Annotated in this window: 61 protein-coding genes and 1 tRNA gene (2 of these 62 cut by a window edge); 34 read left to right on the top strand and 28 right to left on the bottom strand. The window is 32.7% G+C overall.

Annotation, left to right across the window (positions count from 1 at the left end):
• Positions 1-349 carry the 3' portion of a hypothetical protein gene (locus ANASTE_RS07500; RefSeq protein WP_007050392.1) on the top strand. It extends 332 nt beyond the left edge of the window, so the window shows 349 of its 681 coding nt (coding positions 333-681); its start codon lies off the left edge, out of view; its stop codon occupies positions 347-349.
• A 61-nt stretch (positions 350-410) separates the two neighbouring features.
• Positions 411-1,679 (top strand): M16 family metallopeptidase, encoded by a 1,269-nt coding sequence (locus ANASTE_RS07495; RefSeq protein WP_007050391.1) that lies wholly within the window; start codon positions 411-413, stop codon positions 1,677-1,679.
• 24 nt (positions 1,680-1,703) lie between these two features.
• Here ANASTE_RS07495 and ANASTE_RS07490 read toward each other — a convergent pair whose 3' ends face one another.
• Complete coding sequence (locus ANASTE_RS07490) at positions 1,704-2,261, bottom strand: GNAT family N-acetyltransferase (protein WP_007050390.1); 558 nt, start codon at positions 2,259-2,261, stop codon at positions 1,704-1,706.
• A 119-nt stretch (positions 2,262-2,380) separates the two neighbouring features.
• On the opposite strand from ANASTE_RS07490, the gene ANASTE_RS11445 reads away from it, so the two are divergent.
• Both ANASTE_RS11445 and ANASTE_RS07480 read left to right on the top strand, forming a co-directional pair.
• Complete coding sequence (locus ANASTE_RS11445; protein ID WP_007050389.1) at positions 2,381-3,283, top strand: PHP domain-containing protein; 903 nt, start codon at positions 2,381-2,383, stop codon at positions 3,281-3,283.
• A gap of 13 nt (positions 3,284-3,296) precedes the next feature.
• Positions 3,297-4,181: a PHP domain-containing protein gene (locus tag ANASTE_RS07480; RefSeq protein ID WP_007050388.1), complete on the top strand. Its 885-nt coding sequence runs from the start codon at positions 3,297-3,299 to the stop codon at positions 4,179-4,181.
• 34 nt (positions 4,182-4,215) lie between these two features.
• On the opposite strand, the gene ANASTE_RS07475 is transcribed toward ANASTE_RS07480, so the two are convergent.
• The 5 genes from ANASTE_RS07475 to radA all read right to left on the bottom strand — a co-directional run bounded on the left by ANASTE_RS07475 (position 4,216) and on the right by radA (position 9,733).
• The gene (locus ANASTE_RS07475) at positions 4,216-4,782 is read right to left on the bottom strand and encodes a sugar O-acetyltransferase (protein ID WP_039945347.1); all 567 of its coding nucleotides are present in this window, start codon (positions 4,780-4,782) and stop codon (positions 4,216-4,218) included.
• 279 nt (positions 4,783-5,061) lie between these two features.
• Complete coding sequence (locus ANASTE_RS07470; RefSeq protein WP_007050386.1) at positions 5,062-6,030, bottom strand: helix-turn-helix transcriptional regulator; 969 nt, start codon at positions 6,028-6,030, stop codon at positions 5,062-5,064.
• A 149-nt stretch (positions 6,031-6,179) separates the two neighbouring features.
• A complete protein-coding gene (rnhC, locus tag ANASTE_RS07465) occupies positions 6,180-7,094 on the bottom strand; it encodes a ribonuclease HIII (RefSeq protein ID WP_007050385.1) in 915 nt (304 codons plus the stop codon).
• A gap of 9 nt (positions 7,095-7,103) precedes the next feature.
• Positions 7,104-8,219, bottom strand: coding sequence for a PIN/TRAM domain-containing protein (locus ANASTE_RS07460; protein WP_039945345.1), 1,116 nt, complete (start codon positions 8,217-8,219; stop codon positions 7,104-7,106).
• A 143-nt stretch (positions 8,220-8,362) separates the two neighbouring features.
• On the bottom strand, positions 8,363-9,733 hold the full coding sequence (gene radA, locus ANASTE_RS07455; RefSeq protein ID WP_039945342.1) for a DNA repair protein RadA: 1,371 nt from the start codon (positions 9,731-9,733) through the stop codon (positions 8,363-8,365).
• Positions 9,734-10,165: 432 nt separating this feature from the next.
• On the opposite strand from radA, the gene rpoB reads away from it, so the two are divergent.
• The 5 genes from rpoB to ANASTE_RS07430 all read left to right on the top strand — a co-directional run bounded on the left by rpoB (position 10,166) and on the right by ANASTE_RS07430 (position 20,109).
• On the top strand, positions 10,166-13,900 hold the full coding sequence (gene rpoB, locus ANASTE_RS07450; protein ID WP_007050382.1) for a DNA-directed RNA polymerase subunit beta: 3,735 nt from the start codon (positions 10,166-10,168) through the stop codon (positions 13,898-13,900).
• 93 nt (positions 13,901-13,993) lie between these two features.
• Entirely contained in the window at positions 13,994-17,650 is a 3,657-nt protein-coding gene (gene rpoC / locus ANASTE_RS07445) for a DNA-directed RNA polymerase subunit beta' (protein WP_039945745.1), read from the top strand.
• Between the two features lie 86 nt (positions 17,651-17,736).
• Positions 17,737-18,978 (top strand): homoserine dehydrogenase, encoded by a 1,242-nt coding sequence (locus tag ANASTE_RS07440; RefSeq protein ID WP_007050380.1) that lies wholly within the window; start codon positions 17,737-17,739, stop codon positions 18,976-18,978.
• Positions 18,979-18,991: 13 nt separating this feature from the next.
• Complete coding sequence (locus ANASTE_RS07435) at positions 18,992-19,471, top strand: ACT domain-containing protein (protein ID WP_052294605.1); 480 nt, start codon at positions 18,992-18,994, stop codon at positions 19,469-19,471.
• A gap of 161 nt (positions 19,472-19,632) precedes the next feature.
• Positions 19,633-20,109, top strand: a complete 477-nt coding sequence (locus ANASTE_RS07430; protein WP_007050378.1) for a DUF4352 domain-containing protein — start codon at positions 19,633-19,635, stop codon at positions 20,107-20,109.
• Between the two features lie 310 nt (positions 20,110-20,419).
• Here ANASTE_RS07430 and ANASTE_RS07425 read toward each other — a convergent pair whose 3' ends face one another.
• Entirely contained in the window at positions 20,420-21,307 is an 888-nt protein-coding gene (locus ANASTE_RS07425) for a DMT family transporter (protein WP_007050376.1), read from the bottom strand.
• A gap of 117 nt (positions 21,308-21,424) precedes the next feature.
• Between ANASTE_RS07425 and ANASTE_RS07420 the strand changes: the two genes are divergently transcribed.
• Entirely contained in the window at positions 21,425-22,108 is a 684-nt protein-coding gene (locus ANASTE_RS07420) for a metallophosphoesterase family protein (protein WP_039945338.1), read from the top strand.
• Between the two features lie 176 nt (positions 22,109-22,284).
• Here the strand turns inward: ANASTE_RS07420 and ANASTE_RS07415 are convergent, their stop codons facing one another.
• The 6 genes from ANASTE_RS07415 to ANASTE_RS07390 form a co-directional block, all read right to left on the bottom strand.
• Positions 22,285-24,174 (bottom strand): PTS fructose transporter subunit IIABC, encoded by a 1,890-nt coding sequence (locus ANASTE_RS07415; protein WP_007050373.1) that lies wholly within the window; start codon positions 24,172-24,174, stop codon positions 22,285-22,287.
• 15 nt (positions 24,175-24,189) lie between these two features.
• On the bottom strand, positions 24,190-25,092 hold the full coding sequence (gene pfkB / locus ANASTE_RS07410; RefSeq protein WP_039945335.1) for a 1-phosphofructokinase: 903 nt from the start codon (positions 25,090-25,092) through the stop codon (positions 24,190-24,192).
• Between the two features lies 1 nt (position 25,093).
• Positions 25,094-25,843: a DeoR/GlpR family DNA-binding transcription regulator gene (locus ANASTE_RS07405; RefSeq protein WP_039945333.1), complete on the bottom strand. Its 750-nt coding sequence runs from the start codon at positions 25,841-25,843 to the stop codon at positions 25,094-25,096.
• Positions 25,844-26,392: 549 nt separating this feature from the next.
• Positions 26,393-26,641: a helix-turn-helix domain-containing protein gene (locus tag ANASTE_RS07400; protein WP_007050369.1), complete on the bottom strand. Its 249-nt coding sequence runs from the start codon at positions 26,639-26,641 to the stop codon at positions 26,393-26,395.
• Between the two features lie 229 nt (positions 26,642-26,870).
• Complete coding sequence (locus tag ANASTE_RS07395) at positions 26,871-27,233, bottom strand: helix-turn-helix domain-containing protein (RefSeq protein WP_007050367.1); 363 nt, start codon at positions 27,231-27,233, stop codon at positions 26,871-26,873.
• 1,316 nt (positions 27,234-28,549) lie between these two features.
• On the bottom strand, positions 28,550-29,905 hold the full coding sequence (locus tag ANASTE_RS07390; RefSeq protein ID WP_007050366.1) for an MATE family efflux transporter: 1,356 nt from the start codon (positions 29,903-29,905) through the stop codon (positions 28,550-28,552).
• Between the two features lie 212 nt (positions 29,906-30,117).
• Between ANASTE_RS07390 and ANASTE_RS07385 the strand changes: the two genes are divergently transcribed.
• The 3 genes from ANASTE_RS07385 to ANASTE_RS07375 are packed head-to-tail and all read left to right on the top strand — an operon-like array spanning position 30,118 to position 32,437.
• Positions 30,118-31,035, top strand: coding sequence for a DMT family transporter (locus tag ANASTE_RS07385; RefSeq protein ID WP_007050365.1), 918 nt, complete (start codon positions 30,118-30,120; stop codon positions 31,033-31,035).
• A 14-nt stretch (positions 31,036-31,049) separates the two neighbouring features.
• Positions 31,050-31,952 (top strand): UDP-N-acetylmuramate dehydrogenase, encoded by a 903-nt coding sequence (gene murB / locus ANASTE_RS07380; protein ID WP_007050364.1) that lies wholly within the window; start codon positions 31,050-31,052, stop codon positions 31,950-31,952.
• Between the two features lie 8 nt (positions 31,953-31,960).
• On the top strand, positions 31,961-32,437 hold the full coding sequence (locus ANASTE_RS07375; protein WP_007050363.1) for a hypothetical protein: 477 nt from the start codon (positions 31,961-31,963) through the stop codon (positions 32,435-32,437).
• A gap of 24 nt (positions 32,438-32,461) precedes the next feature.
• On the opposite strand, the gene ANASTE_RS07370 is transcribed toward ANASTE_RS07375, so the two are convergent.
• Genes ANASTE_RS07370 through ANASTE_RS07360 form a run of 3 tightly spaced genes read right to left on the bottom strand, consistent with a single transcriptional unit; the run spans position 32,462 to position 33,727 of the window.
• Complete coding sequence (locus tag ANASTE_RS07370; RefSeq protein WP_007050362.1) at positions 32,462-32,773, bottom strand: YbjQ family protein; 312 nt, start codon at positions 32,771-32,773, stop codon at positions 32,462-32,464.
• A complete protein-coding gene (locus tag ANASTE_RS07365) occupies positions 32,754-32,981 on the bottom strand; it encodes a hypothetical protein (RefSeq protein WP_007050361.1) in 228 nt (75 codons plus the stop codon). The genes ANASTE_RS07370 and ANASTE_RS07365 overlap by 20 nt, the downstream gene beginning before the upstream one ends.
• 5 nt (positions 32,982-32,986) lie before the next feature.
• Positions 32,987-33,727, bottom strand: coding sequence for a tyrosine-protein phosphatase (locus tag ANASTE_RS07360; RefSeq protein WP_007050360.1), 741 nt, complete (start codon positions 33,725-33,727; stop codon positions 32,987-32,989).
• A 135-nt stretch (positions 33,728-33,862) separates the two neighbouring features.
• Here ANASTE_RS07360 and ANASTE_RS07355 point away from each other — a divergent pair, with 135 nt between their 5' ends.
• Positions 33,863-34,213 (top strand): cupin domain-containing protein, encoded by a 351-nt coding sequence (locus ANASTE_RS07355; protein ID WP_007050359.1) that lies wholly within the window; start codon positions 33,863-33,865, stop codon positions 34,211-34,213.
• Between the two features lie 191 nt (positions 34,214-34,404).
• Here the strand turns inward: ANASTE_RS07355 and ANASTE_RS07350 are convergent, their stop codons facing one another.
• Positions 34,405-34,920, bottom strand: coding sequence for a hypothetical protein (locus ANASTE_RS07350; RefSeq protein ID WP_007050358.1), 516 nt, complete (start codon positions 34,918-34,920; stop codon positions 34,405-34,407).
• On the bottom strand, positions 34,921-35,994 hold the full coding sequence (locus tag ANASTE_RS07345; protein WP_007050357.1) for an endonuclease/exonuclease/phosphatase family protein: 1,074 nt from the start codon (positions 35,992-35,994) through the stop codon (positions 34,921-34,923).
• Positions 35,995-36,275: 281 nt separating this feature from the next.
• On the opposite strand from ANASTE_RS07345, the gene ANASTE_RS07340 reads away from it, so the two are divergent.
• Positions 36,276-37,631, top strand: coding sequence for an O-antigen ligase family protein (locus tag ANASTE_RS07340; protein WP_007050356.1), 1,356 nt, complete (start codon positions 36,276-36,278; stop codon positions 37,629-37,631).
• 78 nt (positions 37,632-37,709) lie between these two features.
• Here ANASTE_RS07340 and ANASTE_RS07335 read toward each other — a convergent pair whose 3' ends face one another.
• Positions 37,710-38,228 carry an HD domain-containing protein gene (locus tag ANASTE_RS07335; RefSeq protein ID WP_242648106.1) on the bottom strand — a complete coding sequence of 173 codons (519 nt, stop codon included), beginning with the start codon at positions 38,226-38,228 and terminating at the stop codon, positions 37,710-37,712.
• A 238-nt stretch (positions 38,229-38,466) separates the two neighbouring features.
• On the opposite strand from ANASTE_RS07335, the gene ANASTE_RS07330 reads away from it, so the two are divergent.
• Positions 38,467-38,549 (top strand) — tRNA-Leu (locus tag ANASTE_RS07330).
• An 82-nt stretch (positions 38,550-38,631) separates the two neighbouring features.
• Here ANASTE_RS07330 and ANASTE_RS07325 read toward each other — a convergent pair.
• The 3 genes from ANASTE_RS07325 to ANASTE_RS11440 form a co-directional block, all read right to left on the bottom strand.
• Positions 38,632-39,756 (bottom strand): tyrosine-type recombinase/integrase, encoded by a 1,125-nt coding sequence (locus ANASTE_RS07325; protein WP_007050354.1) that lies wholly within the window; start codon positions 39,754-39,756, stop codon positions 38,632-38,634.
• Positions 39,757-39,877: 121 nt separating this feature from the next.
• Positions 39,878-40,738 (bottom strand): hypothetical protein, encoded by an 861-nt coding sequence (locus ANASTE_RS07320; protein WP_007050353.1) that lies wholly within the window; start codon positions 40,736-40,738, stop codon positions 39,878-39,880.
• 62 nt (positions 40,739-40,800) lie between these two features.
• Positions 40,801-41,319 (bottom strand): helix-turn-helix domain-containing protein, encoded by a 519-nt coding sequence (locus ANASTE_RS11440; RefSeq protein ID WP_007050352.1) that lies wholly within the window; start codon positions 41,317-41,319, stop codon positions 40,801-40,803.
• Positions 41,320-41,471: 152 nt separating this feature from the next.
• Here ANASTE_RS11440 and ANASTE_RS07310 point away from each other — a divergent pair, with 152 nt between their 5' ends.
• The 15 genes from ANASTE_RS07310 (at position 41,472) to ANASTE_RS07240 (ending at position 50,160) form a co-directional block, all read left to right on the top strand.
• Positions 41,472-41,678 (top strand): helix-turn-helix transcriptional regulator, encoded by a 207-nt coding sequence (locus ANASTE_RS07310; protein ID WP_039945325.1) that lies wholly within the window; start codon positions 41,472-41,474, stop codon positions 41,676-41,678.
• 88 nt (positions 41,679-41,766) lie between these two features.
• The gene (locus tag ANASTE_RS07305; protein WP_007050350.1) at positions 41,767-41,994 is read left to right on the top strand and encodes a hypothetical protein; all 228 of its coding nucleotides are present in this window, start codon (positions 41,767-41,769) and stop codon (positions 41,992-41,994) included.
• Positions 41,995-42,139: 145 nt separating this feature from the next.
• On the top strand, positions 42,140-42,433 hold the full coding sequence (locus tag ANASTE_RS07300) for a hypothetical protein (RefSeq protein WP_007050349.1): 294 nt from the start codon (positions 42,140-42,142) through the stop codon (positions 42,431-42,433).
• Positions 42,417-42,605, top strand: a complete 189-nt coding sequence (locus ANASTE_RS07295) for a hypothetical protein (RefSeq protein ID WP_007050348.1) — start codon at positions 42,417-42,419, stop codon at positions 42,603-42,605. The genes ANASTE_RS07300 and ANASTE_RS07295 overlap by 17 nt, the downstream gene beginning before the upstream one ends.
• The gene (locus tag ANASTE_RS07290) at positions 42,589-42,819 is read left to right on the top strand and encodes a hypothetical protein (protein WP_007050347.1); all 231 of its coding nucleotides are present in this window, start codon (positions 42,589-42,591) and stop codon (positions 42,817-42,819) included. Before ANASTE_RS07295 ends, ANASTE_RS07290 begins: the two co-directional genes overlap by 17 nt.
• Positions 42,819-43,022 (top strand): hypothetical protein, encoded by a 204-nt coding sequence (locus ANASTE_RS07285; RefSeq protein WP_007050346.1) that lies wholly within the window; start codon positions 42,819-42,821, stop codon positions 43,020-43,022. Before ANASTE_RS07290 ends, ANASTE_RS07285 begins: the two co-directional genes overlap by 1 nt.
• Before the next feature lie 30 nt (positions 43,023-43,052).
• Entirely contained in the window at positions 43,053-43,268 is a 216-nt protein-coding gene (locus ANASTE_RS07280) for a hypothetical protein (protein WP_007050345.1), read from the top strand.
• Between the two features lie 27 nt (positions 43,269-43,295).
• A complete protein-coding gene (locus tag ANASTE_RS07275) occupies positions 43,296-44,153 on the top strand; it encodes a hypothetical protein (protein ID WP_007050344.1) in 858 nt (285 codons plus the stop codon).
• Between the two features lie 375 nt (positions 44,154-44,528).
• Positions 44,529-44,732: a hypothetical protein gene (locus ANASTE_RS07270; RefSeq protein WP_007050343.1), complete on the top strand. Its 204-nt coding sequence runs from the start codon at positions 44,529-44,531 to the stop codon at positions 44,730-44,732.
• Between the two features lie 23 nt (positions 44,733-44,755).
• A complete protein-coding gene (locus ANASTE_RS07265) occupies positions 44,756-45,865 on the top strand; it encodes a DnaB-like helicase C-terminal domain-containing protein (RefSeq protein WP_007050342.1) in 1,110 nt (369 codons plus the stop codon).
• A 422-nt stretch (positions 45,866-46,287) separates the two neighbouring features.
• The gene (locus ANASTE_RS12105; RefSeq protein ID WP_007050341.1) at positions 46,288-46,509 is read left to right on the top strand and encodes a hypothetical protein; all 222 of its coding nucleotides are present in this window, start codon (positions 46,288-46,290) and stop codon (positions 46,507-46,509) included.
• Positions 46,510-47,191: 682 nt separating this feature from the next.
• The gene (locus ANASTE_RS07255) at positions 47,192-48,232 is read left to right on the top strand and encodes a hypothetical protein (RefSeq protein WP_007050340.1); all 1,041 of its coding nucleotides are present in this window, start codon (positions 47,192-47,194) and stop codon (positions 48,230-48,232) included.
• A 148-nt stretch (positions 48,233-48,380) separates the two neighbouring features.
• Positions 48,381-48,956, top strand: a complete 576-nt coding sequence (locus tag ANASTE_RS07250; protein WP_007050339.1) for a TetR/AcrR family transcriptional regulator — start codon at positions 48,381-48,383, stop codon at positions 48,954-48,956.
• Between the two features lie 78 nt (positions 48,957-49,034).
• The gene (locus ANASTE_RS07245) at positions 49,035-49,343 is read left to right on the top strand and encodes a DUF1330 domain-containing protein (protein WP_007050338.1); all 309 of its coding nucleotides are present in this window, start codon (positions 49,035-49,037) and stop codon (positions 49,341-49,343) included.
• Positions 49,330-50,160: an MBL fold metallo-hydrolase gene (locus tag ANASTE_RS07240; protein ID WP_007050337.1), complete on the top strand. Its 831-nt coding sequence runs from the start codon at positions 49,330-49,332 to the stop codon at positions 50,158-50,160. The genes ANASTE_RS07245 and ANASTE_RS07240 overlap by 14 nt, the downstream gene beginning before the upstream one ends.
• A 29-nt stretch (positions 50,161-50,189) precedes the next feature.
• On the opposite strand, the gene ANASTE_RS07235 is transcribed toward ANASTE_RS07240, so the two are convergent.
• The 6 genes from ANASTE_RS07235 to ANASTE_RS07210 form a co-directional block, all read right to left on the bottom strand.
• Positions 50,190-51,038, bottom strand: coding sequence for a GH25 family lysozyme (locus ANASTE_RS07235; protein ID WP_052294604.1), 849 nt, complete (start codon positions 51,036-51,038; stop codon positions 50,190-50,192).
• A gap of 97 nt (positions 51,039-51,135) precedes the next feature.
• Positions 51,136-51,948, bottom strand: a complete 813-nt coding sequence (locus tag ANASTE_RS07230; RefSeq protein WP_007050335.1) for a CPBP family intramembrane glutamic endopeptidase — start codon at positions 51,946-51,948, stop codon at positions 51,136-51,138.
• Positions 51,949-51,956: 8 nt separating this feature from the next.
• The gene (locus ANASTE_RS07225) at positions 51,957-52,436 is read right to left on the bottom strand and encodes a YfcE family phosphodiesterase (protein ID WP_007050334.1); all 480 of its coding nucleotides are present in this window, start codon (positions 52,434-52,436) and stop codon (positions 51,957-51,959) included.
• 14 nt (positions 52,437-52,450) lie between these two features.
• Positions 52,451-53,041, bottom strand: coding sequence for an XTP/dITP diphosphatase (locus ANASTE_RS07220; protein ID WP_007050333.1), 591 nt, complete (start codon positions 53,039-53,041; stop codon positions 52,451-52,453).
• Between the two features lie 8 nt (positions 53,042-53,049).
• Entirely contained in the window at positions 53,050-53,775 is a 726-nt protein-coding gene (gene rph / locus ANASTE_RS07215; RefSeq protein ID WP_007050332.1) for a ribonuclease PH, read from the bottom strand.
• A gap of 14 nt (positions 53,776-53,789) precedes the next feature.
• Positions 53,790-54,752, bottom strand: a complete 963-nt coding sequence (locus ANASTE_RS07210; RefSeq protein ID WP_007050331.1) for a GerMN domain-containing protein — start codon at positions 54,750-54,752, stop codon at positions 53,790-53,792.
• 436 nt (positions 54,753-55,188) lie between these two features.
• Between ANASTE_RS07210 and ANASTE_RS07205 the strand changes: the two genes are divergently transcribed.
• The 3 genes in view from ANASTE_RS07205 to bioD are tightly spaced (each overlapping or abutting the next) and all read left to right on the top strand, a layout consistent with a single transcriptional unit that may run on beyond the window.
• A complete protein-coding gene (locus ANASTE_RS07205) occupies positions 55,189-55,755 on the top strand; it encodes a biotin transporter BioY (protein WP_007050330.1) in 567 nt (188 codons plus the stop codon).
• Positions 55,742-56,713 (top strand): biotin synthase BioB, encoded by a 972-nt coding sequence (bioB, locus tag ANASTE_RS07200; RefSeq protein WP_007050329.1) that lies wholly within the window; start codon positions 55,742-55,744, stop codon positions 56,711-56,713. Before ANASTE_RS07205 ends, bioB begins: the two co-directional genes overlap by 14 nt.
• Positions 56,706-57,259: the 5' portion of a dethiobiotin synthase gene (gene bioD / locus ANASTE_RS07195; RefSeq protein WP_007050328.1), read on the top strand. The gene runs 130 nt beyond the window's last position; 554 of the gene's 684 nt are visible here — the first part of the coding sequence; it begins with the start codon at positions 56,706-56,708; its stop codon lies off the right edge, out of view. The genes bioB and bioD overlap by 8 nt, the downstream gene beginning before the upstream one ends.

Below are 57,259 nucleotides of genomic sequence, written 5' to 3'. Positions count from 1 at the left end.
TAATATAATAAGTAATAATATTTATAAAAATAAAAATATTATTAAAAGTTTTATAGAAAATGGATATGAATATTCTAACTATAATAAAATTAATTTAGAAAATGTAGAAATAATTTATGATAATAATACTATATGTATTTTATATGAACAATCTGAGTATCCAAAAAATTCTTCAAATATGGTTGGAGAATTAGAAAATATAAATTTTAAAACATATGAAACAAGATTAGTTATCATTAAAGATAATATTGTGATTAAGGCTTACTGTCACTGGAATAGCAAAGATTTATCTATTTTCAAACAAGATTTAAATGAGTTATATGAAGTTATTAGTAAAAATATAAATTAAATATATATTCTAATTAAACTGGTGTTTTTACAAATATAGAGTTTTTCTAGGAGATAAATTTATGATCAAAAATGGAAATAATAATGTGATTATATGCAAAAATGAGAACTTACATAATATTGGTATTGGTTTTTATTTTCATGGCGGAGTTTTATATGAAAATAATAAAGTTAGAGGTATTTCTCATTTGTTGGAGCATATGTTTTTTAGAAAGTTAAATAATCTTTCCCAAAGAGAGTTATATAAAAAAGTGAATAAAATAGGTGTTGCATTAAGTGGTACAACTTATAAAGATTATATTAGATTTTATGCAACGGTTTTACCTCAATATTTTAATGATTTTATAGATATAATCGTAAATATATATGAGGATTTTTTATGGAGCAATGAAGAAATCAATGCTGAAAAAGAAGTTGTTAAAAGACAAATTGAAGATAAAAGTTTTTATCATTTTGATGATATCGTGAATAAAAATTATTTTGAGGGTAGCTGTTTTAAAAATGAAATTATGGGAGACTGTAATAAGATAGATAATCTTTCTTATAATATAATAAATGATTATAAAAGAAGATTTTTTAATAAGGATAATTCAGTAGTAGTATTAACAGGGAGTTTCAATTCTGACAATATTAATTATTTAAATAAGAAATTAGAGAGTATTTCTATTTTTCTTAGTAATCCTTTGATGAGGCAGCATTCTATTCCAACAAAGTTTTGTAAGAGGGATGAACATAATATTATGATAATTCCAAGTGTTTATGATACTACCGAAATTGAAATTAGAATTGATATAAGCAAAGAGATAGATATGCATGAGGTTGAAATTTTATTTAACATATTAGCTGTCGGAGACGGTTCTAGACTTTCATTTAAGCTTAAAGATACTTTAGGATATATTGGTGATTTTGATTGTGATTTAAATTATTACGAAGATTTTAATACTGTCATATTGGTATGTAGTGTGGATAATCATCTAATAATCAAAACATTAAATATAATATTTGAAGAAATAAAAAATATGAAAAATGATATAACAAAAGAGGATTTGGAAGAAGTTATTGTTTTTTCAAAAGACTTTTCTAATGTTATTGACTCATCAGAGGGGTTAAATGATTTAATCGGTTATGAAAGATTTGTACTTGGAAATAAAAATTATAATATTGAAAATGAAGTAAAAGTTTTTGAAATGGTAACGGTCAAAAATTTACTTAAGACAGCAAAGCGGATATTTAAATCAGAAAATATCAGTATATATGTAGAAAACAATAGTAATATAGAAAGAAAATATAAAGTAAAAGATTGTATTTATAAAATTAAAGAAGCATTATAAAAAGACCTAAAAATAAAGGTCTTTTTATTTAGTCATGATCATTACGATTTCCTCAAACCATTCCCCTTCAAAGAATTCACCTTTTTTAAGTCTTTTATAAGGTTTAAATCCTGCTTTTTCGTATGCTCTAACTGCACGCTCATTCACACTTCTCGGGCATATTTCGATTATATCGGCGTTTAGAGTATTAAATAAGTAAGAACACATCAATTTAAGACTTTTTGACCCCAGTCCTTTACTATGTCCTGCATCCGGAGCGATAAATATGTCTATTCCGTAAGCATTATTATATGCAGTCAAATCATGGTCTTTGTATTTTTTTTCATCGAATTCATAGTACTGGATATATCCGGAAGGTTTATGTAAATATTCTATGATACAAGGTTTAATCAAACTTTTTCCATGTATCCTGTCAAGATACTTTTCTTTTAGAGCGCTTAAAGAATTATCTTTATCTCTTCCTCCGTAGTATTTGCTGACTCTTTCGTCATCTCTCCATTTTCCGAGCATGAGTAATTCTTCATCTGTATCATTTAGCCTTCTGATACCTAAATCTCCGTTTACGGCAATATATTTTTTCATAAATAACTCCTTATAAGTGAATTATATACTTATTATATCATAAAGATATTATGGCTTTAATTGAAAAGTAAAAAATATTGGTATATAATTAATAAAGATTAAATAAGACGAGGATAAATATGAGCACAGTAGTAGATTTACATATGCACAGTATCAATTCCGACGGCACTTTGAATGCTGAAGAAATGCTTTATATGATGAATGATCTGAATGTGGATTTTGCGTCCATAACAGATCATGATAATGTTAAAGTTTATGAACAAATAAAAGAAGTCGATATTAAATTTAATAAACCGCTTACTTTAATCCCGGGTACGGAACTTGGGTGTTCTTTTGAGGGAGTCATAAGAGATGTTCTCGGTTATGGGATAGATACTAAGATAATAGACAATTTTGTCAGTAATAGATATTCAAAAGAAAATCAAGTCAAAAAACAAAAGAGACTGCTTGAAGAGTATAAAAGAGTATTTAAGAAAGTCGGGATCAAATTTGATGAAGATATTGCAGTTTCGAGAGGCAATAAAAGTGAAGCCTATATAACCATATATGAAAATCTTATAAAGTATCCCGAGAATATAGAAAAATATCCTTTCATTTCTAAAATTACATTATTTTTCTGGAATTATTGTTCCAATAATGAGACTAAATTTTTTGTAAATGAATCTATGGATTATCCTACGATGAAAGAAGGGATAGAACTTATTCATGATGCTGGAGGTTTAGCGTTTTTAGCTCATCCTTGTATGTACAGGATAGGGAAGTTAAGGACTCTTCAGCTGATAAATCATGCAATGGACTGTGGTATTGACGGTATTGAGGTAATGCATTCTCAGCATACTTTTGACGATAATTTATTTTTAGCAGAGGTAGCCAGAAAATATAAGCTTTTTAAAAGCGGAGGAAGCGATTATCACGGAGGAACCAAGCCTGACATAAGCATGGTGTCGGGTAAAGGGGATTTATATGTACCATATAATATGGTAAAAGATTGGATAGATAAAGTCAGAAAGATTAAACTGTAAAGGGGTGATATTTATGAATATAGATTTGCATATTCATACTAATAATTCGGATGGTGATGACAGTACTAAAGAGATTATAAAGAAGACTCGGGATAATGATATAGAACTTATATCCATAACAGACCATGATACTGTTATGGCATATGATGATTTGAAATATATAAATACCGATGGGATTAAAATCATTCCCGCTGTTGAATTATCCTATGCATATAATCATGAAATGAGGGATATATTGGGATATGATATTGATTTGGAAAAAATGAAAAAAATCCTTAAACGTTATGAATCAAAAGAAGAGGATATAAAAAAGGAAAAGGAACTATTAAAAGAATATATAAAAGTATTTAAAGACAACGGATTTATTATTGATGACGGACTTGAAATAATTGACGGAGAAAAAAATGAAGGCTATAAAAAAGTGATAATAAGTGCGGTAAGTCATGAAGAAAATGTTTCTAAGTTTCCGCAGATAATGAACCCTTCGGCTTTTTTCTGGGATAACTGCGCAAATAAAAAGAGTAGTTTCTATGTAGACGAATCAAGGTTTTTTAAGACCATTAAAGATACTGTAGAGATTATACATGAAGCAGGCGGGCTTGCATTTTTTGCACACCCTTGCATTCATCATATGTCTCATAATGAGGTAGGCAAAATGCTTGATGAGGCAAGGAAATACGGACTTGACGGGGTAGAGGTCCTTCATGCCAAACATTCTGATGAAGATGTTGAATACTTATTAAATTATGCAAATAATAATCGTATATATAAAAGCGGCGGGAGTGATTACCATGGAAGTCCCAAGCCGGATATAAAGATTTTGATCGGCAGGGGAAATTTAAATGTTGAGTTTGATTTGATTAAAGACTGGACCCAAAACTGCAAATATATGTTGTAATAAAAAAGGCTTGGATTATCTAAGCCTTTTTTATTTACTCTTCTATTTCTTTAATTATTTTACATGGATTTCCTGCGGCAACCACGTTTTTAGGTATGCTTTTATTTATAACGCTTCCGGCACCGATGATTGAATTTTCACCTATGGTTACTCCGGGAAGTATGATTACATTACCTCCAATCCATACATTATCTTCGATTATTACTTTTTTTGCGTATGAATATCCTTCTTTTCTCTTTAATGGGTTTTCTGCGTGTCCAACGGTGTATATAGAAACATTGGGAGCTATTCTGACATATTTGCCGATTATTACATTTGCTTCCGCCAGTATGGTGCAGTTGTGATTTATGAATGAATGTTCATCAATAGTGATATTTTTTCCGTAGTCACAAATAAAGGGAGGAAGTATATCCACGCTTTCATGTATGTATCCCAGCATGATTTTCAATAACTTTTTTCTTGTCTTAATATCTGTAGTGCCAAGATCGTTATACTCATCCATAAACTTCTTATTCTCCAAAAGTAAGTCCATTAACTCTTGGTTTTGTTTATATTCAATTTCGTTTATCATCTTATCAAATTCACTTAAATTTCTTTTCATATCGATCTCTTTCATAAAGAATTATATATTGATTATAACTCTTTATTTGGCGGATGTCATTAAATAAAGTATGTTTATATTTAAAGTCATGTGTCCTTATGCTGGGTTTATATTATTAAAACGGCTTTTAAGATAAATATATTTAAAGGTCAATATAAAAATATTGACCGTTTTTTTTATTTTTAAATTTTAAAGTTTGGTTTATACTGATTTAATATTAACCATATTCAATAAAAATTATAAATTTCTTGTATACTTTTTTGGTTTTATAAATATTATTTATTTTCTTTTCACCGGTCTGATATACTTGAAATGCTTTTTGGGGTCAAAATAGAAGTAAATTATTCTGCCAGGAGAAGTATCAAATAAGTAATCGGTGTCAGAAAAATCAAAATCTGCCATTGCTTTTTCGATTTTTACTTCTACACTCCTATTTTCCTGTTCATAATCGAATGGTCCGTGTTCAAAAACTATATACTTGGCTTTCGGAACATCGATCATCAACATCTGAGGAGGGGTTTCACCGTTAAAATCAATAGGAAGTCGAACGCCATAACATTCTGTACGAGGAAAACCCCAGTTGCATAATCTGCCGTTTGGGTCATTGATGTAAGCCATTATCTGACCGCTTCCGCTGTTTGCTTCACTTCCTCCGTTATCATCCAATTTCCCTTTAATGCTGTCCAGTAATCCGCAAATCGTTTCATAGTCCTGCCCCGGAATAAGGTTTTGTTTCTGCCAGAAATCCCAATATCCGTTGCTTTCATAGTTTTTAATATGCAAAAACTTGTGTGCGGGGATAGTTACAAAATAAATTTTAATGTCATCTGTAGATTTTATCATTCCAATTTCTCCAAATCCTAAAAAGTAGCGGTCGAAAGGATTTATTTTTGTACGAAGTATTATCGGTTTAGGATTTTTCCTATATTCGCTTGGTGTTACACCATATGCATTTTTAAAAGCCCTTGTAAAAGCTTCATTGGATGAAAACCCATAATCAAAAGCAATGTCTAAAATAGTCTTTTTGCTGTCTCTGATTTCTTTTAGTGCAAATGCTAATTTTCTACTCCTCAAATAATCTCTTAGTTGCATTCCCGAAATTTCTTTGAATTTTCTTGTTGTATGAAACTGCGAGTAACCAAGCTTTTTTGAAAGTGCACGTAATGTCAGTGCTTCGTCATTATAATTTTTTATACACTTATCGATTTCGTCAACGATTATTTGAATTTGTTTTCTCCATTCATACATATTTTTATTACCTCATCTCAATCACTCTATATTTATTATAAAAAATTATAGAGTATAATTCTTGATTTTAATTGCTTTTATATATCTTAAAAAGTATTTAATATTTCAATATATAATTTTAAATATTAAAAAAGGACCGAGAACAGTCCTTAATTTAAAATATTTTGTACGGTTTTAAAGTGCATTTTACAGACGTTATTTAATTCTTCTTCTCCGAATTTTTTAACAAATTCTTTTCCTTTTGTAATAACAATGCTGTTTGCTCCTAAAGGAAAATCGAAATCATAATGTTTATTCATGTTTTTTATCGTAGTGAGAAGTGCATCTCTCGCTAAAATACTTGCCGCCGCAACGGCTATATTTTGTTCGGCCTTTGGTTTAAATATCATTTCCAGATTTAGCTCCTTAAGACCGTTTCGAATTTGTTCTTCTCTTCCGAATTTATCCACCAAGGCTTTTTTAAAATGCTGTTTTTTATAAACATTTTTAATATTAGTTACATGAGCCCATGCTAAAATTGCATTTATATTTCCTATTTTTTTATATAACTCGTTATACTTACTTTGTCCTATTCTCAGTATCGAATAGTTGTTTGTAACTTTTTTTATTTCTGACGCAAGCTTTATTATTCTGTCATCACTTAAGTCTTTCGAGTCTCTTACTCCCAGAGTTTTTAATATATCATACTCATTTTTTTCTAAATATACGCTTCCTACGATAATTGGAGCATAAAAGTCACCTTTGCCAACTTCGTCGCTTCCGAGAAGAGGCGGGTTCATGATTGGATATAACTGATTTTTTTCTGCATCAAAATCGGAGGAACTTAAACTGTTCCCCTGAAAAATATCATATATATTATTTAATATTAAATTTAACTCATCGCTTTTACTCTGAGAAGTGTCCAAAGTTATTCCTTTTTTCTTACTGGAGTAAATCCTTATGATATTACTATCTATGTAAAATTGTAACCCGTAAGCTATCTTTTTAAAATCACTTACGCTGTAAGATACAAGCTCATTTGAATTTTTTATTCTCAGATATAAATCCTCTGGTGTCTTATTCATCCTATTTCCTTACGCTACCGGTTTTACGAATATCATTCTTCCTGCTGCAGTTTGAAGCACACTTGTTACGACTGTATTAAGTTCTTCACCTATTCTGCTTCTGCCTTCTTCCACAACTATCATCGTTCCGTCTTCAAGATAAGCAATTCCCTGCGAATTTTCTTTACCTTCTTTTATGACTTTGACAAATAGTTCTTCTCCCGGGAGAACGACTGTTTTTACTGCATTTGAAAGTTCGTTTGTGTTAAGAACTTCAACGCCTTGAAATTCTGCTATTTTGTTTAGGTTATAATCATTGGTAACTACTTTTGCGTCGATATCTATTGCTAGTTTTAATAATTTTGTATCTACTTCGGTTATATCCGGATAATCTTTATCCAAATTTACTACTTCTATTGGAAGTTCTTTTTGGATTTGATTTAATATATCAAGTCCTCTTCGCCCTCTGCTTCTTTTGACGCTGTCGGCAGAATCCGCGATCTGCTGAAGTTCAAATAATACAAAGTTAGGTAATATTATAGGTCCGTCTATGAAACCGGTTTTTAATATGTCCAAAATCCTTCCGTCTATTATTACGCTGGTATCCAAAATTTTTGCGACACCTATGGGAACTTTGGGATGTTTCTTTGTTTGTTTTTGTTTGAATGTTTCGTTTTCAAAAGGATTGAGCCCTCTGAAAAATCTTTCCGCATCCGGTGCCTTATATGAAGCTATAGATACGAATACATATATACATACTGCATATATTACGATAGTTATAATGCTTACTATCCACCCCGGTAAGTTCATGTTTTGGAAAGGAAGACATAATAAAGCAGATAATATAAGTGCAAGTATCAACGAGCCTATTACAAGCCCGATTTGAGTAAATGTAGTATTGTTTATTTCTCTGCTTATCTGAGCAAAAATACGTCTGAATGCTTTAGCAAAAAATGGAATAAAAATAATAAAAATAAAACCGAATAAAATAGCTGCTAATACATAAATTGTACCTTTGCCAAATGCTGATGTGATATTTATTCCAAGCCTTTGATATAAGTGTCCGCTATCTATCAGCCAGCTGCCTAACTGCGTTCCAACAATTGCACCCAATACAAAAATCAATGCATAAAGTGCTTTTTTCATCTTTACACCTCCTTCTATTAAATTTTCTATCATCGCTAAGGTATATACTACCTTACACTAATTGTATAAGAAATAAATGTAAATGTAAATAGAAAAAAGGTTAAAGTTTTATGAAAAGAACTTTAACCTTTTTTGTTAATAGTCTAATTATTGAATAATTTGAAGACACATTCTTTAAGGGTGCTGATTTCTATTATTTCTATATTTAAATTTGAAATATCTTCATGCTCGTCTAAGGAATTTCTTGGGATGATCGCTTTTTTAAACCCAAGGGAATTAGCTTCTTTTATCCTTTTGAAAATATTGTTTATCTTTCTTATTTCTCCGCAAAGACCTACTTCTCCTATGATTATTGTATTGATAGGTATTTCTTTTTTAAGCATAGAGGATATGACCGCGCATGCAACCGCCAAATCACTTGCGGTTTCTTTTACTCTCACTCCCCCTACGACATTCAGATAAACATCTGTAGAATGAATTTTTACATTGGTCATTTTTTCTATTACCGCTAATATTTGAACAAACCTGTTGTATTCAAATCCGGTGGATACCCTTCTCGGTACTTGAAAAGAGGACATCATTGCAAGAGCTTGTATCTCTATCAATACACTTCTGTTACCTTCCATTATTGAGCAGATAACGCTTCCGTAGCTCCTGTTTTCTCTGTCTTCAAGTAACAACTTCGACGGATTTGTTACGCATTCAAGACCTTTTCTTGTCATCTCGAATACTCCGATTTCTTCGCTGGAGCCAAATCTGTTTTTACTTAGTCTTAATATTCTTAAGCTTGAATTGGATTCGCTTTCAAAATACATTACGGTATCTACCATATGTTCAATGGTTTTAGGTCCCGCTATTGTTCCTTGTTTTGTTATATGCCCTACTATAAATACACTGGTATTTGTTGCCTTTGCAAAGTTCATAAGTAAATTTGTACATTCTCTTACCTGTGTTATTGTTCCGGGTGCACTAGGTATATTTGCACTCCTTACGGTTTGAATCGAATCTATTATTAATAAATCCGCTTTATTTTCTTTCGCACTTTCTATTATTTGTTCTATATCCGTATTTGATAAAACAAGGATATCGCTTCCTTTTAAGTCCAGCCTGTCCAGTCTCAATTTTAATTGTGAAAGGCTTTCTTCACTGGATGCATATAAGACTCTTTTTCCGATCATAGATACATTATGAGCTGTCTGCATTAAAAGTGTGGATTTTCCTATCCCCGGTTCTCCTCCGACAAGTACCAAACTTGATGCTACTATCCCGCCTCCCAGAACATTATCCAGTTCGCTGATGGATGTCGTAAATCTCATATCTTCTTTTGTATCTACGTCTTTTAAATTGGTGACTTTGGGAGTGAATACACTGCTTTTAGAGTTAACCAGATCCAGTTCTTTTTTGGAAAATTCGCTGAACGTGTTCCAATTCCCGCAGTCCGGGCATTTTCCCCAGTATTTGGGGCTTTCGTATCCGCATTCGCTGCATACAAATATTTTTTTATCTTTTGCCAAAATTCTATCCTCTTTGCTAATTTTTTTATATAAAATCATTATTATCCTGAAAAAGATTATAACATATAAGAAAAAATTTTCATAAAAAGATATTAAAAAACAACTACATATTTAAAATATTATCTACTTACAAAATAATATAAAATTATGCATAAATTTATGGTAAAATAAAAAAAGATGATTTATTGTAAAAGGGCGATAAAAAGGGCAAAAAAATTGGAAATATTTAATATTTTTTAGTTGTTACCCTTGACTTATTATAGTTCTTTTGCTAAAATATTAAATTACTGAAAATACAAAACAAGCCTAAAATTTGTATTGATTTTATGCAGTTTAGGACGGAGGAAACAACAGCAAATTGCTTGAATCTTTTATTTTAAAATAAGATGATTTTGCTGTGTTTTTCATGTTTAAATTAAGGAGAGTGGTACAGTGATTCATCCAGAGAAAATTGGTAGAAGAGAAAGAATGAGTTTTTCTAAAATCAAAGATGTAATGGAAATGCCGAATTTAATTTCTATTCAGACAGACTCATATAAATGGTTTATAGAGGAAGGTCTTAGAGAGGCGTTTTTAGATGTATTTCCTATCAGCGACCCAAGTGAGAATTTAATACTTGAATTCGTTGATTATATATTAGATGATACTCCAAAATACGATGTTGAAGAGTGTAAAGAAAGAAAGACGAATTATTCTGCTTCTTTGAAAGTTAAAGTTAGACTTGTAGTAAAAGAAGATGGTGAAATCAAAGACGTTAGAGAACAGCATGTATTCATGGCTGATTTTCCTTTAATGACCAGAACCGGTACATTCATCATCAATGGTGCTGAAAGAGTTATTGTAAGCCAACTTATTCGTTCACCCGGAGCATATTTCTCAGTTGAAAGAGATAAGTATGGTAAAGAATTATACAATGGACAAATCATCCCTAACAGAGGGGCTTGGCTGGAATATGAAACGGACGCAAGTGACTGTCTGTACGCTAGAGTAGACAGGACGAAAAAAGTTCCGATTACGGTTTTAATCAGAGCATTGGGACTTGGAACAAATGAAGAAATAATAAACTTCTTCGGTGAAGAAAAAAGGCTTATGACTACATTTGAGAAAGATTCTTCTTCAAGTGTGGATGAAGGTCTTATTGAAATTTATAAAAAACTCAGACCGGGCGAACCTGAAAGCGTTGATTCAGCTAAAGGTTTATTCATTCCGATGTTTTTCGACCAAAGAAGATACGACCTTATGATGGTTGGTAGATTTAAACTTAACAAAAAACTAGCTCTCTCTACAAGAATTACTGGCCAGTATGCATTCAAAGATATAGTAAATCCTTTAACCGGAGAAATCTTAGTAAGTAAAGATGAAATAATTGATGAAAAAACTGCATGGGAAATCCAAAACTGTGGAATCAATACTGTCGAAGTTAAAGTATCGGAAGACAGAGGCTTTAAAATAATCGGTAACGGTGTTGTTGACATAAATAAATACGAATTGCCTTTTGATGTAAGTGATTTAAATATCGATGAAATGGTAAACTTCAGAGTATTAAGCGAAATTTTAGACACTGACCTTTCAAATGAAGAGAAAAAAGAACAAATCAAAGACAGAATGAGCGAACTTCTTCCTAAACATATTACGGTTGAAGATATTTATGCTTCAATAAGTTATAATCTTGGTTTTGATCATGGTATCGGAACTTTGGATGATATCGACCATTTAGGTAACAGAAGGATTCGTTCCGTAGGTGAACTTTTACAAAATCAATTCAGAATCGGTCTTTCAAGATTAGAGAGAACTGTAAAAGAAAGAATGATTTCATTCGACCCTGAAGAAGTTACACCTTCAAGTCTAGTAAACGTAAAACCGGTGAATGCTGCTTTAAAAGAATTTTTCGGTTCATCTCAGTTATCACAGTTTATGGATCAAACAAACCCTCTTGGTGAGCTTACACATAAGAGAAGATATTCAGCTTTAGGTCCAGGTGGTCTTTCGAGAGACAGAGCCGGATTTGAAGTCAGAGACGTTCATCATTCTCATTACGGAAGAGTTTGCCCTATAGAAACTCCGGAAGGTCCTAATATCGGACTTATCGGTTCTCTTGCAACTTTCTCCAGAGTCAATAAGTATGGTTTTATCGAAACTCCGTACAGGAGAGTAAAAGACGGTGCTGTAACAGGTGATATAGATTATATCCCTGCAGATGAAGAAGGTAAATACACTATAGCTCAGGCGAATGAACCTTTAATGGAAAACGGTTCTTTTGAACATTCAAAGGTTACGGGTAGAGCAGGATTTGAAAGAGATTTCGTAACTGTTGAAAAAGATAAAGTAGATTACATGGATATATCTCCTAAGCAGGTCGTTTCCGTTGCTACCAGTATGATACCTTTCCTTGAAAATGACGATGCCAACAGAGCTCTTATGGGTGCGAACATGCAGCGTCAGGCTGTTCCGTTACTTAAACCTCAGGCTCCTATGGTAGCTACAGGTATAGAACACAGAGCTGCGAAAGACAGCGGCGTTTGTGTAGTAAGTGAAGTTGACGGTGTGGTTAAGAGAGTTACCGCAACTGAAATCATTATTACGGATGATGCTACTAAACAAAATGTAAAATACAAATTACTTAAATATAAAAGAACAAACCAAAATACTTGTATAAATCAAATCCCGATAGTAAAACTCGGTGACAGGATCAAAAAAGGCGAAGTAATCGCCGACGGTCCTTCTACGGAAAACGGTGACTTATCATTAGGTAGAAACATTTTGATCGGATTTATGACTTGGGAAGGTTATAACTACGAAGATGCTATCATCATAAATGAAAAGCTTGTAAAAGAAGATGCTCTTACTTCGATTCATATCGAAGAATTCGACTGCGAAGCCAAAGAAACAAAGCTTGGTAGCGAAGAAATAACAAGAGATATTCCAAACGTAGGTGAAGATGCACTCAGAAACCTTGATGAAAGAGGTGTCATAAGAGTAGGTGCTGAAGTAAAATCAGACGATATCCTTGTGGGTAAAGTTACTCCTAAAGGAGAAAGCGACCCGACTGCGGAAGAAAAATTACTTCGTGCGATCTTCGGTGAAAAAGCCAGAGAGGTAAGAGACACATCACTTAAAGTCCCACATGGGGAAAAAGGTGTCGTTGTAGATGTAAAAGTATATACAAAAGAAAACGGCGATGAATTAAAACCTAATGTAAATAAACTTGTAAGAGTTTATATTGCGATAAAGAGAAAAATTCAAGTCGGTGATAAAATGGCGGGACGTCATGGTAACAAAGGGGTAATCAGTAGAGTTGTTCCTGAAGAAGATATGCCATTCTTACCTGATGGAACTCCGCTTGAAATATTACTTTCTCCAATGGGGGTTCCTTCCCGTATGAACATTGGACAGGTACTGGAAGTCCATTTGGGACTTGCTTGTAAAGCTCTCGGTATCGAAATAGCAACTCCGGTATTCGACGGAGCAAAAGAAGAGGATATAATGGAACTTCTTGAGCAGTCAGGCTACTCAGCTGACGGTAAGATCCAGCTTTATGACGGAAGAACAGGTGAACCTTTTGATAACAGGGTAACCGTTGGATATATGTATATGTTAAGACTGCATCATATCGTTGATGAAAAGATGCATGCCAGAGCAACCGGTCCCTACTCACTCGTTACACAGCAGCCGCTTGGCGGTAAAGCTCAAATGGGTGGACAGAGATTCGGAGAAATGGAAGTTTGGGCTCTTGAAGCATACGGTGCTGCTCATACATTACAGGAAATCCTTACTGTTAAGAGTGATGATGTTTCCGGAAGAGTTAAGACTTACGAATCTATCATTAAAGGAGAAAATATCCCAAAAGCAGGTGTTCCTGAATCATTTAAAGTTCTTATCAAAGAATTCCAAAGCTTATGCTTAGACGTAAATGTTCTCGGTGAAAGAAATGAAATCATCGATATCAAAGATGACGAAGATGAAGACTTGGTAGAAGATTTAGAACAAGTAGAAGCAAGTGCAGACGGTGAATTTGTGGAAGAACTAGATGATATCGAATTTGAAGAAATCAGCGAAGTTGATATTCTTGAAGATGACGGGGACATTGAAAGCGAAGATTTAGATTTCCTTGATAGTGATATATTAAGTTCATCTTCTTCAGATGATGAAGATGAAGAATTTATGTAATCTAAGCTATTAAAGGGAAAATATAAGTGGGAGGTAAATTCCTTGAAAGAATTTAATGATGTAAATATAGATAATAAAAAAGAAAAAACAAATATGGGCGATATTGATTTTAAATCAATACAAATTGGTTTAGCATCAAAAGAAAAAATTCTTGATTGGTCTTACGGCGAAGTAAAAAAGCCTGAGACTATCAACTACAGAACTTCGAAACCTGAAAAAGACGGATTGTTCTGCGAAAAGATTTTCGGCCCGACTAAAGATTATGAATGTTACTGCGGTAAATATAAACAAATCAGATATAAAGGTGTAATTTGTGACAGGTGCGGGGTCGAACTTACAAAGTCAAAAGTAAGAAGAGAAAGAATGGGACATATTGCTTTAGCTGCTCCCGTTACTCACATTTGGTACTTTAAAGGTATCCCAAGCAGAATAGGTCTTCTTCTTGAGATGTCACCTAAAGAACTTGAAAGAATTATTTATTTTGCTGCATATGTGGTAACCGATCCGGGAAATACTCCTTTGGATGAAAAAACGGTTTTAACCGAAAATGAATATAAAGAATACAGACAGATTTACGGAAGTGAATTTACTGCAAAAATAGGCGCAGAAGCAATTCAAGACTTACTTGGTCAAGTTGACCTTGAAAAGGAAAGTCAGGAATTAAAACAGATTATTGCTACGGAAACTACGAGACAAAAGAAAACAAAAGCAATAAAGAAGCTTAAAATAGTAGAAGACTTTAGAAATTCCAATAATAATCCTCAGGATATGGTTCTAGAAGTAGTTCCTGTTATTCCTCCTGAACTAAGACCTATGGTCATGCTTGACGGCGGAAGATATGCTACAAGTGACTTGAATGACTTATACAGAAGAGTTATAAACAGAAATAACAGACTTAAGAGACTTCTTGAACTTAATGCACCGGATATTATTGTTCAAAATGAAAAGAGGATGCTTCAGGAAGCTGTTGATGCACTGATAGATAACGGCAGAAGGGGCAGACCTGTTACCGGTCCGGGAAACAGACCGCTTCGTTCATTATCAGATATGCTTAAAGGTAAGCAAGGTAGATTCAGACAAAACTTACTAGGTAAGAGAGTCGACTACTCAGGACGTTCCGTTATTGTTGTAGGTCCCGAACTTAAGATGTATCAATGCGGTCTTCCTAAGGAAATGGCTATCGAACTATTCAAGCCTTTCATTATGAGAGAACTTGTTAAGAGAAAACATTCTCTAAATATAAAATCAGCTAAAAGAATGGTAGAGAGACAAAGTCCTGAAGTTTGGGATGTACTTGATGATGTAATCAAAGACCATCCGGTTTTACTTAACCGTGCCCCTACACTTCATAGATTAGGTATCCAAGCATTCGAACCGATTTTGGTTGAAGGAAGAGCTATTAAACTTCATCCTCTTGTTTGTACAGCTTTCAATGCCGACTTTGACGGTGACCAAATGGCTGTTCACGTACCGTTGAGTGTTGAAGCACAAGCGGAAGCAAGATTTTTAATGCTTGCCGCATATAATATTTTAAAACCTCAGGACGGTTCTCCTGTAGTTTCTCCTACACAGGATATGATCCTTGGGTCTTATTACTTAACTATTGTAAAAGAAAACCAAAAAGGTGAAGGAAAAGCATTCGCTTCAATTCCGGAACTGGAAATGGCTTATTACAATAAAGAAGTTGAACTTCATGCAAAAGTTAAAGTAAGAGTTAAAAAAGTTATTGACGGAAAAGAACATGTTAAAATAGTTGAATCGACTGTAGGAAGATTCTTGTTTAACCAAATCATCCCTCAGGATCTAGGATTTGTGGTAAGAGAAACTCCTGCTGATATGTTCAAACTTGAAATAGATAAAGTAGTTGACAAAGGTGTTTTATCCGAAATCGTTTATAAATGTTTCACAAGACACGGTGCTGCAAAAACGTCAATGGTACTTGATGATATTAAGAAAATGGGCTTTACTTATTCTACTAAGGCTGCCGTTACGGTAAGTATTTCAGATATGGAAGTACCTGATGTAAAACCTCAGTTGCTTGAAGAAGCTGATGTAAAAGTAGATAAAGTCTTGAAGAAATATAAAAGAGGTATGATTACAGAAGCCGAAAGAAAAAGAGAAGTTATCGATATTTGGAATGATACGACTAACTTAGTAACTAATGCGCTTCTTGACCACCTTGACCCATTCAATCCAATCAACATGATGGCTGATTCAGGTGCCAGAGGTAGTAGGAACCAGATCAGACAGCTTGCCGGTATGAGAGGGCTTATGGCTTCTCCTAACGGAGATATCATCGAACTTCCTATACGTTCTAACTTCCGTGAAGGCTTAGATGTTTTGGAATTCTTTATCTCTTCTCACGGTGCGAGAAAAGGTCTTGCGGATACTGCTCTTAGAACTGCCGATTCGGGTTACTTGACAAGAAGACTTGTTGATGTAAGTCAGGATCAAATCGTAAAAGAAGATGACTGCGGTACGGATCAAGGCTATGATGTTACTGCTATAAAAGTAGGCAACGATGTTATCGAAGAATTGGAAGAAAGAATCAACGGCAGATATGCATTCGATGATGTCGTTAATCCAAGTACAGGAGAAGTTATCGTTTCAAGAAATGAACTTATCACTCCTGATAAAGCTAAGGAAATAGTAGATGCGGGTATAGAAAAAGTAAGCATCAGAGCGGTATTCAACTGTAAGAGTAAAGTCGGAGTTTGTGCTAAATGCTATGGTGTGGATTTGACCAGCATGAAGACAGTAAGCGTCGGTGAAGCTGTCGGTACCATTGCCGCTCAGTCTATCGGTGAACCCGGTACTCAGCTTACTATGCGTACGTTCCATACAGGCGGTGTCGCATCTGCGGAAGATATTACTCAGGGTCTTCCAAGAATCGAAGAATTATTTGAAGCCAGAAGACCTAAAGGTCAAGCAATCATTTCTGATATTGACGGTGTTATCGAAGTTACCGAAGAAGACGGACATAGCAAAGTTATCGTTATGAACAATGAAAACGGTGAAGTATTCGATTATGATATCCCTTACGGTTCAAGAATAAAAGTAAGACAAGGGGATAAAGTTGAAGCCGGTGATGAAATCACCGAAGGTAGTATTTACCCTGAAGATCTTCTTAGAATAAAAGGTGTTGACGGAGTTCAAAAATATATCTTGACCGAAGTACAAAAAGTATATAGATACCAAGGTGTTCATATTTCAGATAAGCACGTTGAAATAATAATCAGACAAATGCTTAGAAAATATGAAGTGACCGATGCGGGCGAAACCGATTTACTTCCGGGAACAAGTGTTGATTATTTTGAATTTGAAAATGCAAACGAAAAAGCAAAAGAAGAAGGTAAAGAAGAAGCTACAGGTAACAGGAAGTTACTTGGTATCACAAAGGCTTCACTTTCAACATCCTCATTCCTTTCAGCCGCATCATTCCAGGAAACTACAAAAGTTCTTACCGATGCTGCTATTCAAGGTAAAGTTGACCCATTACTTGGTTTGAAAGAAAATATCATTTTAGGTAAACTTATTCCTGCAGGTACAGGTATAAAGAAATACGACCTTGAACTTGTAAAGAATAAAGACGATGATGATCTTTTAAAAGAAATCTTAGATGAGCTAAATGAAAGTCAAATAGAAAATTCTTTGGAAGAAGAAGGTTTGACCGTTCATGATATCGAAGACGATGATAATCTTGATAATGAAGATTTAAACGACCTTGAGCTTAACAGCGAAAATGAATAGGAAATAAAAATATAAATTAAAATCTACGATTCTTATGAGTCGTAGATTTTAGTACATATATAAATGCTTAAGATAGGAGAAAACATATGTCTAAAATTGGATTATTAGGTTGCGGTACAGTCGGAACAGGCGTATATGAAATAATCAATGAAAGAAAAGGAAACTTTTTTGAAGAAAATAATTATAAGATAAAGAAAATTTTAGTTAGAGATGCATCCAGAAAAAGGGAAGGAATACCCGGTGAATTATTAACGGATAATCCTGATGATATTTTAAATGACGATGAGATATCTCTTATAATTGCCGTAATGGGAAGTTACGAGCAAGAATATCCCGCTATAAAAAAAGCATTACAACTTAAGAAGAATGTCGTTACTGCAAATAAAGAAATCATATCTAAGCATATGGAAGAACTTTTGGGTCTTGCAAAAGAAAACGGCGTTACGATTTTGTTTGAAGCTTCCGTAGGCGGGGGTATTCCTATTATAGAATCTATTATAGATACCATTAAAATAAATAAGATAAATAAAGTACAAGGTATACTTAACGGGACCACAAATTTTATTTTATCCAAAATGACAAAAGAAGAGCTTGATTTTGACGAAGTATTAAAAGTTGCTCAGGATATGGGTTTTGCGGAAGCCGATCCTACAGCCGATGTAGACGGTTTTGATATTTCAAGAAAGCTAACGATTCTTTCATCACTTTGTTATGGTGCTTACATAGATAATGATGATATATATACCAGAACGGTAAGAAATATTACGCTATCGGATATACAAGCTGCAGATGACTTCGGTTATGTATTTAAGTATATGGCTGAAAGTGAACTATATGATGATAATACATTCGGAGCCAGTGTAACTCCTGTGCTTATCGGAAAAGACTCCGTTACAAGCAATGTAAATGATGAATATAATGTAGTTAGTATAAACGGAAACATTATAGGTCAGTTATCATTTTTGGGCAGAGGTGCGGGTAAAGAAGCCACCGCAAATGCCGTGGTAGCTGATGTAATAAAAGTTTTGACCAAATCTGTTCATGATTATACTCATTTAAAATTCGAAAATGAATATAAAAGCTGCGGAATAGAAAGATATAAAAATAAATTCTACCTTAGAGTTTCAATAAAAGATGAAGTTGAATTTGCAAAGACAATCGATATAGTTTATAGAAACATCGAAAATGTCAATCTATCATATGAAGACGGAAAAGTCTTCTTGATAACTGATGAATTGACGGGAGAATTTATGAGTACATTATGTGATAGATTATCACATGTAACCGAAGATGTATTCTATGCAAGGATAATAGATAATATATTATAGGAAGGTAATGAGGATGAGAAAAGAAGATAGTTTAATCAAAGCAATAACGATTGATGAAGATATTGCTAAAATTTCAGTAATGGAAGTACCGGATAAGCCGGGTATTGCTTTTAATTTGTTCAGCAGTATCGCAAACGAAGGTATCAAAATCGAAAGTATTACCCAAAATGTAAACAGAAGCCAAGTAAATGATATAACATTTACTGTACCTACGGATGAATTTGAAAAAGCATTTAAAATTACAAGTGACTTTGCAATTGAAGTAGGAGCTACTAAAGTCCTTTACGATAAGGGCGTAGCAAAACTTTCTGTTATCGGCTCAGGTATGGTTGCCAGTACACAGGTAGCGAGCAGAGTATTTAAAGCACTTTATGAAAAAGGCGTAAATATTCAAATGATATCAACAAGTGAAGTCAAGATTTCTTGCGTAATTGAAAAAGATAAAGCTAAAGAAGCCTTAAAACAAATTTATAAAGAATTCGAAGTAGAATAATACATAACTTAAAAAGACCATTTGGTCTTTTTTTGTTTAAATTTTACTGGACTAAATCGTAAATATCCTATGTAATAAGATTAAGCAAGATATGATAACGTTTGTAACGTTGTTGTATCAACCGATATTATGAGCATAAATTTATTAACAGGAGGGAGATTATGAAAAAATTATTATCGGTAGTATTAGTTTTATTAATGGGGTTATGCTTTTTAACCGGCTGCGGAGATGAAGAACCGCAAAAGACAAGTTTTAAAGTAGGTGAAACTGCTACATATGAAGGTGTAAATTATACTGTGACTAAAGTTAAAAAATCAAAAGGAAGTGATTTTGATAAACCGAAGAAAGGTCATGAATACGTAATTGTAACTTTAAAGATCGAAAATAAATCTGAAGAGACGATAGATTTTAATTCTTTAGACTGGAGAATGGAAAATTCTAAAGGTAAAGTAGAAAATGAAACTCTTTCCATAGAAGCAACCGATACAGCTTTAGGAAGCGGAGACTTAAAAGCCGGCGGAAGTGCTAAAGGTACGATTGTATTTGAAGAACCAAAGAAAGATAAAGGCTTAAAACTTCATTATTACGGTAATATTTTTACAAGCGATGAATCAGCTTTTCACTTTGTGTTGAATTAAAAAAAGACCAATAATGGTCTTTTTTTATAGTAATCATATTTTATATTATTTGTGAGTATAAAATATACTAAATAAAAATTAAGATAATGTTTTGTTTATTTAAATTTATATTCGTATCATATAAAGTAATGTTTATGATTAAAGGCTTATAACAGTGTTGTTATAAGCCTTTGGGGTGTTTTTATTTTGAGAAAAACATTTATATTTGTCAAGTGTACAAATATATTTTATATTATTTCGTAATAAATGTCCATACTTTTTAGAAAGAAATCCCATAAAAAGATATGAATACATACTCTTTATAAATAATCTATTTATTACTTAATATTTTATTATTGTTATATAAAAACATTATCACCGAAGCAATACATATTATTATATATCCGATAAAACTGTATAAATCAGGAATTTGTCCGAGTAATACAAAGGATAAAATCGTAGCAAATATTATCTGAGAATAATCGTATATTGATATTTCCCTCGCAGGAGCATGAGTATATGCAGCAGTTATAAAGAACTGTCCTCCCGAAGCAGCTAAGCCAGTTAAGAGCAGTATTAATATTTGATATGGACTCATTGATGTAAATTCCAGTATCAAGAATGGCAGAGATACCAAACAGGAAAACATAGAGAAGAAGAACACTATAAAAGGTCCTTTGACTCCTTTTGTTCCAAGCTTCCTAACATAAGTGTATGCTATACCGGCACACATACCTCCCATAATACCTATTAATGCAGGGAAAATAGGTATTCCCGTAAATCCGGGCTTTATGACAAATAATGTTCCGATGAAAGCAATGAATACACATAATCCCTGAAAGGGTTTTATTTTTTCACTCAATATAAAATAAGAAAATATTATTACGAAAAACGGAGATAATTTATTTAACATTGAAGCGTCACTAACTAGCATATGGTCTATCGCATAGAAGTTGCAGAATATACCTATGGTACCGAATGTAGCTCGTAAGACCAAATCAAGTTTACTTCCTTTAGGCATAGATATTTTTATTCCCTGCTTTTTCATTAATATCAAAGCAAAGAAGAAAGCTACAAAATTTCTAAAGAAACTTTTTTGTATAAAGGGCAGATCACCCGCCATCCTTACAAATACATTCATTAAAGCAAAGCAGAATGCGGAAAGTATTATAAAAAATACACCCTTATTTCTATCCGATATTATTGTCTTTTCTTTCATTGTGTCCTCTTTCTGAAATTATATTACGACTTATTATATCATCAAATTTTATCTTTACATATATTATATTGTGATGTTATTTTATAAATTATGCTATAATTATTTTAGGTGATGATTATGATTTATGTAACGGGAGATACTCATATTCCAATTGATATCCATAAGCTTGATGACGATGCTTTTATGGAACAGAAAAAATTAACTAAAGATGATTATGTAATTATATGCGGAGATTTCGGAGGTGTTTGGGGAAACGGGAGAGGCGACAATTATTATTTAAATAAGCTGGAAAATAAGAATTTTACAACGCTTTGGGTTGACGGGAACCATGAGAATTATACTCTACTTAAAAATTATAAAATAAAAGAATGGCACGGAGGCAAGGTGCAGTTTATCAAAGACAGTGTAATTCATCTTATGAGGGGACAAGTATTTAATATTGAAGGTAAAAAGTTCTTTACTTTTGGCGGAGGCAATTCTATTGATAAGAGTATCAGAGATCCCGGCAGGACTTGGTGGAGTGAAGAAATGCCAAGCAAAAAAGAATATGATGAAGGACTTAAAAATTTAAAATTAAATGATTTTAAGGTAGATTATATAATAAGTCACACAGCGCCATATCACATAAACAGAGATATTTTTAAAAAGGCTGTTAAGGACGAGTATAAATTAAATAAGTATCTGGAAGATGTGGAGGATATGTGTGATTATAAAAAGCATTTCTTTGGACACTTTCATGAAGATATTGATATTGATGATAAACATAGCTGTTTATATCAAAGGATAATTAGGATAGTATGATCTCGAGGCACTACGCCTCACTTCGTGAGATTCCGCGCCTCGAGGTTAAGCCTTAAAGTTAATATAAAGTAAAAACTAAGGGCGCGGAGTCTGCTTTGCAGGTGAAGTGCCCGCCTTTTTTATATAAAGAAAAAAAGCCCGACGGGTAAGATCGGACTTTTTTTAAAAGGGTTTTATTAATCATGAATAGGTTTTTTTAGTATGGCTAATAATGCCATTCCAATTAATGAACCTACTGCAAGAGCAGCCAAGTAATATAATGGATTTCCGATTATCGCCGTTACCCAAAGTCCTCCGTGAGGAGCTCTTAGAGTACAACCGAATAGCATTGAAAGTCCGCCTGCTATACCGGCACCAATGGCACATGATGGTATCACTCTTAGAGGATCCGCTGCTGCGAATGGTATAGCACCTTCCGTGATGAATGAAGCTCCCATAATATAATTTGTAAGGGCTGAACCTCTTTCATCTTTTGAAAATCTATTTTTGAAGAATGTGGCACAAAGTGCGATTGCAAGAGGAGGAACCATTCCTCCAATCATAACCGCTGCCATTATATCGTAGTTTCCTGTTGTAAGTGAAGCCGTTCCGAATACATATGCTGCTTTATTGAAAGGACCTCCCATGTCGATGGACATCATCGCACCCAGAACTATTCCAAGTACGACTTTAGATGATTCTCCCATTGCATTCAATCCGTTAGTTAAGGAAGTGTTTAGAATCGATACCGGAGGATTTACAAGGAATGTCATTATGGCACCGATGAGAAGTACTCCGAGTAATGGATATATCAGTACAGGCTTCATACCTTCCAAACTGTTTGGCAATTTTGAGAATAATTTCTTTAAAAATACCATTAAATATCCTGCGATAAAACCTGCAAGAAGAGCTCCCAAAAATCCGGATCCGCCGCTGTTTGCTATCGCTCCTCCCACAAAACCCGTAACTAGTGCGGGTCTGTCGCCGATACTCATTGCAATGTATCCCGCAAGGATAGGTAACATAAAGCCGAATGCGGTGTCACCGATAGTTTTTAGGAAAGCTGCAAATGGTGTATTTGAACCGAATGTCTTAGCACCCAGACTGGCATCATCAAATAGGAATGCAAGAGCAATCAATATACCTCCGCCGATTACGAATGGCAGCATATGAGACACTCCATTCATAAGGTGTTTATAAATTTGACGTCCTATACTTTCTTTTGCGCCGTCATCATCGACTACTTCTCCGCCGCCTTCATATATAGGTGCTTTTTTGTTAATTGCGTCAGTAAGCAATTCTTCCGCTTTGTTTATACCGTTGGCAACTTTTGTTTGAATGACTTTTTTACCGTTGAATCTAGCCATTTCAACTTCTCTGTCTGCCGCAACGATAATACATTTAGCATGTTCTATTTCATCTTTTGTAAGTTTATTTTTAACTCCGCCCGAACCGTCTGTTTCGACTTTGAATTTAATACCCATTTCTTTTGCTTTTTTCTCCATAACTTCCGCAGCCATGTAAGTATGGGCGATTCCCGTTGGGCAGGCTGTAACTGCAAGGACGTCAAAGTATCCGTCATCTTCCTTGTCGGCTTCTGCTTTTTCCTCAGCCTTTTCTTCTTTGAATTTTTCTTTTTCTGCTTTATCTATCATCGCTAAAAATTCATCTTTATCTTTTGAATCAATTAAATCCTGTCTGAAATTTTCGTCCATAAGAAGTGTGGATAATCTGCTTAATACTTCCAAATGGACGTTGTTTTCTCCGTCGGGAGCGGCTATCATAAAGAATAGGTATGCAGGCTGAGCGTCTAATGACTCAAAATCCAAACCGTTTTTGATGACCATTGCACTGAGTCCCGCTTCTTTTACCGCTTTATTTTTGGAATGAGGAATGGCAACTCCTTCCCCGATACCTGTTGTACCCTGAGCTTCTCTTTCCAAAACTCCCTTTTTGTATTCTTTTTTATCGGATAATCTTCCGCTTTTATCCATCAAATCTACCAAGAAGTCTATAGCTCCCGATTTGTCTTTTACATCGGGATTTAATGAAATTCCTTCCCTTTTAAGTAAATCAATAATTTTCATTTTAATCTCCTTTTTTTATAATTGCTTTAGTAAAGTATCTACATCTTTTTTGGTAGCTATACCTTCGCTGAAAGCACTTGCACTGCCTGAAGCTATACCGAGCTTTAAAGCTTCGGTGTAGTCTTTGTTTTTAAGATACCCCGCCAAAAATCCTGCGACCATGGAGTCTCCCGCACCTACGGAATTTATTACTTTTCCCTTTGGAGAATTACTTTTTAATATTTCTCCATTTTCCGTTAAGAGTATCGCTCCGTCGCCTGCCATGGAAACCAAAATATTTCTCGCTCCCATTTCCTGAAGTTTTTTGGCATATGTGATTATGTCCTCTTCCGTCTTTAAGCTAACATCGAATAATTCCCCCAGTTCATGATGATTTGGTTTTATAAGAAACGGCGAATATTTTAATACATTTAATAACAGTTCATTGGTTGCATCAACCGCGATATTTACTTTTTTATCATTGAGTCTTTTCATTATCTGTTCGTAAATGTCGTTATCCACCGAACTTGGGATACTTCCCGCAAGGACTAAAATATCCTCATCCGAAAGCTTATCCAATTTACTCATCAGTAAATTTATATCTTCATTAGTTATATCAGGTCCCCCTGCATTTATTTCGCTTTCTATATCTGCTTTAACTTTGACGTTTATTCTTGTGTTACCTTCTTTAAGAGTTATAAAGTCGGTTTTAATATTTCTTTTTTTTAGCTTGTTTACCAGTTCTTCTCCCGTGAAACCCGCTACATATCCTAGAGCGGTGTTATCAACTTCAAGCTCTGTAAGCATCATTGAAACATTTATACCCTTTCCGCCCGGGTTTAGGAATTCTTCCTTTGAGCGGTTGACTCCTCCGCTTTCGAATTTATTCAGAAGCATTACATAATCCAGTGCAGGGTTAAACGTTACGGTGTATATCATATTATTTTGCCTCCAATATTTTTGTTTTCCCCTTAAAGGAATTATTGACATCAGATGAAGTAATTATTACCGCATCTTTAATATTTGCGAAAGTAATAGGTGCTATTTTGTTAAATTTGGAATCATCACCCAAAATAAAGGCTTCTTTACATTTTTTTATCGCCGCACCTTTTATCAATGCTTCTTTTTCCGCGTATGTCGTATATCCCGCCTTTATATCTATCCCGTTGGTACCGAAGAAACCTTTTGTGAAGTTGTATTTTACCAAACTTTTTACCGCTTCACTTCCAACGACAGAACCTGTGATTTCTCTTGCTTCCCCCGATGTAATGAAAACTTTATATCCCATTTTTGACAGGGTAAGAGCATGATATAAGCCGTTTGTTACGAAAGTTACGTTCTTAGCCGTTATATATTTAATCATCGCCCCTGTCGAAGTCCCCGCGTCTAAATAGATAAAGTCGTTTTCTTCGATAAGGCTTGCCGCTTTTTTCCCTATTTTATCTTTTTCTTCTTTGCTTATATTTTCTCTGGTAATAATATCTTCTTCTTTTTTTATGAAACTGCTGTTTTCGATTTTTGCCGCACCGCCGTGAACTTTTTTTAGTTTGCCCATGTTATCCAAAGCTTGTAAGTCTCTTCTCGTGGTTGCGTCGGAAGAATGGAGTGCCTGTGTGATTTCCTTTACTGTAAGAACACTTTTTTCATTTAACATTTCTAGAATTTTTTCATATCTTTTTTCGGTCAACATATTATCACTTCCTTTTTTATAGGTGTATAATATCACTAACGATTTTCAATGTCAATCATTTTTAATCATAAATAATCAATAACAATCAAATATATTCGCAAATCCTTCAATATACATTTGATAAGGATAGTATTGGTAAATTAAGCTAAAATTATTCCCATAAATTTGGTAATAAAAAAGAGCCTTATGGGCTCTTTATATTTTTTATGTATTTTATTTCCATTTTATAGGGTTCCACCTTAAGACAAGCGAATATTTTTCCTAAGTTTAATTCACAAATCTTGCTTAAAGCAAGTTTGCTCATGCTATTTAACATGCTAAAGCATGTCTAAGTTTAATAAATTAAACTTAGGAAGATTTCTTAGAAATCTTAAAATAGTCACAATATTAGATAAAAATCTTCCACTCAATCGCCGTGGCGGCTTTTACGCGACTGGATTTTCTAAAAATCTCTTCCTGAGGTTTTTGAAACAGTCGCTGCCTCAACCCATACTAATTTTAAGTTATTTAAACAGTATTTAAAAATAAAAAAGAACCAATTAGGCTCCTTTATTTTTTTGTATATTTTGTTTCCAAATGATGAAATACCTCGTCATCTAAAAATTCATGTAGAGGCATCTCAAATGCGATGGATATCTGTCCCATTTCCTGTATATGCAGATTTTTAGCTGTGCCGGTTATCAATTTATTTATATAATTGAGTGAAACATCTGACTTTTTAGAAAGTTCTTCGGCAGTCATACCTTTTTCTTTTAGTAGATATTTTATTCTTATACTGAAAGCTTCTTCTATTTTCATTATATACCTCTTTTAGGATTTCGCCCTAAAGGGCGACCATCTTTTTTTCAAAGCCAAAAAAGATGGGAAAAACTCTTCCACTCAATCGCCGTGGCGGCTTTTAACGCGGTCGGATTTTGGGAAAGTGCTGCCCGCACTTTCTCCAAACGACCGCTTCCCCTCCCCTTAATAAGGGAAAGATATGATATCGGAGGGAGGGGTGTATATTTTTAAAAGGGAAAATTGCTTATTAAACCTCTTGGGATTTTCTTATATACTCCTTTAAATCATATTGCTTTAATATATTTAAATTATGTATCAATAAGTTCTTCTCTTTTACCGTGCAGTTTTTAAAAATCCTATCCAGTTCTTTTAAGGTCAAATAAATTGACTGATTATCTATTTCCAAACTTAATAGGTCATCAAGACTTACATTTAGTGTTTTTGCAATGGCAACTATCGTTGGAAGTGAAATTTTTGCAATCCCGCTTTCCACATGACTTAAATGGCTGGCTGATAAATCTATTATTTCAGCTAATGTTTCTTGTGTATAACCTTGCTTTTTTCTTGCTTCTTTAATTTTTCCTCCAACTTTTTTATAATTGATTTGCATTATTTACACCATTCAAATTATTTTACTTAATTTTATAGAAGTTTTTATTTTTTATCTACGCTTCTATGTGTACACCGAAGTATCTTTATATTGTATACATGAATTTATCGTTGTTGATATAAATACATACATGTATAGCTATACTATGGATAATATTTTTATTTATAAATATTTTATAATTTTTTCATTTATTTTGTCGTCCATATTTGGACTTTGTATAAATATTTTAATAAATGAAATCCTGTTTATAGAGAAATTGGTCTGCGACATTAACACTTTTTAGTGTTTATTATAGTTGTATTATATCAAAAGGTATTACCTGTATTTAGTCAAAATAAAAAATACCTATAAATAGGTAATAGACTAAATTAATTATTAAGTTGCAAATATTATGAAAAGAAAATTAAAAGATTTAACAATATCATTTTGATATTGTTTAGTTTTTGATAGTGAAAAGTTTGAAAGTATGAGAATAAAAAAAGAACGCCTTAGCGTTCTTTTTTTTAGCGAATTTTATAGAAAATATTACTTTATTTTATTGCTATAGGTATCGTTAAATATGGGATTGGGGCAGCTTCTCTTCCGCAAAACGTGGGTAACGTTTTGCAGGAAATCGAGAAGCGTAAAAGCCGTCACGGCGATTGAGTGAAAGATTTTTATCCAATATTTTTATCTTTGGAAAAATATTGGCGGGTCTTAGGGCGGAGCCCTATAGGGTTTTTGTGGGTGGTTTCCTCCATTATAATCAGCAGAAGCTGAAGATACATAGGAGGTGGTGCTATGAAAATAAATTATGTACTGATAATAAAAATATTAGTCCTATTATTTGAAATAGCAGCCGCTATTTTAGGCTTTTTGATATAAAGATAAAAAACTAAAATAAAAACTACCCTCTAGCGACTTAGGGTAGTTTTTTATTAAACCAACTTAGGAAGCCACCTGCATTTCTATGGCTCCTTCTTTATATATATTATATTCTGAAGTAAGTATGTTGTCAATATTTAAAATTGATTTAAAAGTGATACTTTTTAATAATCGGTAGTATTTTATAGCATGGGTTGGGGCAGCGACTGTTTCAAAAATCTCGGGCAGAGATTTTTAGAAAATCCAGTCGTGTAAAAGCCGCCATGGCGACTGAGTGGAGTCCTTTAATCCATATTGTGACTATTGTAAGACTTCAAGGAAGGCTTGCTAAAATTTACTAAAATAAATTTTAGCTGTGTGAAACACATTCAATAACATGAGCAAATTCGCTTTAGCAAAATTTGCGAACTGGACGAGCAAAAAATGGTCGGGTTTTTAAGGGCGGATAGCCCTTAATCATTATTGTTGATTTCAGGAAGAACGACCACAATCATAGTTATAAAACAGGCAAGTCCGCCGATGAAGTTTGATATTGGTTCTGCGAGGAATACCCCTTTTACTCCAAGAGAGAAAAACTTCGGAAGGAGGATAGTTAGGGGAGTAACTATGATTACTTTTCTGAAAATGGAAAAGAATACTGCATATCCCGATTTCCCCAGGGACACGAAAACTCTCTGACCCGCAAATTGGAGAGCCATCATAAAGAAACCGAAAAAATATATTTCTATTGCGGGTATGCTCTTCGCTATTAGTTTAGGGTCGTGGTTGAATATTTTAATGAATATGTCCGGGAACTCTATAATGGTTAGCCATGCAAGGAAAGTGTAGGCTATACAAACGATTGACATAAATTTTATCGCTTTTTTCAGCTTATGGAAGTTTTTTGCTCCGTAGTTGTAGCTCATTACAGGAGTCGCACCGTCTGTGATACCGCTGACGGGCATAGTGAATATTTCCCGGATAGAATTCAATATAGTCATTACTCCTACATATAAGTCTCCTCCGTAAATTTGAAGAGTGGCATTGCATATGATTTGTACTATACTGTTGGTTACGGACATGATAAATCCCGACATACCAAGGTCGATTATCCTCTTTACTCTGCTTACTCTGAGGTGCATGCTTTCTTTAGTGAGTTTTATGATAGCTTTCTTTCCCGTAAGGAATTTCATTACCCATACGCTTGAAAGGAATTGGGATATTATAGTTGCTATCGCCGCTCCTTTTACTCCCATTCCGAAGTGGAATATGAATATCGGATCCAGTATCAAGTTGGTAAATGCTCCAAGCATTACGGTTAGCATTCCCGTTTTTGCGAAGCCCTGTGCATTTATGAAGCTGTTCATTCCAAGGCTTGTCATCACAAAAATATTCCCGGTCAAATATATGGTTATGTAATCTCTTGCAAAGGGGTAGGTGACGTCGCTTGCTCCGAAGAGGTATAGTATAGGTTTTTGAAATAAAAGCCCTATTATCGTAAGAGATACTCCGAATAGTATCATCATAAGAAAAGAATTCCCCATGATTTTTTGAGCTTCTTCATCGTTTTCTCTTCCTCTTTCCATTGAGAAAAGAGGAGCGCCGCCGAAAGAAAATAGATTTGCAAAGGCGGTGACTATCATGATTATGGGAAAGCATAATCCAAGTCCAGTTAAGGCTAGGGTACCCGTAGTCGGTATCCTTCCTATGTATATCCTGTCTATCATGTTATAAAGGAGGTTTATAAGCTGTGCTACCGTCATGGGTACCGCGAGTTTCAATATGTTTTTTGCCGGGCTTCCTATGCTGAAATCTGCGTTATTATTCATACTTCCTCCTTTTATTATTTTTATATATTATTATATGACCGCTCGACTGATATAGTCAAGATTAGACGAGCTGAGTTTTTCTTTACTTTATCCTAATATTGTTTTATAGTACCTTTTATGAATTCCTTTATTATTTATCTACTGCATAAGGTAGAAGAGAGTATATTTTTGTGATATAATATTTATTCACGTAGAAATGAAGGAGACACATTATGAAAATAAATATAAAAAACAAATCACTATGTGCCGATTTTTTCCTTTTGGTAATGGCTTTTATTTGGGGAAGCGGTTTTATAGTAACAAAAAACGGTTTAGACGCTCTCAGTGGTACCCAGCTTATATTTACACGATTTATAATTGCCGCTGTTACCCTGTTTATTATAAATTTCAAAAAACTAAATCTTATTACAAAGAAGACTATAATGAAAAGTGCGGTGATAGGCTTTGTATTATTTCTGGGCTTTACTTTTCAGACTTATGGTCTGGTCCAGACATCGGCGGGAAAGAGTGCTTTTTTGACTGCGGTGTATGTAGCAATAGTTCCTTTTATAACCATGTTTGTGGGTAAACAAAAACCTGAAAAACATAATTTTATTGCGGCTTTGATGATGATAATCGGGATATTTTTGCTTACGATGAACCCCAGGGAGGGGTTAAATATAAATTACTACGACGGTATCACTTTGATAGGCTCGATATTTTGGGCTTTTCATGTATTCTTTGTCGGTATTTTTTCCAAAGATGAAGACCCTATCATCCTATGTATGATGCAAATGGCTTTTGCTGGGCTTTTTGCTTTTATACTTCTTATATTCAACGGGGAATTGTTTACTTTTGATATAACAGGAAGTATCGTTCCAATGTTATTATATCTCGGTGTGATAGCTTCGGCTATAGCATTTTTGATCCAAAATGTCGCTCAAAAGTATACTACTCCCACTCATGCGGGAATACTTATGAGTATGGAAAGTGTATTCGGAACTATCCTAGGTATTATTTTCCTAAAAGAAATTTTTACTATACAAATGTTGTTCGGTGCTGTTATAATATTCACAGCTTTGATACTTGCTGAAACGAAGTTTGCTTTTTTAAAAAGAGAAAAAGTTAAAATAGAAACCGAAGATGTTTAGTTAAAAGGAGAAATATGGATATAAAAAAAATTGAAAAAATCATAGGAAGCGAAAATGTTTTATTGGATGAACCTATGAAGAAACATTCCAATTTCAGAAGCGGCGGGAATGCGAAGTTTTATTTGACACCCCAAACCGTTGATGAATTTGTTGAAGTCGTAAAGTATTTAAAAGAAAATGATGAAAAGTTTATCGTTCTCGGAAGAGGGACAAATATCCTCGTCAAGGACGGCGGGCTTAAAGAAACGGTAGTAAGTACATTCAAAATGACCGGTTATGAAATTAACGGAGAAGTCATCACCGCAAATGCGGGAACACCGTTAGCCCTTATCGCAAACAAGGCGTTGGCTTCATATCTTGCAGGATTTGAATTTGCGGGAGGTATCCCCGGCAGTCTGGGCGGGGGAGTGTTCATGAATGCGGGAGCACACGGCGGTGAAATGAAAGACGTGCTTATCGACGTTACTGTGTTTGATACTAGTGATGGCAAAGTCAAAGTATTAAAACCGGAAGATCTGGATTTAAGATACAGACACAGCAATATCGAAGAAAAAGGATATATTGTCTTAAGTGCAAGGATTCAGCTTCATAAAGGAAATAAAGAAGAAATAAAAGCTAGTATGGATGAGTTCAAGGAGTATAGGACGAGGACTCAGCCAAGCGATCCTTCGGCGGGGAGTACGTTCAAAAGACCCGAGGGTTATATTGCGGCTAAGCTGATAGATGAAGCGGGGCTTAAAGGTTATCATATCGGAGATGCCGGTGTTAGTGAAAAGCATGCGGGATTTGTGATAAATAAAAGTAACGCATCTACCAAAGAAATCTTAGATGTTATTGATTATGTAAAAAAAGAAGTATACAATAAATATAAGGTAAAACTTGAAGAAGAAGTTAGAATAATCGGAGAAGATAATTAGGAGGTAGGATGATGAATTATGCCGATTTTAAAATCATAAAGGATAAATTGGAGAAAAGGTCTAAAATCTTATCCATAGTGCCGATTTTTATTTTTCTTGCAATGATATTTCAAATAGTGCTTTTGATAGTTCAGGCAGAAACGAGTGCAACATGGTTCAATTTTGTTCTTGTGGATCAGTTCTTTACTAATGCACATTTGTTTTACGCTGCCAAGAATATAGTATTATCCGTTCTCTTTTACGGCGCTGTCGGTATAAGTGTTCTGATAATCGGCACTTGTGCATTTTTCTGCTATAAGAATATCAAGTTTTCTTACGGGGTACTGATATTCTTCTATATAATAGACTTTATAGTAGCGGTGCTTTCCATAGATTATATACAAATGGGAGTGCATTTTGTATTCTTATGTTTGATGTTTTATGCGGTAAGGACCCTTACTCATTTAAATAGTATCCCAAAGGAAGTATGGGGCTACGGAGAATAAAAAAAGAGCTTATATAAGCTCTTTTTATTTGTATTTTACAGCTGTTCCGTAAGCGAATACTTCCGCTGCACCCTGCATTATTGCAGAGGAAGCGTATCTTACCGCCACGATGGCGTCTGCACCCATTTCTTCGGCTTCCTGAACCATTCTCTTCGTTGCCATGGCTCTGGATTCGTTCATCATTTCGTTGTAGGATTTAAGTTCTCCTCCGACCAATGTTTTGAAACTTTGTGAAATATCCTTGCCGACATTCTTTGTTTGTATACAGGAACCTTTTACCAACCCAAGCATTTCAAATTCTTTTCCTTCGATTTTTTCAGTAGTTACTAAGATCATCTTCTTCACCCTCCTCGATTTCTTCCAATCTTTCTATTACTGTATGTATCATCACACCTATAAGCGCAAGAAGTATAAGCCCGAACATTATCTTGATTATTATCGGGAATTCCACAATCATTATTATGGATATATAAACTATGAGTATCAAGCTTATAACGATACCGACCAAAATAGGTGCCACTTTCTTTTTATTTTTATTTTTCATATTTTTTATATTTCCTCTGTAAAATAATTTATTATTTTGTTTAAATCGGTTTCTTTGATGCTGCAGTTTATTAAGTAATCCTTGTACGAACCGTAAGTATTGATAATGTAATCATATACGCATTCCATATACCTTGCTTTTGATAAAAACACCTTTGATTTTCCCATTTCATAGGCTTTCATAAAGTCATTGTTTTCTCTCATGTAAGTGTGAGATACCTCATAGTTAGCTTTTATATCTCCTCTGGAGACATTGCAAAGTCCGAGAAGTATAGAAGCGACAAGTCCCGTCCTGTCTTTTCCCGCCGTACAGTGGAATAAAAAGCCTCCGTTCAGATTATCGGCGATGTACTCTATTATACCCTTTATTATTTCCTTATGTTCTATACGCTTGATATATCCCTCCGGCATATTGAAATTCTTATCTTCTTTAGTTATGTCTGCAACCATATCAACGATACTTAAAGGGATATTATAATAATTTATCCCTTCCACGTCTTTTAATTTGTTTGGCTGAAGTTCTGCTTCTTCACTGCTCCTAAGATCCAGTACGTCTTTTACTCCGTAGCTTAGCAGTATATCTATGTCCTTGTTTGTAATATATGTAAGTCCAGCAGACCTTATGAATTTATGATATTTAGTTATTCTAGGAGGAGTCGTATTGCAGTAATAACCGCCGAGATCCCTTACGTTATTTGTTCCTTCCAAAGGAAGTTCACCGGAAAAGTTTATTCTGTTTAAGTCCATATTTTATTCCTCTTTTCTAAATTTTATTTTACCACAAAAGTAATCTTCTTCCTATCAAATTATGGATAAGTTTTTATTTGGTTGAATTTACTATAATCAAGGTGTAAAATTAAATAAAAAAGGGTAGGTAAGAGAATGGACGATATTATTTTTAAAAGTGAAGAAATAAATGTCAGAGAGCATGAGCATGTAAGCAAGAACACCGGCAATGTGATGTACGAGCAGTATCTTTTAAACGACGAAGATACAAAAATGATGATAAAACAGATACTTTATCCCAAGGGAACCATCACTCCGTGGCATACACATGACTGCGCTCATGGTATGTACGTGCTTGAAGGGGTGCTTCACACCAATTTAGGAGATTTTGACAAGGGGAGTTTCGTATGGTTCAAAGAAGGTTCCAAAGCGTTTCATGGAGGAAAAGATGAAGATGTAGAGGTACTATTCATAACTAATAAAGAATTCAATATACATTATATTTAAAAACAAAAAAGGAGTATTTACTTACTCCTTTTTTGTTTTATATATACTTATATTTTTAAGCACTGTTTTTTAATTCTGATAGATAAGGATAAAATTATATTTTTACCTAAATCAAATGTATTTTACTTAAATATTTTTGGCTAATATCAAGTATTTTAAATGGTATTATCTTTTCTCTACATTTATGTTTATCATTTGTTTTTCCTCAGGTCGACTACTTTCATTCCCGTAGAAAATACTCTGTTTAAAAAAGTATTATACCCAACATCGTCTCTTTCCAGTTTAAGTGTGGGAGTGTTTCCGATGAATAGCATAAAAGCACTGTCGATTATTTTGCAAGAGGTAAAGTCCGAAAAATAATATATATTTCCCTTTGTATCGGTTATCTTTTCTCCTTCAACGGTTATCTTTCTATGGATGCAGTATTGTATTTTATAAAGGCTCATTAGAATAACAAGAGCCGTAACTGCGTAGAAGAAGATATTTTTTTCAAAGATTATACCTCCTTGATATAATGCAAAGATTATTACCCATGCGAAGAGTATGACCGAGTAAAAGACTGTTTTAGATTTCGGCTTTCTTACTGTAAAATTATTTTCATCCAGCTTTTCCGTTTGTTTATTTACGGAGTCATTCATATATTTAGTCCAAGCCGAAAAGCATATCATACCCAGCACTATTCCCAGCAGTGTTGCTATCAAACTCATTTATTTCTCCTTCTCCAGTTTTACTTCTATCCTTACGGGGTTATGGTCAGAATAGTTGAATTTTGTATCTATCGTTTTTACTTTTTTCAGCTTTACGTTAGGGGATAATATAAATCCGTCTATTACATATAGCTGAGTATTTTTGCTGTTTTCGTCGTATTCTTCGTTAAGAAGCCTTGATGTAGGTAAACTGTCGTCTACAGCGAAAGTCCAGTCTTTGCTGAATGCATCGAGATTTAATGTTCCCGGAGTAAAATACTTATCATTTATTATCGGATATTTTTTATTATCCGCATTTGGGAAATTTTGATTGAAATCTCCTCCCGCTATGCAGTAATTGCCTTTTTTGTATTCTTTATTCAGAAAATCTGTTAAGACTTTGGTTTGTTTTTTCTTTCCTTCTCCGTCATCGTAGGCTTCCATATGGAGGTTTACAAGAACCAGTTCTTTATCGCTGTTCTTGATTTTCACTCTTTCTACAAGCAGACATCTTTTCATTTGGCAGACCCTTATAGGGTATTTAAATGCTACGGGAAGAGAGTATCTCTTTGCGTCCGATACTTTATAAGGAGAGACAGTCACTATCCCCGCTTCGACTCCTCCTATCATATCCGGAAATGGATAAGGGATATATTTGCATGAGAAGTTCTTTGCAAAATAGCTTGAACCATTTAAATTATCACTTAGATATTTGACTTCGTTTACTCCGTAAGCTCTTTTAGATTTTTCGTCGACTTCCTGAAGGAATACAACATCGCTTTTATTATTTTTTATATTTTGCTCAATGCCCTTCATATTCCTTATCACTTTATCTTTGGATTCTATCCTCGTTCTTTTGCCTCCGTCCATAAAGAAATCGCTATCTGCGCTGTCGTTGCAGTAGCCCAAGTTATATGTAAGGACGCTTAATTCGTCATTCAATTTTATTTCTTTGTGCTTTTTTATCTCTTTGATCTTCTTCGCTTGTTCTGTATCCTGAGGTTTATACTCTGATAATGTCAGGTACAGTACACCTATCAAGAGAACGGCGATAATTATAATCACCATATATAAGATTATCTTCAATGCCTTCATACATATCTCCTATTTTATAAATAAATTTATCTATGTTATTAAATATTATATCATAAGTATAAAGGTAAAAAAATAAAAGAAGCGAACCTTCTTTTATTTTAACTTTGGATATACTATAAGATAATAAGATATACTTTTGGGAAAATTTATGATATAATGCACTAAATAAAATTAAAAAATATTATATTAATATTAAGTTTTATTTAATGATTATGTATAAAATAATATAATATTTTATCATTTTATACTTTTAATATAAAATTTTAAGGATGTATTATTATATGAACATATTGCAAAATTTTTTTATATTGATTTTAAATCCAATATATACAATAACAAAGAAAATTCCTGAAAAAATAAAAGAAACCTTAATAACAGTTTGTTTTATTTATCTTTTCTTAATGCAAATTTTTATAAATTCTAATTTTTTTATTTGGGATGGAATTAGTTTTACAAGTCAAGCCTTTTTGGGATGCATATTTTTGTTTTTTATAATAATTATGAGCATAAATAAAAAGCTTGAATTATTAAACAATTTTAGAGTATTACCTACATTATGGATGACCTTTGGAGTTATAATCATTATCGTTAGTTTTATTCATCCAGTAGGAGAAGGCTTTAGAGCTCTAGCTTTGACGGTTTTAATTGCATTTCCTTGTCTTTATTTTGTCTGGGGCAATAGAGGGGATTATAATAAATTATTTGAACTCATAACAAAAGCTATTGCTTTTGTTGGAGGTATGTATTTTATTTTCTGTATTTTGACTGTACCATTTGAAACTGCTGTTACACATGCAGGAAGATATGCAGGAACAGCAAATAATCCAAATTTTTTGGGAATGATATGTTCAATTGTATTATGTGCATCTTTATATTTAATTATAAATGAAACAAAATATATTTGGTTATATTATGCTGTTTGTGGACTATCATTAATGTTTTCTGTTTTATCTGTTTCTAGAACTTCAATACTTTCAATATTAATTACAACAATATTTTTTATTATATTTTATTTTAAAGTAAATATAGTAAATAACAAAAAAAAATTGATATTAAATATGATTACAATTATTCTTATATTTATATCTTTTTCAATTTTAGGATTGTCGATAAATAAAAGTATATCTAATTTATCTACGGAATATACAACAAATAAAACTAATGATTCAACAAAAAAGTTGATAAAAAATAAAAATGTAACTAAGACAAATGCTTTTGATAGATTGAAAATAGAGGATAAGGATTTAAATACTATATCTTCAGGAAGATTAACTATATGGAAATATTATCTTAAACATATTAACTTAATAGGTAATAAAGTTATTAAAACTGTATATGTAAAAGATTTAAATCTTAAAGTTTATGGCGCTCATAATACTCCGTTAGATATAGCTTATAGAACAGGGGTTATAAATGGAGTAGTATGGTTAATTATAGAGATTTTTACAGGATTAAAAGCTTTAATATTTGTTTTTGGAAAAAAATATAAAGAACCTTATTACTTATTTATGAGCATGAGCATAATAATTTTTTGTGTTTATTCGATGTTAGAAATTGCAATATTTCCTTTTAAAAGCCAACCTGTGTTATTGTTTTATCTTGCAATATCTCCATTATTTTTTAAAAAAGATATTTGAATTAAATATTTTCACATGAAAAATTGACATAAAAAAACAAGAAATATCTTTCTTGTTTTTTTTATGAAATATATGAAACTAACTGTTATATTTTAGTCTTTTGATTTTATTTACGTAACTTTCTTTTGTTTCCATTACCGCACACCACTTATCTGCCATACAAACTATAAAAGCTTCTTTACTTTTGGGGATTTTTCTAAAAGTCAAAGGCCACATATGGCTTGATATTATGTTGGCTTCCTTTTTATCTAAGTCAAAGTGTTCCAGTGCATTGTCGAGAGCTCTCTTTGGATGTCTGAAACCGTGAAAGCCTTCTCTTGTATCCCTGTCCAAATGCCAGTCATATAAGTAAAAATCATGGAGCATAGCTCCTTTTAACATTGACTCCTCGTTTACTTTTAATTTCATTTTCTTAGATAAACGGTAACTTAAAAGTGCAACGTTCAAACAGTGGCTGAATGTATCCGTACCTCCGTGCTGAGTGAAATCCTGCATTTTCCTCACTTCTTCGTGGGATAATATATGTTCTAATTTTTTATAAAAAATATTTTTTTCTTCTCTGGTCATCCTGTTTTCCATCCTATATAATTTTCTCATTTAGTATGAATAAAATATACTACAAATATATTATGAACTTATTAAGAAAAAATTATAACTAACTTAAATTTTTAATATTTTGTTTAGATTTTCAAAATCAATCTTTTATATAATTTATTATATAATAAGTTTGAAATAAAGGAAATATAAACAAAATATATAAGTGTTATTATTTTATTTGAAAAATCTCTTGACAGAAAAGATAATTTTATATATAATAATAAAGCTTAATGATTATGCGGATGTGGCGGAATTGGCAGACGCGCTAGACTTAGGATCTAGTACTTCGGTGTGGGGGTTCGACTCCCTTCATCCGCACCAATTAGAAAATAACTGAAATTCTTTGATAGAGAGGGTTTCAGTTTTTTTATTGCATTGAAATAACACACTTTATAACACACTTTTAATAATTATTCTTCTTATTCAAGATTTCATTGAAGCGGTCATTAATAAGTTTACTAGCTTCAAGGGTTTCATTTTCTATTGAGTGTCCGTATATGCTCAATGTTTTCATATTAGGACTATGGCCAACAAAGTCTTTTAGCAACGATAAGCTTAAATTATCTTTATTTAGGCTTATAAAAGTATGTCTTAACTCATGCAAGGTATGTCTTGATAATTTGTTATAATTTGCATATATCCTAAAACGTGCCGTAAGCTGTTGAGGTCGTATTCTTTCGTTATATTTATCGGTAAAGATATAAGGACTTTTACATGTTTGTTGTATATTTTGTTCTTCGAGGATTTCAACCGCGATTTGAGGAAGTATAAAAGACCTCTTTGCATTGTCTGTCTTTCCTTGTGTTATTTCTCCAAATTCATTTACAGCCCTATTTACATATAAAATAGTACTGCCGTTTATATCTCTTAAAATATCCGACCATTTAAGCCCCAGTAGTTCGCCTCTTCTAAGTCCGGTAACAACAGCGAAACGGTAAGCATATATAAATATATCTTTTGTTTTTTCTCCGTAGAGGAGGGTATAAGGCGATCTAAAAAGAGTATAAATATCTTTAGGCTGAAGAGTACCTTTTTTATCTTTTCTTCTAGCTTTTGGGTTTACTTCTAAAAATTCGGGATTAAGAGTTGTAATTTTATTCTTCCTTAGAAATTTCATGAAAGGTAGTATTGTTCTTTTTACTTCATCAATATAGCTATAGCCTTTACCTTTCTTATACATAAAATCAAGAACATTCTGTAAGTCCTGTTCCGTAAGGTTGGCAATTTTTTTATTACCTATAAGTTTATTTATGTATAGTTTGAAATGACTTTTAATATTTTCCTGTCTGCTTTTCCCAACTCTTAAGCTTTGATATTCGATAAATTGTATGCTTAGCTTTTCTACTGTTTGATTGTCATTAGTTATACTGCTTTCAAGCCAGTTATCAGCCTTTCTGTTTGCTTCTCTCTGACCATTACGTCCTTTTACTGAACTATAAAAACTTCTTCTAACACCGTCCTTTTGTACGTTTATTTGCCACCTTTGGTACTTTTCCGACCATTTGGCGGTATTAATTCTTTTTCCCATAAAAAATACACTCCTTTGATTGATTTTTAAGAGTGCTTATAATATAATAACTATTGATGAGACAGTGTATTATAAATGCACTCCTTAAGCCTTTTACCTTTGCCGAGGTAGAGGGCTTTTTTTATTCGTTTTTTATTTCTTCTGGTTTTGAAAGTAGAGCTAAATTGATACTCTTATGTTCGTTTAGGTTTATTAACTGTTTTTGTTCATAATATGTCGTACCTAATACATTTTCAAATAATAAGCGTATATCTATAAACTTATTAGTCTTTGGAGAAACAAATAGCACCTTCTTTATTTCATTTTCTGATAAATGAAATGGTGGTAAAGTATTTATTCCATTTATAGTTAATCTAATATTTATAGCATTATTTGCGCCTACATTTTTTATTGTATATATATAAAAATTATTTTTATTCTTTAAACTGAAAAAATCCGATTTGTTTCTAATAGCCATTGATAATGTTTCTGTTACAGGAAAGGTACCAGTATAATCTTTTTGTTCTAAAACCTTTTCTTTATCATATAACCAAACAACATGATCATAATTATTTTGTTCTAATTCTATTTTTTTTATATCAGATTGTAGATACTTTTCATCTTCTTTATTGTATGATAAAATTCTACTATCCATTTTATTAAATACTATTTCTTTAAAAGATGAACTTAAGTAAGGTTTTACACTTAATTTTCTTTCTTCTTTTGCTAATTCTTCTGTAAATTTTCTCTCTTTTTCTATCTGTTTTCTATTTTCAGTTAATGTATAATAAAAAATTACTACAGTAACAATAGTTGATATTACTGATGTTATTATCATTCCATAATAACCTACATAATCCGCCGTGATATCTGAATTTGTAAAGTATATAAATTTAGGTAAAACAAGTAATCCTATTATTGATATAAATAGCCCTATTACTAATATAATTAATACTATTATTAAAAGAATTTTAAATTTATGTTCTTTTATCCAATTTCCCATACAATGCACCTATTTTAATAATATTTCTTTGTTTTAATATACATTAACAGAGTAATATTATTTTATTCCTTATCTATTTTGTTATAAATTCTATCCAAGTCTTCCTTTGTGACTTTGGGCTTAGACTTTTCTTCTGCTTGATTATATTTCTGTGTGCTTTCTGCCGCGATACTATGCCCTCCGTCAGTTCCGGTGTATGCTGCAGTGCTTTCTTTTGCCATTTCTTCTTCTTTCTGTTCTTCAAGTTCCATATCTATAAATTTATTTATTCTTTTTTGTCTATTAGGTGAAAGTTTATTAAATTTGTTTAAAAGGTCTTTATTTTCTGATGATATTGTATTTTTATCATTAACAAGAGTTTTATATTTATTTTTACTTTTAAATATCAACCAAGACGGATTTACACCTAAAGCATTTGCAATACTTTCAATTACTGGTAGTTTCAATCTATTTATAAGTCCGTTTTCATACCTTTGTATAGTTGCTCCTGATATACCAATAATTTCTCCAAGTTCTCTCAAACTCAGTCCTTTTTCTTGTCTAACTTGTTTTATTCTGTTACCAATTTCTAAATTATTCATTTATATTAGTCCTTTTAATTAATTTAAGTATATTGTACTATAATATATTACATAATGCAATATATTATAGTATTTTATTAAAATATTATTACACTATGTATTGATTTATATGTTGCATAGTGTTACAATATATTAAAAAGGAGGTGTTAAGCGTGGTAAATAGTAGAAAAATAAAAGGTAGATTGAAAGAGTTAGGCTTTACACAGGAAGAGCTTGCCAATAAAATGGGTATCACTCAATCTACGTTGAGCCATAAAATAAATAATACAAGGACCTTTAAGTTAGATGAAGCTCTTGTATTAGGCAAAATTTTAGAAATTAAAGAAGACGATTTTAATTTATATTTTTTTTATTCTTAGTGTTGCACAGTGTAATTATATTCGCATTTAAAGTCGGTAACACGACCTTACAAAAATCAAAAGATATATTTATTAAAGGAGCTGAAGCATGAAACCATATTATAAACTGCGGGGGAAACTGACGGAACAGGATAAACAAATTAAAGACTTTGAAAAGTTATTAAACCGAAGCAATTTTTATATAACACAGATCATGACGGGTAAAAAGGGAAAGTATTTTCGTGAAGATGAAATATATAAAATCATTGATTATATAGGCGAAAGTGTAAAGGATATGGGTAAGTATTTTAATGAGGAGCAAAGAAAAGGGATTTAAGGAAGTCAATAATTTTCTATATCAAAGAATTTTAAGCGTTTTTATATACTACCCTAATAATTACTCACGAATGATAAAAAAGAAAGTTACATCTAAACACACCTATTTAAAACAACAAACAAAACAAAGAAAGGAGATGTAAAAATTGATTAAATTAAACAATGGATATTATGTCGATGTTGACAGGTGGAATTATATTTTAAAAAAGGAACAACCGACATGGAAGAATGAAAGCGAGGCGATAGGTTATTACTCTACACTTGAAAATGTGGTAATGGGTTATTATGACTTGCTTACAAAGAAACAAATACAAAAAGAAGAACAGAGCCTTAAAAAGACAGTAGAGGAACTAAAGAACATTAAAGAAGATTTAAAGAAAGCGGTACAAAATATCGATACGGATTTAAGAAAGGATAATTTAAATGGAAAAAACAAATAACAACGCAGTAAAAGAAGCGGATAGAAGCTTTAACGAAGATAAAGAAAATATATTACTTGAGTTAAGCATATTAAAAAATGATTATCTTATGAGTACGGGACTTGAGAGAGAATTTAAGTACCTTTTGGAAGAAGTTTATAAGAAAGGATTTGAAAATGGATTACATAAATAAAAAAAGAGCGGTAAGCCCACCACAGCAAAACCACTCTACAAGATTAAACAAAGGCATTACACCTCTTGAAATGATTATAAATAAATTATTAAAAATAATCAAGGAAAACAGCAGTTTAATATACATGTTTTTGATGTTGCTTTCCTCTTTACGGATTGTAGAGGTAATAAGGCTGATGTGTAAGCTAATATTGATTATTGGGGGTACACTTTAATGAATGATTGGGATAGGGTCATATCCCTAGTAAGTACTAAATTATCCTATATTGATTTTAGCTTAGAACAAATTGAGGAAAAGATGAGTGATATCAAAGAACTTTTAAAGCCTTACGGATATGAAGATAAATTCAGTAAGGAAGATAAAACGGAAGATAAGAGAAGAAGTAACCTAAACTTTATTTTTACCGATGCAAAATAATATATTAAAAAACACAGGAAGCGAGGAGCAATGAAAAAAGATACAGAAGAACTAAAAAAAGCAAGATACGACATCATAAAAGCAAGAGCGATAATAGAAAGAATGAAGATAGACAGTGAGCACACCGAGAGCGAAACTTTAAAGGCATTAAGCCCTTTTATTGATATTATTTATGATCTTACGGGAATGGCCGTTAAAAAACTCACAAACCATATAACCGAGGAAGAGGGCGAGCGGGAGGCATAAGCCATCTTCTCCTGTAGAGGATAAGATATGACAAAAGAAGAAAAGACAAGATATGCGGTAAGCAATATATTTAAAAATCAAGATAAATTATTAAAGGAAAATAACAATTTTATAGCAGTATCGAACTGCAAGGACTTTTTTATACCGTATGAAATAAAATACAATGAAAACCATGTAACAAGGTTTGATAAAATGGTAAGCAACGCCATAGGTTCACTTTGTCAAGATAAGGGGCTTATGATAGGACTTGAACAAAATCAAAGAAGCATTGACTTACTTTTAAGCACGATCGTAAAAGAAGTTTATAATCTCCAGGGGAATAAAAGACCTACACCAACACAAATAAAAACCGTTGAAAACTCTATAATGAAACTTAATCATATTGACTTAAGTATGAAGTTTGAGCCTATAACAAAACAAGACATCAAAAAGCCTATAAATGCAAGTATTAAAAGCAGTCTTATAAAGAGCAGTTTTATAAGACTTAAAGCCGGAGGTCATGAGGTGGACGGCGTAAGGATATATGAATTACCCGCTTTATACCTCTACAGCTATACGTATAAGGCAATAGAAACCGTTGAAAAGAAATATATAACTACCAAACAGCAGACAAATACGGGAAGAGCTTTGATAGATGATGTTTTAAAGTATTCGATTATGGATATAAAACAACAGGAGAAGAAAGGGGAAACCTTTAACAGTTCAAGAGTGTATGACAATATATTTAAAAGTGCGGGGCTTGAAATTAACAACAGGAAAGACAGAAACAAATATATAAAATATATCCTTGACAGGTGCGAAGAATTTAAGCGTAACAACTGGATAAAAGGTTATAAAAATATAAAGAGCGGTAACAAGGACTATAAAGTCATTCTTTATGTCTAACTGTAAAAAGTACTTACGGAATAACAAAAGGTGTAAAAAGTGGTAACGTTAGGTGTAAAAACTGGTAACAGACACTGTAAAAACTGGTAACGCTGGGTGTAAAAAGTGGTAACGGAATTTGACCCCAAAAACAGTCCTCAAAACCGCTGATAATGAGTGTTTTAGTCATTGCTAACAAAAAAGAGTAGAGTATTACAGAGTATAACAGAGTAATACGGAAAGGAGTAAGCCCCTTTTTTACGGGCGGGGCTTACTCCTTATCATATATACTCTATACTTTGTTATATACGCTAAAGTATATACTTTAGTACTTAATATATAGTATGTACTTCAAGGTTATATAAAGAAAATAAATAAAAGAAAGAGGGAAACCACATGAAACATATAAGCCCTAAGAATGATGAGTTTATAACGGTACGTACCGAAGTGTTTAACGATATGGCAAATGAAAATGCAGATTTAAAATCAAATCTATTTTTAATTAATAAAAACATTGAAGAAAAAGACAGAATAATAAAAGAACAAAAACAGCATATAAAAACACTTGAAAAAAAGTTACTTGCATATATGCGAGGATAAAAAGAAAGGGTAAAGCCAAATGTATGAACGACAGCGAAAGAAAATATCATGTAAATAAAATACTTAGTGATACAACTGGATATGTAGAGGATATCACGGAAGAAGACAAGAAAAAGGCAGATAAATACAGAGCGGATATAGAAGAGTATAACCTTAAAAGCGAATACCACAGGGCTAAAGACTTCTACACGGATATAAAGAACAGCATTAATAAGCCCTATATCCCAACAGGTTTTTATAATTTAGATCAAGAGCTTGACGGAGGACTTAAAGAGGGCATTTATTTTATCGGTGCTATATCTTCACTGGGTAAAACTACCTTTTGCTTACAGCTTGCATATCAAATGGCAAGACAAAATCAAGATGTACTATTTATAAGCCTTGAACAGTCAGCAAACGAACTGAGAGCAAAAAGCATAAGCAGAAACACATATATATTAAGCGGGGTAAGTAAACACCTTGCGAAGTCCGCAAATATAATTACCGATTATGAGAAGATAAGTAAATTCAATGAATTTGAAAAGGAATTGTATTTCAATGCTTTAAGTTTATACCGGGAAGAAAGCAGAAACCTTTTTATAATCGAGAGTGTATATAACTACGGTGTAAAAGAACTTGAAGAGGATATAAAAAAGCATATAGACTTCCGTAACAAAAAGCCAGTGGTATTTATTGACTATGTTCAGATACTTTCTCCGATAAATGACCGCTACACGGATAAGCAGAACACCGACAGAACGGTAACAAATTTAAGGAGGCTTGCACGTGATAATCATTTAACCATTTTTGGTATATCTTCCTTTAACCGTGATAATTATAATAATCCCGTAACAATGACAGCATTTAAGGAAAGCGGAGCTATTGAGTATTCAAGCGATGTGTTAATAGGTTTACAGCCTCAAGGCTTACAATTTGCCAAGAACAACACCGAGAAAGAAGAAAACAGAAAGATAATAGAAGAGTGTAAGCTGAGTGATGAAAGATATATAGAACTTGTGATACTGAAGAACAGGAACGGAAGAACAGGGGGAAAAGTATTTTTTAAATTTATACCTAAATATAACTACTTTGAAGAAACGGACAAACACGAGGAAGAGCGAGAAGAAGTAAAACAAGAAACTATATTTACTTAATGTGTAGAGGTTTGGTAATTGGGAAATATTACAAACGAACAGCGAGGGAACAACGGGGAAATATGTAAATATACTTATATATAAATATAAAAATACCGTAGAGGGCGGAGCCGTAAGCGTTAAGCCCTCTGCGGTATTAGTCTATTATGCAGAATATAAAAGTTTATGGGGCATAGGTACTGTCAACACCCTTATCAGAGCTTCAAACATGGTACTGGGAATATTTACCGTGTGACTTAATGATAATATGAAAAACAGCTCAAAAACGAGCGGGTTTAAATTTTCATAATGTTTGCTATGTTTTTTGAGCGTTTTTATTTTCTATACTAACCATTACTTAAAAATGAGTAAAAAGAACGTTACACCGAAGTACACCAACTTAAAACTACAAACAAAGCAAAGAAAGGATATATAAAAAATAGGTGGTAAAAAAGGATATATCAAAATTATATTATAAAGTTATAAGTATATTTAAAGATGATAAACTCATTGATATAAAAGAGGAAACGTTATTAAGTTATAGCCATTATAAAAGCACTTATCAGCGTAAAGACGATAAAGAAATATTTAAAGATTATTTTTCGAATAGGTTAGAGGCTTACGGGTTTGTTCATGATCTAAAGTATGGGATTGAAGATGATTGATTTAAAACCTGAGAAAACCTAATGCAGTTATAAGGATTTAAGGGAAATTACTTTAATTTTCATTACTTTGTAGGTTTTTGAGTGTTTTTGTTACTTATGTTTGTAAAATTACCTGACAATGATAAAAAAGCTTAAAAACCTGTTTCACGGGGGTTAAAAGGCTATAAGAAAAGATATTATATTTGTATATACCTGAGAAAACCTGAAAATTTTACTAATAAAACCTTATAAAACCTGACTTTTTATATTATAAGCACTCTTTATTATTATAATAGGTAAATTTTAACACCATATGAAGTTTTATTCTATTAACTTAAGTTTTCCTTATGGATAAAGGGGTTATCCTATTTCTTATAGTACGTAATGCACCAGTTAATAACACATATAAAGATAACACATTTTTTAACACACTTTGTGTAAATTAGGGGATTTGTCGAACATATGAACATATTTATAAAGTTTCTAAAAGTCTTATAAATAAAGCATTTCAAATGTTAGATATATTTTGTTATTTAGAAAAATAGGTATCATCCGCACCAGTTTAGAATTTAAACCGATTGTATATACAATCGGTTTTTTTGTATTATAATTTGACATCTCACGGTATAAATCATATCATAAAAGAAATAGTATAAAGCAGTATGTTGTAGGATAAATATATAAGAACAAGGAGGATATATTTATGGTTCATATCAAAACACTGCCGATAGTCAACAGTCTGATTATATCTGAAGGTAATAAATGTATAGGGGTTTACAATGAAGATGATGAAAATAAAAATAAATTTTGCGAATATGACATCAATAACAATGATGTTAAATATTTTCCATTAATATCAGATGATGAAAATATTTTTTATCCCAAAAGTGATAAAGGGGTATATTTTATATCACACACTGTTTTTGATGAAGACGGAGATTTTCGGTATGAAGTATTAAAATTATATGATAAGGTTACATTGGATTTAAAATACGAAATACCTATTTCAAAATTGATAAAAGATTGGGAAGAGGATAGTAACATACTTGAATGTGCAGAATTGGACGAAGATAAGATACTTATAATATTTGAAGTGTCTCCACTTGATTTTAGTCTGAAAGATTTATTTTCCAACGATGAGGTCGATACTTATTTATATATAAGTATATATGATGTCAAAGAAGAGAAGTTTGATATGCTAAAAAAAATAGAAGGCGATTTTTATAATATTGATTTTTACCGTCATGAAAATATAATAAAGTTTATTGAGGATAATGATGAAGAAGATGATATTATTTATTCTTATAAATTATCAGATAATTACGAGGAATTAACTTTAGAAAAAGAAGAAATAAAAAAAATAAATATCATAAACAGAGAAGAAGGAAATGATTTTTATTTTGTTGATAAAGACTTTGGATTGGAAATCATTCATAAATATTATAAGAAAAATAGGAAAGCCTGTAATGTTTATAAATCTTTAAAAACAGGTAATGAGTTTTACACTCAGCAAATAAAAATGTTTGATGATACCGATTATGAAATAATAAAAAATATGGATCTGCTTTTAATAAGTGAGAGTAGGGGTAATTCAGGGTATTTACATATTTACGAAAAGGATGATGATTTTGTATTTATACAAACTTTAGGGTGTGAAGGTCTTCTCGATATATGTAATTATGAAGAGTATGGTATCATAACGGCGGAAGATGAAAACGGCACGATGATTTTAAGAGAAAAATAAATGATTTGGTAATAAAAAGAAGTTTATAAAAATATGCTTCTTTTTTATATATTGAATGAGCGATAATTCAATGTATTTGACAATTATAATTTTTTATATTATAATGCAAGTAATTACTTGCATTATTTATTAAAAGATAGGTGAAGATATGGACGAAACGAGTTTAAAGATAATAAACGCTTCAATGAACTTGATAATGGAAAAGGGGTATTCTCTTACGACCACAAAGGAAATAGCGAATAAAGCCGGGGTAAATGAATCTACCATATTCAGAAAATTCAATGGTAAAAAAGATATAGTTTTAAATGCAATGGAGCTCAGGGAGTGGAACCCTGATTTGGCTGAAGATGATTTTAAAGGTTATTCATTTGATTTAAAAAAAGATTTGCTGAGATTTTCTCATACTTACTTGGATAAGGTTACTCCCAAGTTCGTTAAAGTATCTTTAGGGCTTCGATGTCCCGAGCTTTATGAACATACAAAAGAAGGGATAATGCAGATACCTATGGCTTTTAAAAGAGGGCTTTCTGATTATTTCAAAGAAATGTACAAAATAGGTATAGTCGGTAATGACGATTTTGAGGGTTTGGCAGTTATGTTCTTATCCATAAATTTCGGATTTATATTCTTTAAAGCTTCTTTTGGCGACAGTCTTACGCCTTTACCAAAAGAAACTTATATCGAAAATAGCATAGATGTATTTGTAAACGGAATAAAAAAATAAATATGGTATTCATATACCATATATTTTTTAAATATAATGCAAGTAACTACTTGCATATGTTAAAAGGAGGTCAGTATAATGAGTTATTATTTTATAGTTAATATTTATTTAAAGGAAAAGTCTAAACCCGAGGAGTACAAAGACTATATTGATTTGGTAAAGCCTATAGTGGAAAAATACGGGGGAGAGTATCTCGTAAGAACAGATGAAATAACGTATTTGACCGATGATTATACTCCCGACAGAATAATCATCATAAGATTTAAGGATATTCATAGCTTAAATAAATGCTTTGATTCAAAAGAGTATAAGCAAATAGAAAATAAAAGAACAGGCTTTGTAAGAAGTGAAGCCGTAGTCATCGGAGGTAGTGATGAAAATATGTGATAATGTACATCAAATAAGGATAAATTTTAATGTGACAGAGGATATAAAAAGATATGTTTATATTTATATTATAGAAGGAAAAAAATTGTATCTTGTAGACAGCGGCGTTAAGGGAAGCGAAAAAATAATAGAGGATTATTTATTTAGCATAAATAAAAGTATAAAGGATATCAAAGGCATATTTTTAACTCATTCTCACCCCGACCATATAGGAAGTGCCGCAAAGCTGAAAGGATTATCGAAATCAAAAATATATGCTCCTTATGATGAAAAAGAATGGATAGAGGATATAGATAAGCAGTTTAAAGAAAGGCCGATACCAAACTTCTATGGTTTATCAGATAAATCGGTAAAGATAGATAAATACCTAAAAAAGAAAGAAATAATAAAATTGGAAGAGGATATACATTTTAAAGTCGTGGATGCCAGCGGACACTCCCGTGGTTCGCTGTCTTATTTGTGGATAGAAAGAAATATACTTTTTACGGGAGACGCTGTTCCAGTCCCCGGAGATATACCTATATTTACGGATTTTAAAAGAAGTATTGATACACTTGAGAGACTAAAAAGTATCGATGAAATAAACTTCTGTCTCCCCGCATGGGACAGAGTTTATAATAAAAATGAGTATAAAGGTGTTATAGACAGCTCAATAAAACTGTTGAATAACATCAATGATGAAGTACGATGTTTAAAATTAAAAACAAATGATAAGAAAGAAATTTTTGAAAATGTATGTAATAATTTGAATATGAACTCATTTAAAAGTAATCCTTTATTCAAAAAGTCTGTATTATCTTGTTTAGATAAGGAGTAAATAAAAAGGAGTATCAAATACTCCTTTTGTTATTTTCTGATTATAAGCTTTTCTCCCGGATGTATAAGTTCCAAGTGATTTAGTTTTATCAGTTTTCTTGTCGTAGTGTCAAATTTTCTTGCTATATCTCTGAGTGTTTCGCCTTCTTTGACCGTATAACTTAAATATCCGTCTTTAGTACAGTTTGCATCTTCTTTTTCTTTATCCGTTATCAGTAATTCATCTTTAAATCTATCCATATCAGTGTGTCCGTGTATTCCCCGCACGCTTCCTCTGCTCGAATATTGAAATCCCGACCAGGCTTTCCAGTGACCTATGGAATAAGGTCTTTCTACTCCGTAGTCTGCTACCCAAAGAGGGTACTTAGTCAAATCTTCTTCCCATACGCTCTCGCAGTCATATGCATTTGAGTAAAATGCTGGTTTGATTTTCATTAATTTTTCCAAAGTATCCATATACACTCTTGCTATATCGTTTGCTTCTTTTTTGCTTAGTCCCGTTAGCTGTTCAAAATCCATCGCGGGTCTCAGATCCTGCCTCTTATCTTTTATAAGAGAATAAAAGAAATGTGCCTGGTCTTTTGCTTCTCTTGTATCCCTTGCCGTCACATAATGGTAAAAGCCCAACTTCATGCCTTCTCTTCTTGCATCGCGGTAGTTCCTGTCGAACTTGGAGTCTACCAGTGTAGTGCCTTCTCCGGCTCTTATATATACATAGTCTATACCATCGTCTTTTACTTCTCTAAAATTGATATCTTCCTGCCAAACACTTACATCTATACCTTTGTGTTCGCTGGCAGCCGAGACTACCGTAACGGCAGAAATGCACATTATAAATGAGAAACACACTGCTAAAATTTTTGTTAACTTCTCTTTCATTACATTTCCTCCCATTACTAGGATACGTAAAAGGAGAAAATCGGTTACAACATATTAGCTTCAATTTCCCGGGAAATAAAAAAAGGCAGATATCTGCCTAATTGTAAAATGATTTTTTATTAAAATATTTAAATGTATATATAAGTAATATTACTCCTGTTATCAACATCAAAAGCGGTATCTCAGCTATATCGGATAACAGTGGTATTGAGAACAAATGATTTGATATATTAAAGCTTATGTGAAATATGGAAGAAACGAGCAAGCTTCCCGATTTTTCATAAATATATCCCAGTATCAATCCCGCAAAGATTGCATAAGTGCTTTGAATGATGTTCATATGCATTATGCCAAATAAGAATGCTTGAATGAATACTGCTAAAGCAGGCTTTATATACTTTTTTAAATTATTGTAAATGACGCCTCTTATCATAAGTTCTTCGCTTACGGGGGCGACTATTCCTACCGCAATAATATTAAATATTACTCCTCCCGATGAGAGAGAATTTATTATTGTATCGTAGCTATCGGAGTATTTTGTTAAATCAAACATATCTATTATTCCCGAAGAGAACATAAAGAAGCTTATCCCCATTATTATCAGAGAAATTATATAAGGGATTTTACCTTCTTCGCAGTTTAAGCCTATATTTAACTTATTGTTCCTCTTTAGCATAAAAGCAAAGAATAATATATTGATAACAGATGTTATGAGTAGTATCAAAACAATATTTTCGCTTGTGAATTCAGTAAGGCTTTGTGTCGTGACCAAATTTACTTTTCCCTTATTTGTCATATCAATAAGGAAATACAACTGAAATAAAAAGCCCGCAACAAATTGATTGACTGCCCAAAATATCAAAGGATATATGCATAACCATATTTTTTTTATTATATTATCCTGCTTCATTAAATCTCCTAAACAGTCTTATGGTATAGTTTATAATTACCCTTTTCGTCTATCGTCATTATTCCATAGCTTATTTTGCCGAAGCTTCTCATGCTGCTTAAACTTCCGGGGTTAAATAGATGTATATCGCTGATTTTCTCATTCAAAGCTTCGTGAGTATGTCCGAACAATACTATATCAGCTCCTATCTCGTCTGCTTTATAGAATATATTTGTAAAAGAATTCTTTACTCCGTAGTAATGTCCGTGTGTCATGAATATTTTTTTGCCGTGAAGAGTAAATACCAAATCTTCCTTTTCTTTCATGAAATCACAGTTACCTCTTACTCTGAGGACATTCACATTTTCGTAATCAATATCAACTTCGTCCAAATCAAAGTGGTGATCTCCCAAATGTATTATATAAGAATAGTTCTTTTCTTTCTTTATTATTTTTTCCAACGTTTTTATGTCTCCGTGTGTATCGCTTATTATAAGTATCTTATCCATGATATGACCCAGACCTATTTTAACTTTTTATCCAAGATTTCTTTTGCTTTTGTAAAAGCTTTTCTTCTGTGGCTTACCATGTTTTTTTCATCAAAAGTAAGCTCGGCATAAGTCTTATCCAGTTCTTCGATATAGAAAAGAGGGTCGTATCCAAATCCTCCGCTTCCTGTTTCTTCGGTCCCGATAATACCTTTTACCTCGCCTCTTACCGTCTCGGTAGTCCCGTCTTCATAGCATATACCTACTGTACATACGAACTTTGCACTTCTGTCTTGTCTTTCTGTTCCCTCTAATGCTTTGAGAAGTTTTTCGTTGTTTTTTCTATCGCTTTTTTCTTCTCCGGCGTACCTTGCGGAATATATGCCCGGTTCACCGTTTAAATATTCTACCATCAAGCCTGAATCGTCACCGAGTACAAGCTTGCCTGTTTTTTCATGTATCGCTTTTGCCTTGATAAGTGCATTTTCTTCAAATGTTGCCCCGTCTTCCACTATATCGTCAAAAAATCCGGCTTCCGCCATGCTTATTACTTTATAATCCTTTAAAATACTTTTTATTTCATCTAATTTATGTTTGTTTGCAGATGCTATTATTACTTCTTTCATTATTACCTCTAATTATTAAATCCCAATACTTCTTTTTGAATTTCTATGAGTTCTTTTATTCCCTTTTTTGCAAGTATAAGGAGCTTATTTAGCTCTTCTTCTTTTATAGGTCTCTTTTCTCCTGTCATACCTAGTTCTATAAATTCTCCGTACTCGTTCATTACGACGTTCATGTCCGCTATGGCGTTGGAATCTTCTATGTAACATAAGTCTAATAGAGGTTCATTTTCCACTATACCTACGCTTATTGCAGCAAGGAACGAAGTAAGAGGTAATCTTTCTATTTCTCCCTTTTCAACCATTTTTGAAAGAGCATCGTAAAGGGCAACGAATGCTCCTGTGATACTTGCAACTCTCGTACCTCCGTCGGCTTGTATCACGTCGCAGTCTATCATTATCGTCTTTTCGCCTAAGATAGATAAGTCTACAACACTTCTTAAGCTTCTTCCTATTAGCCTTTGAATTTCAGAGCTTCTTCCGTCCAGTTTTAATCTGTTGATGTCTCTTTGTTTCCTCGTTTGAGTGGAAGATGGAAGCATCGAATATTCACATGTTATCCAACCGGTTCCTTCTCCTCTTAAAAACGGAGGAACTCTGTTTTCTATAAATGCAGAGCATATTACTTTCGTATTTCCTGATTCTATCAAAACGCATCCGTCTGGATACATGGTATAATTTCTCGTGATTTTTACTTCTCTTTTTTCATCAAATTTTCTGTTATCTGATCTTACCATATGATTTGCTCCTTCTATTTTCTTTCTTGATTTGAATAATCTTTAATAAGTACAGTTTCCATTATACCATTATTTTCTTCGTTTTGGTCTATTATAAAGCGAACTTTTTCAATAGAATCGGAATTTTCTTTTACTGTCAGTGAAACGCTGTTTTTATACATGTTTAACATTGCCTTATCCATTTTTTCGAATTCTTTGCTTAAATGGATATAAACGCTGTCTCCTTTGATAAGTATTTCCTTGAGTTTTGCATTATCTGCAAATATCAAGCTTGAAAATTTTGTATCCGAACAAAGATTGAAATGTATGTTAAGTGCTTCTTTTAAACTTATATTGCTTTTTCTGTTATATACGCTGTAAGGTATATAGTTATACACATTGTCACATTTCTTCGCCAGATACATGGTTTGTTTTGATTTTGCAAGCTTGGAATATTTTATTTTATTTATATTTTCCCTGTAATAAAGCTTGTTCATTTCAGTCCCGAAAGGAAGCGTATCCGAGGAAGATAAGTCAAACATTACACTGTCTACATCTTTATATTCGGTAAGAGCATATACTATGGATGTTACAAATGCAGTCTCATCACTTTTATCCACGAACTGTGCTGATTTTTCATTTAAACTTACCTTTGCAGTCGTTCCGTCTACCTGGACGCTCTTTATACTCCCCGAAACCACTGCGGGAAGGAGTCCGTTTTTAGAAGCAACTTTACCGTTTTCTTCGTTATCCGCCATTAAGTTAAGAACATTATCGAATGTAGCCTGTTCTTTATTTACTTTTCTGGTTATCGGTACTACATATCCTTCTGCATTTTTAAAGTAGACCGTAATATCTGCCTGTTCCGTTTTGGTTTCTTTTTTTATGTAACTACTCACTGTCTGCTGTACTTTTGCCGTCAGCTGAGGTTCTTTTATCGTTATGTAACTCAACGCTATTATCCCGACCAATAATAATAGTTTTATTAATTTTTTCATATCTCATCCTCTTTTAATAGTTGTATTTATAATTTTTATGAACAAGCCATGTCTAATATGCATAGCTTGTTTAATGCTTTTAAAAAGATTATAGAAATCATCGAAGGAGTATTATGGGAAAATTTATCAATAAAAGAAAATTATTTATACACTCTGTTTTATACTTTTTTGTAAACATATAAATTAATTAGTTAATTTATAATAATGGGACAGCAATATAAAATCTTATTATTTATTATTATTAAAATAAAATAATACATTTGATTTAAAGGATTAACTTTTAGTTATATGATTTTAAATATCCAATTAATAAAACATTGCTTAAATCTTAAATAATATCATGACTTTAAATAGTGTCAACCTATGTACATATTAAGGTTGACATAGCGAAGGTGCAGTTGATATAATTTCCCAAAAATCATTAAGGAGAATATAAATGAAAAATATAAAGACAAAAGATTTGGTCATATGTTCACTGTTTACAGCTTTGGTGGCTGCGGGGGCTTTTATACGAATACCCGTTTTGTATATGGATTATTTTACTTTGCAGTTCTTATTTGTCCTCTTGGCAGGCATACTTCTCGGAAGCAGACTTGGAATGCTGTCGGTTACAATATATGTTTTGCTCGGACTGTTCGGCTTTCCTATTTTTGCTGCAGGGGGAGGTATCAATTATGTTTTAAGACCCAGCTTCGGTTACCTCATAGGATTTGTTTGCGCAGCTTTTGTATGCGGTTTAGTACTTGAAAAATCGGAGAAAAAGACATTTAAATCTTATCTTATTTCCGCTTTTGCGGGATTTATGGTTACATATTTGATAGGGCTTGGTTATAAATATATAATGCTTAATTTCTTCGTGGGCGAACCTGTTTCTTTCTTGATCGTTCTTGCTTCCTGTTTTCCGCTTGATATTCCGGGGGATATACTTCTATGTTTTATATCAGCGGTCTTGGGAAAGAAATTAGTTCCTATAGTTAGGAGGAACAGTTATGCAGTTAAATAAATTAAAAGAAAAAGTATTAGAGGGATATGATATTACTTACGAAGAAGCTTTATCATTGATAGATGTTCCTTTAGGTAAGCTTACAGAATTTGCAGATGAAATCAGAAAGGAAAAATGCGGGAATGAATTTGAACTCTGTACGATAATCAATGCCAAAAGCGGCAGATGTCCCGAAGACTGTAAGTACTGCGCTCAATCAGCGCATTATAAAACCGATATAGATGAATATGATTTTTTAGATGATAATACGATAATAGAAAGTGCATTATCCAATGAAAAGTCGGGAGTAGACAGGTTTTCTATAGTTACATCGGGGAGAAGGTTTAATAAAAAAGATGTGGATAAGCTGTGTGTAACTTATAAAAAGCTAAAAGAACAGTGCAGTATGGAGTTCTGCGGCTCTCTTGGTCTTTTGGATTATGAGGATTTCATAAAACTCAAAGAAGCGGGAATGAGCAGGTATCATAATAATCTTGAGACTTCCCGCAGGTTTTTTCCATATATTTGTACGACTCATACATATGATGAAAAGTTGAATACCATAAAAGATGCGAAGAAAGCCGGATTAGAGATTTGCAGCGGAGGTATCTTCGGTCTCGGAGAGACTATTATAGACAGGATAGATATGGCTTTTACTTTAAAAGAGATAGAGGTAAAAAGTGTTCCTATAAATATTTTAAACCCCATAAAAGGAACTCCTCTTCAAAATAATGAGCCTTTGAGATATGATGAAATCAAAAGAAGCATAGCAATATATCGATTTATCTTGCCGAATGTCCTTCTTAGGCTTGCAGGAGGAAGAGCCCTTTTTGAAGATAAAGGCAAAAAAGCTATAGAAAGCGGTGTAAACAGTGCCATTTCCGGAGATATGCTGACTACTTACGGGATTAAAACAAAAGATGATATAGATATGGTGAAAAGTATCGGTTTTGAAGTAAATGAGGTAAATTATGAGTAAAGGGATATTTATAACCGCTACAGGTACGGATATGGGAAAAACTTATATAAGCGGGCTTATTTTAAAAAAACTCATGGATAAGGGATATAATGCGGGATATTATAAAGCTGCGATAAGCGGTGCGGTAAAAGAAAATGGGAAATTCATTTCTTCCGATGCACATTATGTCAATGAAGTTTCAGGTTTGAATGAGGATATTGATAATATAGTTTCATATATGTACGAAAGCGAAGTGTCACCTCATTTGGCGCAAAAAATAGAGGGAAATAAAATCGATTTAAATAAAATAAAATCGGATTATAACAATATAAAGACTAAGTATGATTATGTTCTTGTAGAGGGGAGTGGCGGTATAGTTTGTCCCATAAGATATGATGATAAATGTAAGATCATGCTTGAAGATATAATAAAAATGTTAGAACTAAATGTTTTGGTAATAACAAAAAGTTCTCTTGGAAGCATAAACGATACCGTACTTACTTGTGAGTATTTAAAACGAAAAAATATAAATGTAGAGGGGATAATAATGAATGGTTATCAAGAAGA

The organism is Anaerofustis stercorihominis DSM 17244 (genome assembly GCF_000154825.1).
Lineage (GTDB): Bacteria > Bacillota > Clostridia > Eubacteriales > Anaerofustaceae > Anaerofustis > Anaerofustis stercorihominis.
Note: the sequence above shows the minus strand (reverse complement) of the source record. Positions and strands in the feature narration are given on the sequence as shown.

What these genes read in the sequence shown, in the direction of transcription:
- ANASTE_RS07360 (WP_007050360.1), bottom strand. Translation starts at nt 33,727, where the DNA reads ATGGACTTAAACAGAATAAACTTTTCCGGTGAACTTCCTTTGGAAGGA.
- ANASTE_RS07395 (WP_007050367.1), bottom strand. Translation starts at nt 27,233, where the DNA reads ATGCAAATCAATTATAAAAAAGTTGGAGGAAAAATTAAAGAAGCAAGA.
- ANASTE_RS07435 (WP_052294605.1), top strand. Translation starts at nt 18,992, where the DNA reads ATGAGAAAAGAAGATAGTTTAATCAAAGCAATAACGATTGATGAAGAT.
- ANASTE_RS07365 (WP_007050361.1), bottom strand. Translation starts at nt 32,981, where the DNA reads ATGAAAAATAAAAATAAAAAGAAAGTGGCACCTATTTTGGTCGGTATC.
- ANASTE_RS07345 (WP_007050357.1), bottom strand. Translation starts at nt 35,994, where the DNA reads ATGAAGGCATTGAAGATAATCTTATATATGGTGATTATAATTATCGCC.
- ANASTE_RS11440 (WP_007050352.1), bottom strand. Translation starts at nt 41,319, where the DNA reads ATGAATAATTTAGAAATTGGTAACAGAATAAAACAAGTTAGACAAGAA.
- ANASTE_RS07325 (WP_007050354.1), bottom strand. Translation starts at nt 39,756, where the DNA reads ATGGGAAAAAGAATTAATACCGCCAAATGGTCGGAAAAGTACCAAAGG.
- ANASTE_RS07405 (WP_039945333.1), bottom strand. Translation starts at nt 25,843, where the DNA reads ATGTTGACCGAAAAAAGATATGAAAAAATTCTAGAAATGTTAAATGAA.
- ANASTE_RS07370 (WP_007050362.1), bottom strand. Translation starts at nt 32,773, where the DNA reads ATGATCTTAGTAACTACTGAAAAAATCGAAGGAAAAGAATTTGAAATG.
- ANASTE_RS07375 (WP_007050363.1), top strand. Translation starts at nt 31,961, where the DNA reads ATGATGAATTATGCCGATTTTAAAATCATAAAGGATAAATTGGAGAAA.
- ANASTE_RS07350 (WP_007050358.1), bottom strand. Translation starts at nt 34,920, where the DNA reads ATGAGTTTGATAGCAACACTGCTGGGAATAGTGCTGGGTATGATATGC.
- ANASTE_RS07305 (WP_007050350.1), top strand. Translation starts at nt 41,767, where the DNA reads ATGAAACCATATTATAAACTGCGGGGGAAACTGACGGAACAGGATAAA.
- rnhC (WP_007050385.1), bottom strand. Translation starts at nt 7,094, where the DNA reads ATGAATAAGACACCAGAGGATTTATATCTGAGAATAAAAAATTCAAAT.
- ANASTE_RS07400 (WP_007050369.1), bottom strand. Translation starts at nt 26,641, where the DNA reads ATGAAAATAGAAGAAGCTTTCAGTATAAGAATAAAATATCTACTAAAA.
- ANASTE_RS07240 (WP_007050337.1), top strand. Translation starts at nt 49,330, where the DNA reads ATGAAAATATGTGATAATGTACATCAAATAAGGATAAATTTTAATGTG.
- ANASTE_RS07220 (WP_007050333.1), bottom strand. Translation starts at nt 53,041, where the DNA reads ATGAAAGAAGTAATAATAGCATCTGCAAACAAACATAAATTAGATGAA.
- ANASTE_RS07290 (WP_007050347.1), top strand. Translation starts at nt 42,589, where the DNA reads ATGGATTACATAAATAAAAAAAGAGCGGTAAGCCCACCACAGCAAAAC.
- murB (WP_007050364.1), top strand. Translation starts at nt 31,050, where the DNA reads ATGGATATAAAAAAAATTGAAAAAATCATAGGAAGCGAAAATGTTTTA.
- ANASTE_RS07425 (WP_007050376.1), bottom strand. Translation starts at nt 21,307, where the DNA reads ATGAAAGAAAAGACAATAATATCGGATAGAAATAAGGGTGTATTTTTT.
- ANASTE_RS07230 (WP_007050335.1), bottom strand. Translation starts at nt 51,948, where the DNA reads ATGAAGCAGGATAATATAATAAAAAAAATATGGTTATGCATATATCCT.
- rph (WP_007050332.1), bottom strand. Translation starts at nt 53,775, where the DNA reads ATGGTAAGATCAGATAACAGAAAATTTGATGAAAAAAGAGAAGTAAAA.
- ANASTE_RS07355 (WP_007050359.1), top strand. Translation starts at nt 33,863, where the DNA reads ATGGACGATATTATTTTTAAAAGTGAAGAAATAAATGTCAGAGAGCAT.
- bioB (WP_007050329.1), top strand. Translation starts at nt 55,742, where the DNA reads ATGCAGTTAAATAAATTAAAAGAAAAAGTATTAGAGGGATATGATATT.
- ANASTE_RS07205 (WP_007050330.1), top strand. Translation starts at nt 55,189, where the DNA reads ATGAAAAATATAAAGACAAAAGATTTGGTCATATGTTCACTGTTTACA.
- ANASTE_RS07390 (WP_007050366.1), bottom strand. Translation starts at nt 29,905, where the DNA reads ATGAATAATAACGCAGATTTCAGCATAGGAAGCCCGGCAAAAAACATA.
- ANASTE_RS11445 (WP_007050389.1), top strand. Translation starts at nt 2,381, where the DNA reads ATGAGCACAGTAGTAGATTTACATATGCACAGTATCAATTCCGACGGC.
- ANASTE_RS07295 (WP_007050348.1), top strand. Translation starts at nt 42,417, where the DNA reads ATGGAAAAAACAAATAACAACGCAGTAAAAGAAGCGGATAGAAGCTTT.
- ANASTE_RS07265 (WP_007050342.1), top strand. Translation starts at nt 44,756, where the DNA reads ATGAACGACAGCGAAAGAAAATATCATGTAAATAAAATACTTAGTGAT.
- ANASTE_RS07480 (WP_007050388.1), top strand. Translation starts at nt 3,297, where the DNA reads ATGAATATAGATTTGCATATTCATACTAATAATTCGGATGGTGATGAC.
- ANASTE_RS07420 (WP_039945338.1), top strand. Translation starts at nt 21,425, where the DNA reads ATGATTTATGTAACGGGAGATACTCATATTCCAATTGATATCCATAAG.
- ANASTE_RS07340 (WP_007050356.1), top strand. Translation starts at nt 36,276, where the DNA reads ATGAACATATTGCAAAATTTTTTTATATTGATTTTAAATCCAATATAT.
- ANASTE_RS07245 (WP_007050338.1), top strand. Translation starts at nt 49,035, where the DNA reads ATGAGTTATTATTTTATAGTTAATATTTATTTAAAGGAAAAGTCTAAA.
- ANASTE_RS07255 (WP_007050340.1), top strand. Translation starts at nt 47,192, where the DNA reads ATGGTTCATATCAAAACACTGCCGATAGTCAACAGTCTGATTATATCT.
- ANASTE_RS07335 (WP_242648106.1), bottom strand. Translation starts at nt 38,228, where the DNA reads ATGAGAAAATTATATAGGATGGAAAACAGGATGACCAGAGAAGAAAAA.
- ANASTE_RS07250 (WP_007050339.1), top strand. Translation starts at nt 48,381, where the DNA reads ATGGACGAAACGAGTTTAAAGATAATAAACGCTTCAATGAACTTGATA.
- ANASTE_RS07475 (WP_039945347.1), bottom strand. Translation starts at nt 4,782, where the DNA reads ATGAAAAGAAATTTAAGTGAATTTGATAAGATGATAAACGAAATTGAA.
- ANASTE_RS07270 (WP_007050343.1), top strand. Translation starts at nt 44,529, where the DNA reads ATGAAACATATAAGCCCTAAGAATGATGAGTTTATAACGGTACGTACC.
- ANASTE_RS07460 (WP_039945345.1), bottom strand. Translation starts at nt 8,219, where the DNA reads ATGAAAAAAGCACTTTATGCATTGATTTTTGTATTGGGTGCAATTGTT.
- ANASTE_RS07280 (WP_007050345.1), top strand. Translation starts at nt 43,053, where the DNA reads ATGAAAAAAGATACAGAAGAACTAAAAAAAGCAAGATACGACATCATA.
- ANASTE_RS07440 (WP_007050380.1), top strand. Translation starts at nt 17,737, where the DNA reads ATGTCTAAAATTGGATTATTAGGTTGCGGTACAGTCGGAACAGGCGTA.
- ANASTE_RS07385 (WP_007050365.1), top strand. Translation starts at nt 30,118, where the DNA reads ATGAAAATAAATATAAAAAACAAATCACTATGTGCCGATTTTTTCCTT.
- rpoC (WP_039945745.1), top strand. Translation starts at nt 13,994, where the DNA reads ATGGGCGATATTGATTTTAAATCAATACAAATTGGTTTAGCATCAAAA.
- ANASTE_RS07285 (WP_007050346.1), top strand. Translation starts at nt 42,819, where the DNA reads ATGAATGATTGGGATAGGGTCATATCCCTAGTAAGTACTAAATTATCC.
- ANASTE_RS07235 (WP_052294604.1), bottom strand. Translation starts at nt 51,038, where the DNA reads ATGAAAGAGAAGTTAACAAAAATTTTAGCAGTGTGTTTCTCATTTATA.
- ANASTE_RS07210 (WP_007050331.1), bottom strand. Translation starts at nt 54,752, where the DNA reads ATGAAAAAATTAATAAAACTATTATTATTGGTCGGGATAATAGCGTTG.
- ANASTE_RS07415 (WP_007050373.1), bottom strand. Translation starts at nt 24,174, where the DNA reads ATGAAAATTATTGATTTACTTAAAAGGGAAGGAATTTCATTAAATCCC.
- ANASTE_RS07225 (WP_007050334.1), bottom strand. Translation starts at nt 52,436, where the DNA reads ATGGATAAGATACTTATAATAAGCGATACACACGGAGACATAAAAACG.
- ANASTE_RS07495 (WP_007050391.1), top strand. Translation starts at nt 411, where the DNA reads ATGATCAAAAATGGAAATAATAATGTGATTATATGCAAAAATGAGAAC.
- ANASTE_RS07470 (WP_007050386.1), bottom strand. Translation starts at nt 6,030, where the DNA reads ATGTATGAATGGAGAAAACAAATTCAAATAATCGTTGACGAAATCGAT.
- ANASTE_RS07490 (WP_007050390.1), bottom strand. Translation starts at nt 2,261, where the DNA reads ATGAAAAAATATATTGCCGTAAACGGAGATTTAGGTATCAGAAGGCTA.
- pfkB (WP_039945335.1), bottom strand. Translation starts at nt 25,092, where the DNA reads ATGATATACACCGTAACGTTTAACCCTGCACTGGATTATGTAATGCTT.
- ANASTE_RS07430 (WP_007050378.1), top strand. Translation starts at nt 19,633, where the DNA reads ATGAAAAAATTATTATCGGTAGTATTAGTTTTATTAATGGGGTTATGC.
- ANASTE_RS07275 (WP_007050344.1), top strand. Translation starts at nt 43,296, where the DNA reads ATGACAAAAGAAGAAAAGACAAGATATGCGGTAAGCAATATATTTAAA.
- ANASTE_RS07320 (WP_007050353.1), bottom strand. Translation starts at nt 40,738, where the DNA reads ATGGGAAATTGGATAAAAGAACATAAATTTAAAATTCTTTTAATAATA.